The organism is Hymenobacter caeli (assembly GCF_013294115.1).
GTDB classification, from domain to species: Bacteria; Bacteroidota; Bacteroidia; order Cytophagales; family Hymenobacteraceae; genus Hymenobacter; species Hymenobacter caeli.
Window position 1 is genome coordinate 1 of the sequence record NZ_JABSNP010000017.1, and the last position, 57,671, is coordinate 57,671.

Annotated in this window: 42 protein-coding genes, 1 tRNA gene and 1 pseudogene (1 of these 44 running past the window's edge); 18 read left to right on the plus strand and 26 right to left on the minus strand. The window is 66.4% G+C overall.

The features are described 5' to 3' along the window. Positions 1-256: 256 nt before the first annotated feature. Positions 257-520: a hypothetical protein gene (locus tag HNP98_RS16150; RefSeq protein WP_173811206.1), complete on the plus strand. Its 264-nt coding sequence runs from the start codon at positions 257-259 to the stop codon at positions 518-520. 119 nt (positions 521-639) lie between these two features. Here the strand turns inward: HNP98_RS16150 and ccoS are convergent, their stop codons facing one another. The 3 genes from ccoS to HNP98_RS16165 form a co-directional block, all read right to left on the minus strand. Continuing rightward, entirely contained in the window at positions 640-816 is a 177-nt protein-coding gene (ccoS, locus tag HNP98_RS16155; RefSeq protein ID WP_173811207.1) for a cbb3-type cytochrome oxidase assembly protein CcoS, read from the minus strand. A gap of 10 nt (positions 817-826) precedes the next feature. Continuing rightward, positions 827-3,409 (minus strand): heavy metal translocating P-type ATPase, encoded by a 2,583-nt coding sequence (locus HNP98_RS16160; RefSeq protein ID WP_173811208.1) that lies wholly within the window; start codon positions 3,407-3,409, stop codon positions 827-829. Positions 3,410-3,853: 444 nt separating this feature from the next. Then, positions 3,854-4,162 carry a thioredoxin gene (locus tag HNP98_RS16165; RefSeq protein ID WP_173811209.1) on the minus strand — a complete coding sequence of 103 codons (309 nt, stop codon included), beginning with the start codon at positions 4,160-4,162 and terminating at the stop codon, positions 3,854-3,856. A 259-nt stretch (positions 4,163-4,421) separates the two neighbouring features. Between HNP98_RS16165 and HNP98_RS16170 the strand changes: the two genes are divergently transcribed. The 3 genes from HNP98_RS16170 to HNP98_RS16180 all read left to right on the plus strand — a co-directional run bounded on the left by HNP98_RS16170 (position 4,422) and on the right by HNP98_RS16180 (position 8,198). Beyond that, complete coding sequence (locus tag HNP98_RS16170; RefSeq protein ID WP_173811210.1) at positions 4,422-6,035, plus strand: sensor histidine kinase; 1,614 nt, start codon at positions 4,422-4,424, stop codon at positions 6,033-6,035. Further along, complete coding sequence (locus tag HNP98_RS16175; RefSeq protein WP_173811211.1) at positions 6,013-7,071, plus strand: response regulator; 1,059 nt, start codon at positions 6,013-6,015, stop codon at positions 7,069-7,071. Before HNP98_RS16170 ends, HNP98_RS16175 begins: the two co-directional genes overlap by 23 nt. Before the next feature lie 647 nt (positions 7,072-7,718). Continuing rightward, complete coding sequence (locus tag HNP98_RS16180) at positions 7,719-8,198, plus strand: transposase (RefSeq protein ID WP_173811212.1); 480 nt, start codon at positions 7,719-7,721, stop codon at positions 8,196-8,198. On the opposite strand, the gene HNP98_RS22490 is transcribed toward HNP98_RS16180, so the two are convergent. The 3 genes from HNP98_RS22490 to HNP98_RS16195 all read right to left on the minus strand — a co-directional run bounded on the left by HNP98_RS22490 (position 8,192) and on the right by HNP98_RS16195 (position 9,263). Further along, positions 8,192-8,443, minus strand: coding sequence for an integrase core domain-containing protein (locus HNP98_RS22490; protein ID WP_173811213.1), 252 nt, complete (start codon positions 8,441-8,443; stop codon positions 8,192-8,194). The genes HNP98_RS16180 and HNP98_RS22490 overlap by 7 nt on opposite strands. Further along, positions 8,440-8,862, minus strand: a complete 423-nt coding sequence (locus HNP98_RS16190; protein WP_173811214.1) for a DDE-type integrase/transposase/recombinase — start codon at positions 8,860-8,862, stop codon at positions 8,440-8,442. The genes HNP98_RS22490 and HNP98_RS16190 overlap by 4 nt, the downstream gene beginning before the upstream one ends. Positions 8,863-9,191: 329 nt before the next feature. After that, a tRNA-Arg gene (locus HNP98_RS16195) sits at positions 9,192-9,263 on the minus strand. Between the two features lie 154 nt (positions 9,264-9,417). On the opposite strand from HNP98_RS16195, the gene HNP98_RS16200 reads away from it, so the two are divergent. Continuing rightward, entirely contained in the window at positions 9,418-9,909 is a 492-nt protein-coding gene (locus HNP98_RS16200; protein ID WP_173811215.1) for an Ohr family peroxiredoxin, read from the plus strand. Positions 9,910-10,094: 185 nt separating this feature from the next. On the opposite strand, the gene HNP98_RS16205 is transcribed toward HNP98_RS16200, so the two are convergent. Both HNP98_RS16205 and sucC read right to left on the minus strand, forming a co-directional pair. Continuing rightward, complete coding sequence (locus HNP98_RS16205; RefSeq protein ID WP_173811216.1) at positions 10,095-11,075, minus strand: aldo/keto reductase; 981 nt, start codon at positions 11,073-11,075, stop codon at positions 10,095-10,097. A 213-nt stretch (positions 11,076-11,288) separates the two neighbouring features. Beyond that, on the minus strand, positions 11,289-12,485 hold the full coding sequence (gene sucC / locus HNP98_RS16210; protein WP_173811217.1) for an ADP-forming succinate--CoA ligase subunit beta: 1,197 nt from the start codon (positions 12,483-12,485) through the stop codon (positions 11,289-11,291). A gap of 204 nt (positions 12,486-12,689) precedes the next feature. Here sucC and HNP98_RS16215 point away from each other — a divergent pair, with 204 nt between their 5' ends. From HNP98_RS16215 to HNP98_RS16225, 3 genes are all read left to right on the plus strand, one after another. Next, a complete protein-coding gene (locus HNP98_RS16215; RefSeq protein ID WP_173811218.1) occupies positions 12,690-13,346 on the plus strand; it encodes an ABC transporter ATP-binding protein in 657 nt (218 codons plus the stop codon). A 292-nt stretch (positions 13,347-13,638) separates the two neighbouring features. Further along, positions 13,639-14,469, plus strand: coding sequence for a hypothetical protein (locus HNP98_RS16220; RefSeq protein ID WP_173811219.1), 831 nt, complete (start codon positions 13,639-13,641; stop codon positions 14,467-14,469). Between the two features lie 69 nt (positions 14,470-14,538). After that, positions 14,539-16,482: a RecQ family ATP-dependent DNA helicase gene (locus HNP98_RS16225; protein WP_173811220.1), complete on the plus strand. Its 1,944-nt coding sequence runs from the start codon at positions 14,539-14,541 to the stop codon at positions 16,480-16,482. 201 nt (positions 16,483-16,683) lie between these two features. Here HNP98_RS16225 and HNP98_RS16230 read toward each other — a convergent pair whose 3' ends face one another. Beyond that, entirely contained in the window at positions 16,684-16,980 is a 297-nt protein-coding gene (locus HNP98_RS16230) for a rhodanese-like domain-containing protein (RefSeq protein WP_173811221.1), read from the minus strand. 93 nt (positions 16,981-17,073) lie between these two features. Beyond that, complete coding sequence (locus HNP98_RS16235; RefSeq protein WP_173811222.1) at positions 17,074-18,264, minus strand: phosphoglycerate kinase; 1,191 nt, start codon at positions 18,262-18,264, stop codon at positions 17,074-17,076. Positions 18,265-18,486: 222 nt separating this feature from the next. Here HNP98_RS16235 and HNP98_RS16240 point away from each other — a divergent pair, with 222 nt between their 5' ends. The 5 genes from HNP98_RS16240 to HNP98_RS16260 all read left to right on the plus strand — a co-directional run bounded on the left by HNP98_RS16240 (position 18,487) and on the right by HNP98_RS16260 (position 25,915). After that, positions 18,487-19,512, plus strand: a complete 1,026-nt coding sequence (locus tag HNP98_RS16240; RefSeq protein ID WP_173811223.1) for a N(4)-(beta-N-acetylglucosaminyl)-L-asparaginase — start codon at positions 18,487-18,489, stop codon at positions 19,510-19,512. After that, on the plus strand, positions 19,509-19,766 hold the full coding sequence (locus HNP98_RS16245) for a copper homeostasis protein CutC (protein ID WP_217425806.1): 258 nt from the start codon (positions 19,509-19,511) through the stop codon (positions 19,764-19,766). Before HNP98_RS16240 ends, HNP98_RS16245 begins: the two co-directional genes overlap by 4 nt. A gap of 208 nt (positions 19,767-19,974) precedes the next feature. Then, complete coding sequence (locus HNP98_RS16250) at positions 19,975-22,728, plus strand: D-alanine--D-alanine ligase family protein (protein ID WP_173811224.1); 2,754 nt, start codon at positions 19,975-19,977, stop codon at positions 22,726-22,728. Positions 22,729-22,883: 155 nt separating this feature from the next. Beyond that, on the plus strand, positions 22,884-23,648 hold the full coding sequence (locus HNP98_RS16255) for a PASTA domain-containing protein (protein ID WP_173811225.1): 765 nt from the start codon (positions 22,884-22,886) through the stop codon (positions 23,646-23,648). Between the two features lie 353 nt (positions 23,649-24,001). After that, on the plus strand, positions 24,002-25,915 hold the full coding sequence (locus tag HNP98_RS16260; RefSeq protein WP_173811226.1) for a T9SS type A sorting domain-containing protein: 1,914 nt from the start codon (positions 24,002-24,004) through the stop codon (positions 25,913-25,915). A 257-nt stretch (positions 25,916-26,172) separates the two neighbouring features. Here HNP98_RS16260 and HNP98_RS16265 read toward each other — a convergent pair whose 3' ends face one another. The 7 genes from HNP98_RS16265 to HNP98_RS22495 form a co-directional block, all read right to left on the minus strand. Continuing rightward, the gene (locus HNP98_RS16265; RefSeq protein WP_173811227.1) at positions 26,173-26,808 is read right to left on the minus strand and encodes a hypothetical protein; all 636 of its coding nucleotides are present in this window, start codon (positions 26,806-26,808) and stop codon (positions 26,173-26,175) included. A gap of 99 nt (positions 26,809-26,907) precedes the next feature. After that, on the minus strand, positions 26,908-28,170 hold the full coding sequence (locus HNP98_RS16270) for a site-2 protease family protein (protein WP_317171130.1): 1,263 nt from the start codon (positions 28,168-28,170) through the stop codon (positions 26,908-26,910). Then, positions 28,136-28,792, minus strand: a complete 657-nt coding sequence (locus HNP98_RS16275; RefSeq protein ID WP_173811228.1) for an HAD family hydrolase — start codon at positions 28,790-28,792, stop codon at positions 28,136-28,138. The genes HNP98_RS16270 and HNP98_RS16275 overlap by 35 nt, the downstream gene beginning before the upstream one ends. Before the next feature lie 1,002 nt (positions 28,793-29,794). Further along, on the minus strand, positions 29,795-33,253 hold the full coding sequence (locus HNP98_RS16280; RefSeq protein ID WP_173811229.1) for a class I SAM-dependent DNA methyltransferase: 3,459 nt from the start codon (positions 33,251-33,253) through the stop codon (positions 29,795-29,797). A 239-nt stretch (positions 33,254-33,492) separates the two neighbouring features. After that, on the minus strand, positions 33,493-36,060 hold the full coding sequence (locus HNP98_RS16285) for a zinc-dependent metalloprotease (protein ID WP_173811230.1): 2,568 nt from the start codon (positions 36,058-36,060) through the stop codon (positions 33,493-33,495). 233 nt (positions 36,061-36,293) lie between these two features. Further along, positions 36,294-36,455, minus strand: a complete 162-nt coding sequence (locus HNP98_RS16290) for a transposase (RefSeq protein ID WP_173811231.1) — start codon at positions 36,453-36,455, stop codon at positions 36,294-36,296. Further along, complete coding sequence (locus HNP98_RS22495; RefSeq protein ID WP_173811232.1) at positions 36,386-37,066, minus strand: transposase; 681 nt, start codon at positions 37,064-37,066, stop codon at positions 36,386-36,388. Before HNP98_RS22495 ends, HNP98_RS16290 begins: the two co-directional genes overlap by 70 nt. A gap of 10 nt (positions 37,067-37,076) precedes the next feature. Between HNP98_RS22495 and HNP98_RS16300 the strand changes: the two genes are divergently transcribed. Next, positions 37,077-38,021 (plus strand): IS3 family transposase, encoded by a 945-nt coding sequence (locus HNP98_RS16300; RefSeq protein WP_173811233.1) that lies wholly within the window; start codon positions 37,077-37,079, stop codon positions 38,019-38,021. Between the two features lie 179 nt (positions 38,022-38,200). Here the strand turns inward: HNP98_RS16300 and HNP98_RS16305 are convergent, their stop codons facing one another. The 3 genes and pseudogenes from HNP98_RS16305 to HNP98_RS16315 all read right to left on the minus strand — a co-directional run bounded on the left by HNP98_RS16305 (position 38,201) and on the right by HNP98_RS16315 (position 41,904). Then, entirely contained in the window at positions 38,201-39,478 is a 1,278-nt protein-coding gene (locus HNP98_RS16305) for a dihydroorotase (RefSeq protein WP_173811234.1), read from the minus strand. A gap of 90 nt (positions 39,479-39,568) precedes the next feature. After that, positions 39,569-40,549, minus strand: a complete 981-nt coding sequence (locus tag HNP98_RS16310) for an aspartate carbamoyltransferase catalytic subunit (protein ID WP_173811235.1) — start codon at positions 40,547-40,549, stop codon at positions 39,569-39,571. Between the two features lie 543 nt (positions 40,550-41,092). Next, a pseudogene (locus HNP98_RS16315) lies at positions 41,093-41,904 on the minus strand (IS5 family transposase). Positions 41,905-41,976: 72 nt separating this feature from the next. On the opposite strand from HNP98_RS16315, the gene HNP98_RS16320 reads away from it, so the two are divergent. Then, entirely contained in the window at positions 41,977-43,518 is a 1,542-nt protein-coding gene (locus tag HNP98_RS16320) for a M20/M25/M40 family metallo-hydrolase (protein WP_173811236.1), read from the plus strand. A gap of 170 nt (positions 43,519-43,688) precedes the next feature. Here the strand turns inward: HNP98_RS16320 and HNP98_RS16325 are convergent, their stop codons facing one another. Further along, positions 43,689-45,401: a GMC oxidoreductase gene (locus tag HNP98_RS16325; protein WP_173811237.1), complete on the minus strand. Its 1,713-nt coding sequence runs from the start codon at positions 45,399-45,401 to the stop codon at positions 43,689-43,691. Next, positions 45,388-45,957 carry a gluconate 2-dehydrogenase subunit 3 family protein gene (locus HNP98_RS16330; protein WP_173811238.1) on the minus strand — a complete coding sequence of 190 codons (570 nt, stop codon included), beginning with the start codon at positions 45,955-45,957 and terminating at the stop codon, positions 45,388-45,390. Before HNP98_RS16330 ends, HNP98_RS16325 begins: the two co-directional genes overlap by 14 nt. A 225-nt stretch (positions 45,958-46,182) precedes the next feature. Here HNP98_RS16330 and HNP98_RS16335 point away from each other — a divergent pair, with 225 nt between their 5' ends. The 3 genes from HNP98_RS16335 (at position 46,183) to HNP98_RS16345 (ending at position 50,898) form a co-directional block, all read left to right on the plus strand. Then, positions 46,183-46,395 (plus strand): hypothetical protein, encoded by a 213-nt coding sequence (locus tag HNP98_RS16335; protein ID WP_173811239.1) that lies wholly within the window; start codon positions 46,183-46,185, stop codon positions 46,393-46,395. Between the two features lie 847 nt (positions 46,396-47,242). Next, complete coding sequence (locus tag HNP98_RS16340; protein WP_173811240.1) at positions 47,243-48,307, plus strand: acyltransferase family protein; 1,065 nt, start codon at positions 47,243-47,245, stop codon at positions 48,305-48,307. A 143-nt stretch (positions 48,308-48,450) separates the two neighbouring features. Beyond that, complete coding sequence (locus tag HNP98_RS16345; protein ID WP_173811241.1) at positions 48,451-50,898, plus strand: bifunctional YncE family protein/alkaline phosphatase family protein; 2,448 nt, start codon at positions 48,451-48,453, stop codon at positions 50,896-50,898. A 168-nt stretch (positions 50,899-51,066) separates the two neighbouring features. Here the strand turns inward: HNP98_RS16345 and HNP98_RS16350 are convergent, their stop codons facing one another. The 4 genes from HNP98_RS16350 to HNP98_RS16365 form a co-directional block, all read right to left on the minus strand. After that, complete coding sequence (locus HNP98_RS16350) at positions 51,067-52,626, minus strand: alpha-N-arabinofuranosidase (RefSeq protein WP_173811242.1); 1,560 nt, start codon at positions 52,624-52,626, stop codon at positions 51,067-51,069. A 353-nt stretch (positions 52,627-52,979) separates the two neighbouring features. After that, positions 52,980-55,049 carry a transketolase gene (gene tkt, locus HNP98_RS16355; RefSeq protein WP_173811243.1) on the minus strand — a complete coding sequence of 690 codons (2,070 nt, stop codon included), beginning with the start codon at positions 55,047-55,049 and terminating at the stop codon, positions 52,980-52,982. A gap of 78 nt (positions 55,050-55,127) precedes the next feature. Continuing rightward, positions 55,128-56,444 (minus strand): xylose isomerase, encoded by a 1,317-nt coding sequence (gene xylA / locus HNP98_RS16360; protein ID WP_173811244.1) that lies wholly within the window; start codon positions 56,442-56,444, stop codon positions 55,128-55,130. 119 nt (positions 56,445-56,563) lie between these two features. Continuing rightward, a protein-coding gene (locus HNP98_RS16365; protein ID WP_173811245.1) for a xylulokinase crosses the window boundary here: on the minus strand, positions 56,564-57,671 show its 3' portion. 365 nt of this gene lie beyond the right edge of the window; 1,108 of the gene's 1,473 nt are visible here — the last part of the coding sequence; its start codon lies off the right edge, out of view — the gene reads right to left on this strand; its stop codon occupies positions 56,564-56,566.

A 57,671-nucleotide genomic window follows, 5' to 3' on the forward strand; every position in this document is an offset into this window, starting at 1 on the left:
GCGGCATTCGGCCCTCGGTTATCTCGCCCCCAACCACTTCGAAACCCATTTTCAAACTACGTCCCAACTCTGTGCGGCTTAGCTAGACCACCTCATCCTGCTATACGCCACGCAGGGCGGTACCCAGCAAAGCGACACACCTAGTAGCGCCAAGCAGCCGCTCACCAGGGGCATTTCGACGGCGCTCAGCTCATACTCCCAAGGACTAAACAAGCAGCTAGGCACCTCGGGAGCGTTTTTTGCTCCCAAAACCAAGATGCGCCTAGTGACCGGCCTAGAAGAGAATTATCCGCGCACCTGCCTGCACTACCTACACCAAAACCCTCTGCGCGCCGGTCTGGTCACCCAGCTAGCCGCGTGGCCCTACTCCTCTTACCGCGACTACGCCGGCCAGCGCGCCGGCACACTTTGTAACCAAGACCTGGCCCGCGAGCTACTTGACTTGCCACTCGACTACGCCGCCTTTGAAACCGAATCAGCCCGCGCCATCGACCCCGATAATGTAAAAGGCTGGCACTAGCCCCGGTCCGCCGGCGTGAGCCGGCCGACCGGTTGTCGTTGCATTCGTGAAGTGGTCGTCGCAGATGACAGCCAAAAATGCAGGCTTAACAAAGTCAGCAATGACAGCCGGTCGGCCGGCTAGCGCCGGCGGACCGGAGCGGCTGGCGCGGTCGGCGCTTCATCGTCAAACAACATCCGCACCGAGGGAGTGTAGGCGTCGTCGTACTGCCCGCTGCGCACCGCCCACAGAAAGGCCGCCAGAAACGTGAGGGCCACTAGTAAACTGAGGCCAATCAGCAGAAAGATAATAGTCATAAAATCAACATTATAAGTGGTAGTGTCGGGCCGCCCAGCGCACCAGCAAAGTAGCCATCACCATCACGCTGAGCGAGCTGAGGGGCATGAGAATAGCCGACGCGATGGGCGTAAAATGCCCCTGCACGGCCAGCGTTAGCCCTACGGCGTTGTAGCATAGCGAAAGTGCAAACGTGGCCAGCACCGCCCGCAGGCAGGCCCGCGAGAAGCCCAGAAACGTGGCCAGTCTCCCTAGCTCGCCAGCCTCCAGAATGGCGTCGCAGGCGGGCGAGAAGTTGGTGAGCGTGTCAGTGAGGGCGATGCCCGCGTCGGCGGCGCGCAGGGCCCCGGCGTCGTTCAGGCCGTCGCCCACCATGACCACGGTGTGGCCCAGGGCGCGCTCGGCGGCGACGTAGGCGAGCTTATCGGCGGGCGACTGGCCGAAGCGCAGCTCCGCCGCTGGGCCGAGTAGGGCGCGCAGCCGGAGTCGCTCGGCGTCGGTATCGCCCGAGAGTACGGCCAAGCGGTAGCGCTTGCCCAAGGCTGCCAGCACGGCCGGCAGGGCCGGGCGGTACACATTGCAAAAGGTGAAGTGGCCGGCCGGCTCCCCATCCAACGCCACGTAAACGCTGGTTTCGGGGGCTAGCACCGGTCCGCCGGCGCTAGCCGGCCGACCGGTTGTCGTTGCTGACTGCAGGGCCGGCGATGTAGCTGTTTGGGCTGAAAGCAGAAGCAAATTCCCGGGAACAGGTACCCTTGCCGACAACAACGGCAATCGTTCTGATGCCCGCAACGACAACCGGTCGGCCGGCTGCGCCGGCGGACCGGCGGGCGTCCCCACAAATACGGCCGACCCTAGCCGCAGCGCTTGCCCACTGGCGGCCGTGGCGTGCAAGCCCCGGCCGGGGTATTCCTGACAAGTAGCCAGGGGCAGGGCTTCGGTGGCCAGCTCGCGGGCCAGGCGCTGGCTGAGGGGGTGCGTGGACTGCGCCGCCGCGGTGGCAATAAGCTGTTTTTCAACTAATAACAACGGCCGGCCGTGGTACTGCACGGCCGACTGCGTAGGGTCGGTGAGGGTGCCGGTTTTGTCGAATACCAGCGTGTCGGTCCGGGCCAGAGTTTCGACGACGGCGGCGTTTTTGAGGTAGAGCTTGTGGCGGCCCAGCACCCGCAGCGCTGCCCCCAGGGCGAAGGGCGTGGCCAGCGACAGCGCGCACGGGCAGGCAATAACCAGCACCGACGTGAAGGCCCGCCACATGGTGGCCTGGTCGCGGGGGCCCCAGTAGGCCAGCGTGCCGGCGGCCAGCAGTAGCGTGAGAGCCACGAAGTAGCGGCCGGCGTGGTTGGCATAGGTTTCGAGGGTGGGGCCGGCGGCGTCTTTGGTGAAGGCAGGATTGTTCCAGAGCTGGGTGAGGTAGCCCTGCGACACGCCGCGCACCACTTCCAACTCCAGGGCCCCGCCCAGCTGCCGGCCGCCAGCGTACACCAGGTCGCCGGCGGCGCGGGCTACCGGGGTGCTTTCGCCCGACACGAAGGAGTAGTCGATTTGGCCCGCGCCGCGCAGCAGCACGGCATCGGCCGGAATCACCTCCTGGTGCCGCACCCGGATGCGGTGACCCACCGCCAGCTCCTGCACCGAAATGGACTGCTCGCCGGCCGGCGTGAGGCGCGTCACGGCCACCGGAAAGTAGGCCGTGTAGTCGCGGTCGAAGCGCAGCGCGTCGTAGGTGCGCTGCTGCACCCACTTGCCAATCAGCATGAAAAACACCAGCCCCGTAAACGAGTCGAAGTAGCCCGGCCCGCGCCCCGTCAGCACCTCAAACGTGCTGACGCTGAACAGCGAAGCCAACCCCAGGCTGATGGGGAAATCGAGGTTGATGTGGCGCTGCCGCAGCCCCTGCCCGGCCGAACGGAAAAACCCGCGGGCGCTGTACAGCAGCACCGGCAGCGCCAGCGCCAAACTCAGGTACCCAAAAAACCGCCCGAACCCGGCCTGCAATTCCTCCACGAACGAGAAGTACTCGGGCAGGGCCAGCAGCATCACGTTGCCGAAGGCGAAGGCCGCCAGCCCCAGCTGGTAGTACAAGGTATGGCTGGCGCGGTGCGGCTGCGCGCCCAGCTCGGCCAACGTAATCTGCGGCTCGTAGCCCACCGAGGCCAGCAGCTGCACCACCTCGGGCAGGCTGATGTCGGCCAGTAAGTAGGTGATGGTGATTTCCTTACGCAAAAACTGCACCCGCGCCTCCACCACGCCGGCGTGCAGCCGGGGCAGGTGCTCGAGCAGCCAGATGCAGGAGGTGCAGTGCATCTGGGGTACATGCAGCGTGAGGCGGCCCCGCTCGGCCGAGCGGAACGAGAGCAGCTGCGCCTGCACGGCCTCCGAAGCCAGGTAGTCAAAGCGGCCGGGTAGCTCTACTGCCTTTATTTTCAGGCCCGGCTGCTCGCCCAGCGCGTAGTAGGTACAGAGCTGGCTGGCACTGAGCAGCTCATACACGGTGCGGCAGCCGGCGCAGCAAAACGGCAGCTCGGCCAGCCGCAGCGGCTCGGCTGGGCAGGCATCGCCGCAGTGGGCGCAGGCCAGGTCAGTGGCGGGTGATTCGAGGAGGACGGGCACGGGCGGACACAGGGGGGTAGGGCCGCAAAGCTCCGGCCGCCGCTGCGCGGGAGCCATGATGCGCGTCAGGCCCGCGCTTGATTGTGGTTGGCGCGTGGCCGCCGAGCGCCCAGAGTAGCATTTACCTGATTAAAATCAGGTAAACGCTTGCTTTTTGTCAAGGCTGCACGCGGGGGGAAAGCCGAATTTTGTCCTTTGCACCCGCAGGTGTGCGCCTGGTCCGGTCCGCCGGCGCAAGCCGGCCGACCGGTTGTCGTTGCTGGCGTTCGGCTGGCGTTGAAATCAATTGCTTATGACATAACTATCGTTTAATCAAGTATTTATTATTTAAGCAATCTAAAGCAACGACAACCGATATAAGCAACGACAACCGGTCGGCCGGCTTGCGCCGGCGGACCGGAGCGAGCGTATCTTTTCAAATTCAAGTTATACATTGTCAATAACTTACTCTGCACCAGCCGCCGCCAACAGGCTGGTCACGAGCGCGTCGCTCTCAGGCCAGCCGGGTTGCCTCCACAGCTCGATGCCCTCGCGCACCAGCACGCAGGCGGGCAGCTGCGCCACGGCAAAGCTGCGCACCACGGCCGCGTGCGTAGCCTCGTCGAGGCGCAGCACCCGCACGGCGGGGCCCAGCCGGCGCTGGAGGTCGTCGAGCTGGGCAGGGGTGGGTAGCTGGCCGGCCCGGCCGGCCGGCACCAGCACCAGCAGCACGGCGGGCGCCAGCAGGTCGGGCGGGGGTAGGGCAAAGGACATGGGCGGCGGAAAGTCGGACTGGGTAGCAAAAGTATTTCGGCCCGCCCCGCCCGGCCATGATGCCTGATAGACCGCCGCTTGATAGTCATCAACTCGCACGCCCCACGCCAGCTGCGCCGGTCCGCCGGCGCCAGCCGGCCGACCGGTTGTCGTTGCTGATGTTGGTTTATTCAGCGACTTTATTCAATGACAACCGGTCGGCCGGCTGAAAAAGCCGGCGGACCGGGGCGGCCGATTTGCTTAACCACGTTTTTTTTCTATGCTCAGCGACCCTTTTAGCAGCGCCGCCGCCGACGTGCTCATCACCCAGGCCCCCGATTTTGTCGGCATCTACGACGTGGCCCAGGGCTGGTTTATTCGGGTCAATCCGGCGGGGGTGCGGCTGCTGGGCTACCCTTCGGAGGAAGCTTTTTTGAGCGACCCGGCGCGGGTGCTGCCTACCCCCGCCGTGCCGCCCGCCCGCTGGGCGCACCTGCGCGAGCTGGCCCGGCGCACGGGGCCCCAGGCCCTGGAGGCCGAGGTGGGCCGGCGCCAGGGCCCGTCGTTCTGGGGGCGCGTCGAGCTCACGGCTTTTCAAGTGAAAGGCGCTGACTACCTGTTGGTTCGCCTCAGCGAGCAGGGGCGCTTGCAGCAGGCCGAGCGCGAGCTGGCCCAAAGCGTGCGGCGCTTCGAGGCCGTGTTCACGCACGCCACCATCGGCATCGTGGTGTGCGACGAGCGGGGCCGCATCGTGTCGGCCAACCAGCTGGCCCACCAGCTTTTTGGCTACGCGGCCGGCGCGCTCGAAGGCCAGCTCATCGAGCTGCTGGTGCCCCAGGCGGCTGGCCGCCACCACGAAAACCTGCGCCGGTCGTTCGCGGCCCGCCCGGAGGTGCGCACCATGGGGGCCCACCGCGGCGAGCTCCAGGGCCTGCGCCGGGATGGCTCGGCGTTCCCGGTCGAAATCAGCCTGAGCTATTTTCACCTCGATGAGGAGCTGTACGTCGTGTCGTATATCCTCGACATTACTTACAAAAAAGAATTTGAGCAGCAGCTTATTGCCGGTAGCCAGCGCGTGGCCGCCCTCAACGCCGACCTGGAGCAGCGCGTGACCGAGCGCACCCACGCGCTGATGAACACCCTGGAGCAACTCCAGCTGCGCAAAAACGAGCTGGCCAAGGCCCTGGACGCCGAGCGCGAGCTAGGCGAGCTCAAATCGCGCTTCGTGAGCATGGCCTCGCACGAGTTTCGCACGCCGCTCACGGCCGTGCTCACCTCAGCCGCGCTCATTGCCGAATACCCGGCCACCGAGCAGCAGGACAAGCGCCTGCGCCACATCGAGCGCATCCGCACGTCGGTGACGCATTTGAACGATATCCTGGAGGAATTTCTGTCGGTAGGGCGCATTGAGGAGGGCAAAATTGAGGCCCACCCGGCCCGCCTCGACCTGCCCGCGCTGCTACGCGACGTGGTGGCCGACGTGCAAATCTTACGCAAGCCCGGCCAGCGCATCGAGCAAACCACCGACTGCCCGGAGCCCCTGTGGCTTGACCCCTCGCTGCTGCGCAAAATCCTGGTCAACCTGCTCTCCAACGCCCTCAAGTACTCGGGCGAAAACTCGGTGGTGGCGGTGCAAGCCGCCTGCCAGGCGGGCGCGCTCACGCTCACCGTGGCCGACCAGGGGGTCGGGATTTCGGAAGAAGACCAGGCGCACCTGTTCGAGCGGTTTTTCCGGGCCCGCAACGTCACCAACGTGCCCGGCACCGGCCTGGGCCTCTACATCATTGCCCGCTACCTGGAGCTGCTGCACGGCCACATTGCTCTGCAAAGCGCACTGGACCAGGGCACTATCGTCACTATTACCGTTCCGTATGAAAACCATCCTGCTGATTGAGGACAACGATTTCATCCGCGAAAACACCGCCGAGATTCTGGAGCTCACCGGCTACACCGTGCGCACCGCCGCCGACGGCCAGGCCGGCGTGACCCAGGCCCTGGCCGAGCGCCCCGACCTCGTGCTGTGCGACATCATGATGCCCGTGCTCGACGGCTACGGCGTGCTGCACATCTTCAACCAGAACCCGCGCCTGGCGGGCGTGCCCTTCATCTTCCTCACCGCCCGCACCGAGCGCGCCGACCTGCGCCGCGGCATGGCCCTGGGCGCCGACGACTACCTCACCAAGCCCTTCGAAAAGAGCGACTTGCTGAGCGCAGTGAGCGGCCGCCTCAGCCGCTTCCAGCACCTGCAGCCCGCCTACGACCTGCGCGCCAACGGCCTGCCCGAGTTCCTGGCCGATGCCCGGCAAGCAGGTAGCCTGGCCGGCCTCTCGGCCGACCGCCGGCCCCACGCCGTGCCCCGCAAGCAGATTATTTACGCCGAAGGCGACGAGGCCACCCGGCTCTACTTCGTGCAGGCCGGCCGGGTCAAAATCAGCAAAGCCACCGCCGCCGGCAAGGAGCTGATAACGGGCATTTGCGCCGCCGGCGAGTTTTTTGGCTACCGGGCCCTGCTGGCCGGCTCGCCCCATCACGACGCGGCCGTGGCCCTCGACGACGCCACGCTGCGCTACATTCCAGCCGATGATTTTGCTCAATTGCTGCTGCGCAACCCCGAGGTGAGCCAGCAGTTCGTGCGGATGCTCGCCGGCCGCCTCGACCAGCAGGATGCGCAGCTGCTGGACCTGGCCTACGGCTCGCTACGCAAGCGCGTGGCCGACAGTCTCTTGCACCTGCACGCGCAGCAGCTCATCCTTTCCCCCGCCGACCCGCTCATCCAGCTGGCCCGCGAGGACATGGCCGCCCTCATCGGCACCACGCCCGAGTCGTTGAGCCGCGTCCTGAGTGAATTCCGTCAGGATGAGAGCATCGAGCTGACGCCTAAGTTTATCAAGGTGCTACAGCCCGATAAGCTGCGCCACAGCAACTGGTGAGCGGCCGCTTGCGCTGGCGGCCCCTGACCAGACTCGGACGGTGTTGGCCGAGTGGAAAGTCCGCCTTTTTACGGAGCTGTTTCCGGGCCGCAGCATCGTGCCCAAAACCCTAATTCTTGCCAAGAGCAGCCACCACGACTTGGGTAACCTCAACCCATACCCCGCCGATACCACGGGTGCCTTCTACCGCTCCCAGATTACGGGCGTGCTTATAATTCCTGGCAAAAAAGCCCTTTGCATTGCCCTGGCCGGCCGCTGGGTACCCCAAACCTGCGGCACAGCGCCCAACGGATGGCCGCCGCCGTGCGCAAGATGTTCAAAACCCGCAAGCCGCAGGAACGCAACTTCGGCGAAGTAGCAACGCGGGCAGGCTGCCCGAAACAGCAAACGCAGCGACCAGGGCATCGCCCGCGCCGCCCGCGCCGCCTAGCTGCTCATCACTTGGGAAAACGGCGTTCCGAGGATTCACTGGCAAGCGGAGGGGCGGCTGGATGACTTCAAGTAAAGGGGGCGGCGCTAGCCGCGCTGTTGGCCGTGGGCGCCTACGCGCCGTCCAAGCCAGTCGCTCAATAAAGCAACCAGCAGGCCCACCACACTGGGGTGGTCTAGCTGAAACGGCTAGCGAGAAGTCTTGACTTCCGCTGCCCATGAACGAAAAACCGAATCCTGGTGGGTTGCCCACCACTCGCAAGAAATACACGCCGGCCTTCAAAGCGGAATGCGTGCGCCAAGTGGCCGCCGGTGCCCGCCAAACCGATGTGGCCCGCGCCCAAGGCGTTTCGCCGGCCTTGCTGGGCCGATGGCAGCGCCAGGCGCTGGAACGGGCCATGCCCAGCAGCGACGAGCGGGGGGAAGTCAAGCGGCTACGGGCGGAGCTTAGGCGCGTGGAAACGGAGCGCGATATTTTAAAAAAAAGTCGTGACCATCTTTGCGCAACCGCCTCAGTCGTGAGCCGCTACGCCTCCATCCGCGCCTGCACCGAGCCGTGGCCCGTGCGGCTGCTCTGCCGCCTGCTGGACGTGAGGGCGGCCGGTTACTACCAATGGCGCCAGCGCCCGAACCGGCCGGCCGCGGCATGGCAAGCCGCCGCACAAGCCGCTTTTACCCGCCACGCCCGCCGCTATTGAGGTGGTCTAGTTAAGCCGCACAAAGTAGGGACGTGGTTTGAAAATGGGTTTTGGAGAGATTTGGAAGATTGATAGCCGAGGGCGGAATGCCGCCGTTCGGCATTGCAATAGGCTGGGTAGTGCCTGGTTTCCAGGCGCGCTTCGGGAAGGTCACGGAAGCTGCTGCCGTCGAGCAGTTCGGTTTTGAGCCGACTCCAAAACGATTCGGCGGGGGCGTTGTCGTAGCCGTTGCCGCGCCGGCTCATGCTTTGTACGGCCTCGTGGCGGGCAGGTAAGCTCTTGAAGTTGGTAGCCGAGTCCTGGCTGCCTTGGTCGGAATGGACCACTGGCCCACCTGTTGGCTGGCGTACGGCCAGGGCGCGGCGCACAAGGCCCCGCTGACCAGGTCTTCGGGCACGGACCCGCGCACGTCCCAGCCCACCACCTTGCGGGAGTAGCGGTCGAGCCAGGTGGCTAGGTAGCGCCAGCCGCCGCCTTGCCTGGGCCGGCAGGTGATGTCGCCGACCCAGACTTGGTTCGGGGCCGTGGGGGCGTCCTGCTCGGCCCGCTTGAGCTGGGCCCGCAGTTGGCGGACTTCGGGGTCGCGAGCCACTTCCACGCTGCCCACTTCGGCCACGAGTCGCGCTTGTTGCCGCCGGTAGAGCAGCTTGGGGCTGATGCCCAACTGCTGGGCCGCCGCTTGCGTGCTGCGGCCCTCGGAGGCTAGTGTAGCGCTTCCGCCTTAAAGGCGTCGCCGTATTTGCGCCGCTTATCAGGCGTCTTTCTGCCCTTTTCTGCGCCCATGACTCAGGAAATATACGTCCTGCCTCTGTGCGCTTAGTCTAGGCCACCTCAAAGTCCCGTTTCGTGGATTGATCTTGAAACCACGGGTTCGCTCGCCCGAGGCGACCAGTGCGGGAAAGAACGGCCGTAAAATGACCACCTGTACCCTACGCTGTACCCCAAGTATAAAAAAAGCCGCCCCCTTAACTTATGGGGGGCGGCTTTTTTTAGTGGTCGCGCTAGGAATCGAACCTAGATCAAGAGCTTCGGAAACTCTCATACTATCCGTTGTACGACGCGACCGGGTCGGGATAGGACTGCAAAAGTAGCCGCAAAACCCCCGACAGCCAAACCGCCCGGGCAAATTGCCGGCCGGGCCTCCGCCAATTCGCCACAACCTTGGGAGGCAAAAGGCAGTTAGCTACCCGTTAAACTGCCCCAATACTTATCCCATCCCATGGAATCCACCAAGAAGAATCTTTACACGGCCGACGCTACGGCCGTGGGCGGCCGCAGCGGCCACGTCCGTTCCGCCACCGGCACCGTGGACCTCGACATGAGCGTCCCCGAAGGGCTGGGCGGCAAGAAGGGTGCCACCAACCCCGAAGAGCTGTTTGCCGCCGGCTACGCGTCGTGCTTCCAGCAGGCGCTGCTCGTCATCGCCCAGCGCGCCGGCGACAAGCTCGACCCCGCCACCGAAGTGAAGTGCGGCGTGACCCTGTTCCAGGACGGCGAGGCCTACGGCCTGTCGGCGGTGCTCGACATCGACCTGAAGTCGTTCGACCACGATAAAACAGTGGAAATGGTGCGCCAGGCCCACAAAATTTGCCCGTATTCGGTGGGCACCCGCGGCAACATGGAAGTGGAGCTGAAAGTGCAGGGCGAAGCCATTCCCGTGGCCCCGGAGGAAAACGCCGGCGTGGCCGAAAAAAGCGCCGTGGCCGCGTAAAGCCTTTTAAGCATAGAAAAGGCCCGCCTGAACGTTCAAGCGGGCCTTTTTGCGTCTGTACGGCCTGTAGCTTGGACTGGTAGTCCGAGCGCGAGCGTAGCGAGCAGGCGGGACCGGACGATTACACGCGCCAGATGTTCGCTGCGCTCGCGCTCGGACTACCAGTTCAAGCTACAGGAAGCTCCTTAGCTAAACCCCAGCACCGGATGCGGCTGGTAGGGCTCCTCCAGGCGCTTGATTTCCTCGGCGCTGAGCTTCACTGCCAGAGACGCCACGGCGTCTTCGAGGTGGCCGGGCTTGCTGGCCCCCACAATGGGCGCGGTGATGCCGGGCTGGGCCAGCACCCAGGCCAGGGCAATTTGGGCGTTGGGCAGGCCGCGGGCCCCGGCAACTTCCGTCACCCGGTCGGCCACCGCGAAGTCATCGTCGCGGCCGTAAAGGCCTTTGCCGAAGGCGTCGGTTTCGGCCCGCTTGGTTTCGTTGCGGGCCTTGCCGCGGCCGCCCGTGAGCAGCCCCCGCGCCAGCGGCGACCACGGGATGACGGCGATTTTCTGGTCCTGGCACAGCGGCAGCATCTCGCGCTCCTCCTCGCGGTATACGAGGTTGTAGTGCGGCTGCATGCTCACGAAGCGCGTCCAGTTGTGCTTATCGGCCAGGTACAGCGACTGGGCAAACTGCCAGGCGTGCATCGACGAGGCCCCGATGTAGCGGGCTTTACCGGCCTTCACCACGTCGTGCAGGGCCTCCAGGGTTTCCTCGATGGGCGTGTGGTAGTCCCAGCGGTGAATCTGGTACAGGTCCACATAGTCGGTGCCCAGGCGCTGCAAGCTGGCGTCGATGGCCTGCATGATGTGCTTGCGCGAGAGGCCCTTGTCGTTCGGCCCGGGGCCCATCGGGTTGAACACTTTGGTGGCCAGCACCACCTCGTCGCGCTTAGCAAAGTCGCGCAGGGCCCGGCCCACCACTTCTTCGCTGGCCCCGTTGCTGTACACGTCGGCCGTGTCGAAGAAGTTGATGCCCAGCTCCAGCGCTTTCTGAATGAACGGGCGGCTGGCGGCTTCGTCCAGGGCCCAGGGCCAGCGCTCGGTGGGCGTGCCGTAGGTCATGGTGCCCAGGCAAATTTTGGAAACTTGAAGGCCAGTGTTTCCCAAGCGGGTGAATTCCATAGTAAAACGGGAGAGGTGAATGAATTATAGCTAACAGGAGAACGTCATGCTGAACGCAGTGAAGCATCTCTACCGCGGCAGTGAACCCAATCGATTAGATTACTGCCGCGGTAGAGAGCTTCACTGCGTTCAGCATGACGTCCTAATCATCTTACTTAAAAAGCCCGCCTGGGTTACCAGACGGGCTTTTCTAAATTTGAACAACAGCAAAAATTACGCTTCGGCCAGCACTTCTTTTACGCGGGCGGCGGCGTCTTTCAGCAGCGTGGCCGACCGCACTTGCAGGCCGCTTTCATCGATGATGCGGGCCCCTTCTTCGGCGTTGGTGCCTTGCAGGCGCACGATGATGGGCACGCGGATGTCGCCGATTTTCTTGTAGGCCTCCACCACGCCGTTGGCCACCCGGTCGCAGCGCACGATGCCGCCGAAGATGTTGATCAGGATGGCCTTCACGTTCGGGTCCTTCAGGATGATGCGGAAGCCGGCTTCCACCGTCTGGGCGTTGGCTCCACCCCCGACGTCGAGGAAGTTGGCCGGCTCGCCGCCGCTCAGCTTGATGATGTCCATCGTGGCCATGGCCAGGCCCGCGCCGTTCACCATGCAGCCCACGTTGCCGTCGAGCTTCACGTAGTTCAGGTTCGAGGCCGAAGCCTCCACTTCCAAAGGGTCTTCCTCGTTGAGGTCGCGCAGGGCGGCGAACTCTTTGTGGCGGTAGAGGGCGTTGTCGTCCAGGGTCACCTTGGCGTCCACGGCCAGGATTTTGTTGTCCGACGTTTTCAGCACCGGGTTAATCTCGAACATGGCCGAGTCGGTTTCGTCGTAGGCCTTGTAGAGGGCCGTCACGAACTTCACCATGTCCTTGTGCGCGTCGCCGGAGAGGCCCAGGCCGAAGGCAATCTTGCGGGCCTGGAAGCCTTGCAGGCCCACGGCGGGGTCGATGAATTCCTTGTGGATTTTCTCGGGGTGCGACTCGGCCACCTCCTCGATGTCCACGCCGCCCTCGGTGGTGTAGATGATGACGTTCTTGCCGCTGGTGCGGTCCAGCACCACGCTCATGTAGAACTCCTGGGTGGGGCTTTCGCCGGGGTAGTACACGTCCTGGGCCACGAGCACCTTGTGCACCAGGCGGCCTTCGGGGCCCGTTTGCTTGGTGACGAGCTGCATGCCGAGGATGTTGCCGGCAATTTCTTTCACCTGGTCGAGGTTTTTGGCCAGCTTCACGCCGCCCCCTTTGCCCCGGCCCCCGGCGTGGATTTGCGCCTTGATGACGTACCAGCTGGTGCCGGTGTCGGCGGTCAGCTTTTTGGCGGCTTCCACGGCCTCTTCGGCCGTGTCGGCCGTGAGGCCTTCCTGGACGCGGACGCCGTACTTCTTCAGAATTTCTTTGCCCTGATACTCGTGGATGTTCATGCGGGGAGGTAGGGGTTGGTTTACGTGCGGCGAAGGTACGGCGGGCGGCCGCAAGGTGGGGGCAATTTTTCGGGCCCCGGGGCGGTGGCCCCGGGGCCCCTGCGCCGCACCGGGGCCCCGCTTTTCTGCGTATGTAGGCCGGCGGCGGGCCCATCCGTACCCGGCGGCTACCTTTGTTACTTCCCAGGCCCTTGCCCCACTGCCTTGCTCCAAGCCGTCAACGTCCGCAAAAGCTACCAGTCGCTCGAAGTGCTCAAGGGCATCAACCTCACGATTGAGAAGTCGGAAATCGTGAGCATCGTGGGCTCGTCGGGGGCCGGCAAGAGCACGCTGCTGCACATCCTGGGCACGCTCGACAACCCCGACTCGGGCGAGGTGCTGTTCGACGGCGCGTCGGTGAGCAGCCTGGGGCGCAACGACCTGGCGCGGTTTCGCAGCCGCCACATCGGGTTCATCTTCCAGTTTCATAACCTGCTGCCCGAGTTCACGGCCCTCGAAAACGTGTGCCTGCCCGCCTACCTGGCCGGCCGCTCCGAGAAGGAAGTGCGCGTGCGGGCCCGCGAGCTGCTGGGCATGATGAACCTGGAGCACCGCGCCGAGCACAAGCCCAGCGAGATGAGCGGCGGCGAGCAGCAGCGCGTGTCGGTGGCCCGCGCCCTCATCAACTCGCCCGAAATCATCTTCGCCGACGAGCCCAGCGGCAACCTCGACACCAAGAATGCCCAGGAGCTGCACCAGATTTTTTTCCAGCTGCGCAACGAGCTGGATCAAACCTTCGTCATCGTGACGCACAACGACCAGCTGGCCGAAATGGCCGACCGCAAAATCGTGATGCGCGACGGCTTCGTGGTAGAGGAATAGGGGCCCCGGGGGCCCGGTTGGCGACCCAGCCGCCAGATACAATCAGTTTAGCAAATCGCCCTTTTTTTAGCCCGGTTGCGGATGGGAAAAGGCCCGGTGCGGCGGCAAAAGCGGGCTGGCCAAGCGCATTAGCCGCAGCTTTGCCAAGGTATAATTTAAAATACCTGCGCAAATTGCTGATAATCAGCGATAAAATTTACTAAAAATTCTGGCTTTTTTGGCACGATTTGGGCAAGGGCTCGGTTATACATCCGAATCCAAAATGGACTTAAGACCCATAACCCCTACTGCCATGACCACCGAAGCAACCAAAACCACCAAAGAGCCCATCCTTAAGAAGGTGAAGGCTGAAAGCTTTGACATTGCCCGCTCCGACGAGACGCTGGACCTGGCCAAGGACCTGGCCAAGTTCATCAAGGAGAACAAGCTCACCACCAACGTGCAGGGCAAGGAGTTTGTGAACGTGGAGGGCTGGCAGTACGCCGGCTCGCGCCTGGGCATCGTGCCCATCGTCGAGCACGTCATCAACGTGAGCAACGACCAGGAAATGAAGTACCAGGCCAAGGTGACCCTCTGGGACCTGCGCCACGGCACGACGGTGGGCGCGGGCTTCGCCGTGTGCTCGAACAAGGAGAGCGGCAAGAAATTCTACCAGGAGTTTGCCATCATGAGCATGGCCCAGACCCGCGCCATCGGCAAGGCGTACCGCAACTGCCTGGCCTGGATTATCCGCGCTGCCGGCTACGAGCCCACCCCGGCCGAGGAGATGGACTACAACACCAACGCGCCGCAACAAGCCCAAGCTGCCGCCGCCCCGGCCCCGGTAGCGGCCCCCGCGCCCGCCATGCAGGTGCTGCCGGCCGATGCGCCCTCCCCGGCCGATGCGCCCTCCCCGGCCGTAGCCGCGGAGGCCACTCCCACGGCCCCGGTGCAGTACGCTACCGCCGCGCACAAGGAAGAGATTATCCGCCTGCTGAACCACCCGGTCATCACCCGCCAGGAAAAGACCAAGATGCTGCTCAACATCAACCGCCTCGACGAGGAGCGGGCCATCCAGGCCATTGCCAAGCTCGGCAACGCCATCGACGAGCGCGAGAACGGCGGCCACAAAGCCGCGGCTTAATTACCGCCCGCCTACAGCAAAAAGCCCGGTGCCGCAAGGTGCCGGGCTTTTTTGTGGGTAATTTCGTCCATGCCCGAACCCGTTGCCCCCGCCGCCGAACCCCTGGCCCTGCTGCGGCAGCACTGGGGCCACGCGGCGTTCCGGCCGGGGCAGGCGGAAATCATCGATTCCATCCTGAACGGGCACGACACGCTGGCGCTGCTGCCCACCGGCGGCGGCAAGAGCGTGTGCTTCCAGGTGCCGGCGCTGGCCCGGCCGGGGCTGTGCCTGGTGGTGTCGCCGCTCATTGCCCTGATGAAGGACCAGGTGGACGGCCTGCGCCGCCGGGGCCTGAAGGCGGAGGCCATCTACGCGGGCATGAGCGCCCAGGAAATCGACCACACGCTGGACAACTGCGTGTACGGCCGCGACGTCAAGTTCTTGTACGTGAGCCCCGAGCGGCTGCTCACCGACATCTTCCGGGTGCGGGTGGCCAAAATGCCGGTGAGTTTGCTGGCCGTGGACGAGGCCCACTGCGTGTCGCAGTGGGGCTACGACTTCCGGCCGCCCTACCTGCGCATTGCCGAGCTGCGGGGCCTGCTGGCCCCGGGCGTGCCGGTGGTGGCCCTCACGGCCACGGCCACCCTTCAGGTGCGCGACGACATCGTGGAAAAATTGCTGTTCCGGCCCGGTTACGGCGTATTTCAGCAGAGCTTTTTGCGGCCCAAGCTTTCGTACTCGGTGCTGCCCACGGAGGACAAGCTGCGCCGGCTGCTGGAGGTGCTGCGCGGCGTGGGGCCCGGCAAAACCGGCATCGTGTACGCCCGCACCCGCCGCCAGACCGAGGACACGGCCGCCTACTTGCAGCAGCACCGGCTGCCCGCCGCCGCCTACCACGCCGGCCTGGCCCCCGAGCGCCGCACCAAGGTGCAGCAGGACTGGCTGGCCGACAAAACGCGCATCATCGTGGCCACCAACGCCTTCGGCATGGGCATCGACAAGCCCGACGTGCGCGTGGTGGCCCACCTCGACGCGCCCGACACCCTGGAGGCCTACTACCAGGAGGCCGGCCGCGCCGGGCGCGACGGCCTCTACGCCTTCGCCGTGCTGCTGGCGGGGCCCCACGACGGGCCGGAGATGCAGCGCCGCACCGCGCTGGCCTTCCCGCCGCTCGACACGGTGCGGCGCGTGTACCAGGCCCTGGCCAACTACTCGCGCACGGCGGTGGGCGGCGGCGAGCTGGCCCCGTTCGATTTCGACCTGGGGCAGTTCGCCGAAACATACCGCATCCGGGCCGTAGACGCGCACAACGCCCTGAAAATCTTGCAGCGCGAGGGCTTTATTCAGCTCAACGAAGCGGTGAATAACCCGGCGCGGGTGCACATCGTGACGAACAACCACGACTTGTACGCCTTCCAGGTGGCCAACGCCGAGCACGATATGCTCATCAAGGCGCTGCTGCGGCTGCACGGCGGCGAGCTGTTCGCGGGCTTCCAAACCGTGTCGGAGCAGGGCGTGGCCAACCAGGTGCGGCGCAGCCTGGCCGAGGTGCAGCAGCAGCTGCGCTACCTGCACGGGGCCGGCATCCTGCACTACCAGCCCCGCCACGACGCGCCGCAGGCCATGTTCACCACCCCGCGCCACGACGCCCCCAAGCTGCCCCTCGACCAGCGGCGCCTCGAAGCCGGCCGGGCCCTGGCCCAGGAAAAAACCGCCGCCACCGTCAACTACCTGGCCGGCACGCGCTGCCGCCAGCAGCTGCTGCTGGCGTATTTCGACGAGGCCGACCCGCCCCGCTGTGGCGTGTGCGACGTGTGCCTGGCCGCCAAAAAAGCCGCCCAGGGCCCCGTGGCCACTGCCGGCCTGCGCGAGCAGCTGGTGCAGCAGCTGGCCCGGCAGGCCCAAACGCCCCGCGAGGTGCTGGCCACTTTCGCCCCCGCCCAGGCCGACGAAGTGAAGGCCACCCTGCGCGAGCTGGTAGACGCCGGGGCCCTGCGCTACGAAGCCGACGGGCAGCTGCGGCCGCCGCGGTAACGCGCTGACGGTAAGCTTGTAAATCGGTTAAATATAGCCCCAGCGGGGCGGTCCATCGGTAGTTCTAGCAAGAAAAAAAACGAAAGCCCCAGCGGGGCGACCCAACCGTTGGGTCGCCCCGCTGGGGCTTTAAAAAAATACCTGGCGCACGTTTAGCTGCCGATGGGCCGCCCCGCTGGGGCTGAGCGGGCAGCCTAACCCCTACGCCTGGTAGCCCTGGATGCCGCCCAGCAGGTTGCGCACGTTGGTGAAGCCCTGCTGCTTCAGAAACGCCGAAGCCGAAGCCGAGCGGGCCCCGCTTTTGCAGTGCACGATGACCTCCTGGTCCTTGAGGTCTTCCAGGTCGTCGAGCTTGGTGGGCAGCGAGTTGAGGGGAATGTTCTGGGCCCCGGGGATGCGGCTTTCCTCGAATTCCCAGGGCTCGCGCACGTCGATGATGGTGGGGGTTTCGCCGGCTTGCTGGCGCTGCTTTAGCTCGTCGGAAGTGATGTCGGCCATGAATAGTAAGTTAAAAATTAAGAGTTAAAAGTTAAAAAGCTGAGAGCTAAAAATCTGAATTACAATTTTTAACTCTCAACTTTTAACTTCCATTTAGCCCAGGGCCGCCACGCCGGGCAATTCCTTGCCTTCCATGAATTCGAGCAGGGCCCCGCCGCCGGTGCTGATGTAGCTCACCCGGTCGGCGAAGCCCATTTGCTGCACGGCGGCGGCCGAGTCGCCCCCGCCGATGAGCGAGTAGGCCCCGGCCTCGGTGGCCTCGGCCACGGCGCGGGCCACGTACTCGGTGCCGAGCGAGAAGTTACTCATTTCAAACACGCCCATCGGGCCGTTCCACAGGATGGTTTTGCTGGCCCGGATGATGTCGGCGAAGTCTTCACGGGCGTCGGGGCCCAGGTCGAGGCCCATCCAGCCAGCCGGGATGCTGTCGTTGGGGGCCACGTCCACGTCGGCGTCGTTGGCGAAGCGGTTGGCGATGAGGCTGTCGCCGGGCAGCACCAGGTTCACGCCCTTGGCCTTGGCGCGGGCGATGAGGTCGCGGGCCAGGTCCACTTTGTCGGCTTCCAGCAGCGAGCCGCCCACGTGGCCGCCCATGGCCACGGCAAACGTGTAGGCCATGCCCCCGCCGATGAGCAGGTTGTCCACCTTGTCGAGCAACTTGTCGATGAGCAGAATCTTGTCCGAGATTTTGGCCCCGCCCATGATGGCCGTGAAGGGCCGAACGGCGTGCTCCAGCACCTTGCGGGCGTTGTCCACCTCGCCTTGCAGCAGGTAGCCGCCCACCCGGTTCTCGGGCGCGAAGTACTGCGCCATCACGGTCGTGGAGGCGTGGGCCCGGTGGGCCGTGCCGAAGGCATCGTTCACGTACACGTCGCCCAGCTGGGCCAGGGACTGGGCAAACGCCGGGTCGCCGGCTTCTTCTTCTTTGTGAAAGCGCAGGTTGTCGAGCAGCAGCACCTGGCCGGGCTGCAACGCCTGGGCCTTGGCCAGGGCTTCGGGGCTGAGCACGTCGCCGCCCCAGAGCACTTCCTGGCCGTATTCCTGCTGGAGGCGCAGCACGAGGCTTTCGAGCGAGAACTTCTTTTCGTAGCCACTCTTGGGCCGGCCCAGGTGCGAGAGCAGCACCGCGGAGCCGCCGTCGGCCAGGATTTTCTTGATGGTGGGCGTGGCCGCCCGGATGCGGGTGTCGTCGGTGATGTGCAGGTCGCCGTCGAGGGGCACGTTGAAATCGACGCGCACCACGGCGCGGCGGCCGGCGAAATTGGTGTTATCCAGGGTGTTCATGAAGTGGGGGAGGGGTTAGGAAAACGAAGCGCCGCAAAGGTGCGGCTCCGGCGCAATACTTTACGTGCTTACCGCGGAAGCGGCGTGCCGGTTGCGTGGGCGGCCTTGGGGCCGTGGCGGCCGGCCGTACTTTCGCCAGCTCTATGGTTTAACCTACCGTTGCTAATAGTTTGTGATTGAAAATAATAGCTGATAACGAGCAACCACCTACAAAGCCGCCCCGTGCCGACCCGCCGCAAGTTCCTGCACTCTTCCGCCGCCGGCCTGGCCGGGCTGGCCGTGACGCCGCTCGCCCCCCTGGCCGCCGGGGCCCGGCCGGGGCCCCCGGCGGCGGGCCGGCCCCTGGTTATTTCCACCTGGGACGCGGGCCTGAACGCCAACCGCGGGGCCTGGAAAATCCTGGGCCCCGGCGGCTACGCCCTCGACGCCGTGGAAGCCGGCGTGATGGTGACCGAGGCCGAGCAAAGCTGCTGCGTGGGCCTGGGCGCCAACCCCGACCGCGACGGCATCGTGACGCTCGACGCCTGCATCATGGACGACAAGTACGGCTGCGGCAGCGTGGCCGCGCTGGAGCGCATCAAGCACCCCATCAGCGTGGCCCGCCGCGTGATGGAGCGCACCCCCCACGTGCTGCTGGTGGGCCCCGGGGCCCAGCAGTTTGCCGTGGCCCAGGGCTTCTCGCTGGAGGAACAAAAGCTGAGCCCCGACGCCGAAAAAGCCTACCGCGAATGGCTGAAAACCAGCCAGTACCGCCCCGTCATCAACGTAGAAAACTCGGGTGCGCGGCCCCCGGGCCCCGCCGGCGGGGCCAGCAACCACGACACCATTGCCATGCTGGCCCTCGATGCGCAGGGCCGCCTCAGCGGCAGCTGCACCACCAGCGGCATGGGCTTCAAGATGCGCGGCCGGGTGGGCGACTCGCCCATCATCGGGGCCGGGCTGTTCGTGGACCCGGAAGTGGGGGCCGCCGCCGCCACCGGTCAGGGCGAGGACGTGATTCGCATGGCCGGCGCGCACACCGTGGTGGAGCTGATGCGCCAGGGCCGCTCGCCGCAAGCCGCTTGCCAGGAGGCCGTTGCGCGCGTGGCCAAAATCAAGGGCCCCCAGGCCCGCGACATCCAGGTGGCGTTCATTGCCGTGAGCCGCCGGGGCCAGGTGGGGGCCTACGCCCTGCAAAAAGGCTTCAGCTATGCCCTGAGCACCTCGGACGCGCCGCGCCTCATCAGCAGCGAATACTTCTTGAAGTGAGCCAGCAATTGGAAATTTGCGCCGGGCGCATCTGCGTGAGGCCGGGCGCGGGCATCACGGCAGCCAACATCCAGGCGCTGGCCGCCCGCACCGGGGCCCGGGAGCTGCACGCCAGCGCCAAGCGCCTGCGGCCGCCCGAGGCGGGCGCGGGCCTGTTCGCCGCCCCGCAGTTCGAAACCGACGCCGCCCTGGTGGCCGAGCTGGTGGCGCTGCTGAACCACCGGCAGCACGGACGCTGCACGCCTGCACGTTAAGCTGCCGCTGCCCGGTCGTAGCGCGAACTTTGTCGTGCGCGCCGCTCGCTTCGTTGCGGCAAAATAGGCAGCGACGCGAACGATTACCGTGCAACCGCGCGAACGACAAAGTTCGCGCTACGGCCGTTCGGCGACCGTTTAACCGCGTGGACTTGCAGCGCCCATACTACGGGCGGGGCCCCGCGGCCCTTCCTACCTTTGCGGAACTATGAGAATTGGCATTTTTTTCGGGGGCACTTCGCGCGAGCGGGAAATTTCGTTTGCCGGGGGCCGCACCGTTTTCGATAACCTGGACAAGGCGCTGTTCCAGCCGGTGCCCATTTTCGTGGATAGCCTGGGCAACTTCATCCTGCTCGACTGGCAGTACCTGTACAAAGGCACCATCCGCGACTTTTACCCGCCGGTGGCCGCGCTGCCCGCCACCCGCCACCCCTGGCAGGTGTACGTCGAAAGCCTGGGCGAGCTGAGCGACGACGCCCTGACCGAGCTAATTAGCCACGTCGGCCGCCGCCTTGAAGCCAGCGAGTTGCCCAAGCTGATGGACTTTGCCTTCTTGGCCCTGCACGGGCCCGGCGGCGAGGACGGAGCCATCCAGGGCCTGCTGGAATGGCTGGGCGTGCCGTACTCGGGCTCCGGCATTTTGCCCTCGGCCATTGGCATTGATAAAATTGCGCAGAAGCGTCTGATGCAGGCCGTGGGGCTGGCGACGCCGAAGTTTCGGGTAGTTTTTAGAAAAGGCAGTGGGTCAGTCACATTGCCAGAATTAATAGAGGAACTAGGACTACCCCTTGTAATCAAGGCCCCCCGCCAGGGCAGTAGCATTGGCGTCAGCATCGTGCGGGAAGAGAACGAAGAGCTGTTCCGCAACGCCGTGGACCGAGCCCGGTTTGAGCGCTTTCTTTTCCGCGATGATTGGGAGATTATGCGCGAAGCCGAACAACTGACCTGGATACGTCAAGTGGCTGATGTTCGCGAAGGCATTGGTTTACCGGTAAGCGCATTGGTAGTTACAGCTGATTTTGAAGAGGGTGTGGAAGAATTGATTCATCACCCTGAGGTATTACTTGACTACATCAATCAAAATTTCAACCAACCCACTTTACAGGAATTTAAAGCAGAGGTTAATTTCATACGCTTCACGAGTCTAACTGGCGAAACCCAGGTTCTGGTAGAGCAATTCGTGGCCGGCCGCGAGTTCAGCTGCATCGTGGTGGAAAACGAGCGCGGCGAGCCCCTGGCCCTGCCGCCCACCGAGATTGTGAAGGGCGCGGAGCTGTTCGACTACCGCGCCAAGTACCTGCCCGGCCTGGCCCGCAAAGTCACGCCCATCGACCTGCCGGAGGCGGAGATTCAGCGCATCCGAGAGCAGTGTCAGGTTATGTTCCGCACGTTCGGTTTTCAGGTGTACGCGCGGCTCGACGGCTTTTACACGCCCGATGGCACCATCTTCCTCAACGACCCCAACACGACGAGCGGGATGCTGCCGGCCTCGTTCTTCTTCCACCAGGCGGCCGAGATTGGCCTGAACCCCAGCCAGTTCCTCACCTACCTCATCCGCACGTCGCTGGCAGCGCGGCGGCGCGGCGGGATGCAGCCGGTGCAGCTGGCCCAGCAGCTCCGGCAGCTCGACGCGGCGGTGGCCGACCGGCAGCAGGCCGGCGCGGGCGGGCGCATCCGGGTGGCCGTCATTATGGGCGGGTACTCGTCGGAGCGCCACATTTCGGTGGAGAGCGGGCGAAACATTTTCGAGAAGCTCAGCTCGTCGGCCAAGTACGCGCCGGTGCCGGTGTTCCTCACCGGCTCGGCCCAGGAGCACCGCCTTTACGTGCTGCCCATCAACGTGATGCTGAAGGACAACGCCGACGACATCCGCGAGAAGATTGAGCACGCCGAAGCCGGCGCGGGGCCCCACCCCATCCTGGCCAAAATCCAGGCCGAGGCCGCCGCCCTCACCCGCACCTACGCCGGGCAGGGGCTGGCCCAGCCGCGCCGCATCTCGTTCGCCGAGCTGGCCGGGCTGGCCGACGAGGTGTTCATCGCCCTGCACGGCCGCCCGGGCGAGGACGGGGCCCTGCAACAGGAGCTGGAACGCCACGGCCTGCCCTACAACGGCTCGGGCGTGGCCAGCAGCGCCCTCACCATCAACAAGTTCGAAACCAACCAGCGCCTGCGCGAAGCCGGCCTGCTGGTGGCCGACCACCGCATGGCCCCGCGCCTGGAGTGGGCCGCCGACGCCGAAAGCTTCTACCGCCGCCTGGAGGCGCAGTTTCCGTACCCGTTCATCGCCAAGCCGGCCGACGACGGCTGCTCGTCGGCGGTGAAAAAGATTAAGAACCGCGCCGAGCTGGCGGCCTTTTCGGCGCTGATGTTCCGCGACCAGGACGACCTGCTGGCGGGCCCCGCCGGGGTGCTGCACCTGGGCTTCAAGGAGGAGTTTCCGCAGAAAGACGCCTTTTTGGTGGAAACCCTCATCAGCCGCGACGGGGCCGCGCACTTCTTGGAAGTGACCGGGGGCCTGCTCACGAGCTACGACGCGGACGGCCGGCTCGCCATCGAAGTCTTCGAGGCCAGCGAGGCCCTGGCCAACGGCGAGGTGCTGAGCCTGGAGGAGAAGTTCCTGGCCGGCGAGGGCCAGAACATCACGCCCGCCCGCTACGCCCCCGACCCCGCCGAGCGCCAGCGCATCAGCAACGAGGTGAAGGCCGTGCTGCGCCGCGTGGCCGAGGTGCTCGGCGTGCAGGGCTACGCCCGCATCGACGCCTTCGTGCGGGTGCGGCCGTCGGGGGCCGTGGAGGTTATTATCATCGAAGTCAACTCGTTGCCCGGCATGACGCCCGCCACCTGCATCTTCCACCAAACGGCCCTGGCCGGCTACACGCCCTACCAGTTCGTGGACCGGATTTTGGAATTCGGCAAGGCGCGGGCGGGGCGAGAAAAGATGGCAATAAGGCCGTCATGCTGAGCGCAGCCGAAGCATCTCTACCGCGGCAGTAATTCATTCGTTGAACGATTGGGTTAGTGACGCAGTAGAGATGCTTCGGCTGCGTTCAGCATGACGTTCTATTGTCATGACGTTCTACCTGTTTCATATATCAATCCCCAAGCCCTATCTACCTAATGGCCAGTTTTTTCAAAGCCAACACCCCGCTCGACGTCGTGAAACACCTGGCCCTGGTGGTGGGCGCGGCGGCGCTGCTCGTGCTGGGCTTTTTTTACGTGTACCTGCCCGTGACGACCCACCACGGCGAAACCATCACGGTGCCCAAGGTGACGGGCATGAACGTGGCCGAGCTGGAGAAATACCTCGACGCGCGCCACCTGGCGTATTTCGTCGATGATTCGAGCTACAACCCCGATATCCGGCCGCTCACCGTGCTGACGCAGGACCCCGCGCCGGGCGAGAAGGTGAAGGAGGGCCGCAAAATTTACCTGCAAGTGGCCATGAAGCGCCCGCCGGTCATCAAGATGCCCAAGCTGGTGGACGGCTCGGTGAAGAACGCCCAGCTCATCTTGCAGAGCTACGACCTGGTGGTGGGCCAGATTAAGATGGTGCCCAACCTGGCCCAAAACGCCGTGCTCCGGCAGTTCGTGAACGGCAAGGAAATAGCGCCCGGGGCCCCCGTGGCAAAGGGCACGCGCATCGACCTGGAAGTGGGCGACGGCCTGGGCAACCAAGAATTTCTGGTGCCCGACCTCGTGAAAATGCCCCAGGATGAAGCCCTGACGCTGCTCGCCGGCCAGGGCCTGCAAAAGGGGGAGGTATTCGAGCAGGCCGCCGCAGAAGGCCAGGTGCCGGGCACCGTGGTGCGCCAGCGCCCCGTGCCGGGCCCCAACGCCACCATCCGCACCGGCCAGCTCGTCGATTTGTGGATCGCGAAATAGGGCCCCGGCGCGGGCCTTTTTGGCGGCCGCTCGGGGCCCCGGGCGGCTGGCAGCACTAAAGCGCTGGCCCCGGCGTTGGCGCTCCAGGAAAATGAGAAATAGAAGTTGTTTGGTGATTCAGAAAAGTCATTCAAACCATTCAGCACGTCATGCCGAGCGCAGCCGAGGCATCTCGCGTACAGCAGTAATTCAATCGATGTAACGGAGCACGCGAGATGCTTCGGCTGCGCTCAGCATGACGGCCAAAAGAGGATCATTTAACATTTAAACTGCCTCATAAACTGCCTCATAAAAAATTAAAACGCCTTTTCAACGGCGCTTACCCCTTCGTTTTTAATTAGCGGCTATTAATTATGACCCGACTGTTCCGCCTTTTGCCGGCGCTGCTGCTGCTGGCGCTGGCCGCCCCGGCCCAGGGCGTGCTGCCCGCCCAGCCCCTGCCCAACGACCCCGGCCGCACGGCCCCGGCGGCGGGGCCCGCGGCGGCGCGGCGCGGCACGGCGGCGCTGGCGCTGCCGTTTTTCGACGACTTCACCACGCCGCGCGAGGGCAACCCCCGGGTGCAAAACTGGCTGCCCGGCGGCGGGGCCCTGGTGAACAACCGCCTGCCGGTGCACCCCCTCACGCGGGGCGTGGCCACGCTCGACGGCCTGCGGGCCAACGGCCAGGGCTACGGCAGCCCCTCGGGCTTCGGGGCCATCGACACGCTCACCTCGCAGCCCATCGACCTGAGCGCCTACGGGGCGGGCAACAACCTCTACCTCACCTTTGCCTGGCAGGAAGGCAGCGTGGTGGGGCCCGCCCAGCGCAGTGCCAACGGCGCGACGGTGGCCCTGGAGCTGTTTTTTCTGGACAAGGACGGGCGCTGGGTGTCGCAGTGGCGGCAGCTGGCGGGCGGGCAGCCGGTGAGCGCCTTCCGGCAGCGGGCCGTGGCCGTGAGCGACCCGCGCTACTTTCACGCCGGGTTCCAGTTCCAGTTCCAGGCCACGGGCAACCTGGCCGTGAGCCGCGACGCCTGGAGCCTCGACTACTTCGTGCTGGCCGCCAACCGCACCGCCGCCGACACCACCTACGCCGACCTGGCCACCGCCCAGGGGCTGGGCAACCCGCTGCGGCGCTTCACGGCCCTGCCCTGGTGGCAGTACAACGCCGCCGCGCCCGCCGACGAGTTGAACCCGTCGCTGAACGCCGAAATCACCAACCTCAACCCCGGGCCCATCCCCACGCCCATCAGCTGGACGGGCACGGTGCAGGACGTGGCCGGCGGCTTCCAGGGCACGTGGCTGGCGGACAGCCGCAGCATCCCGACCACGCCGCGCCAAACCACCATCGGCGGCAGCGCCCGCGCCGCGCCGCTGCCCCTCACCAACGCCGCCAAGCAGCTGCGCTACACCCTGGCCCTGAACACCCGCGTGGCGGCCGGCGACCGCACCCTGCCCAACGACACGCTGAGCCGCGACGTGTTTTTGCAGGACTACTACGCCTTCGACGACGGCTCGGCCGAAGCCGTGCTCTCGCTGCCGGCCACCGCCACGGGCCCCGCCCAGTACCTGGCCTACGCCCTCGACCTCAACCAGGCCGACCAGGTGAAGGGCGTGCGCCTGTACCCCGTATTTCTGAACACGGCGCAGGGCGACAACGGGGCCGCCCGCAGCGTCACCATCGGCGTGTGGGCCGACGCCAACGGGCAGCCCGCGGCCACGCCCCTGCTCCTCAAAACCGTTGCCCTGCCCAACCCGCTGCCGGCGGGGCAGGCGTTCGTCGATGTGCTCTTCGGCACGTCGGTGCCCGTGCCCAAGGGCCGCGTGTACGTGGGCTACGGCCAGCCGGCGCGGGGCCAGTTCCTGCCCTACGGCCTCGACCTGAACAACCCGCCCCCGGCCAACACCCTCTTTCGCACCGAGCAGGGGAGCTGGCTGGCGTTTTCGACCATCCCCGCCGGGGCCCCCATGCTCCGCCCGCTGCTCACCAACAACCAGACCGTGGTGACGGCCACCCTGCCCGCCGCCGCCGGGCCTGCCGCCGCCGCGTTTGCCCTGTACCCCAACCCGGCTCCGGCCGGCGGGGGCATCGGCGTGGCCGGCCCCGCTTTTGCCCGCGCCAGCATCCTCGACGCGCTGGGCCGCCTCGTGTGGGAGCAGCCCGCCGCCGAGGCCGGGCGGCCCGTGCTCGCCCCGGGGGCCCTGGCGGCGGGGGTGTACGTGGTGCGCCTGCGCCTGCGCGACGGCAGCAGCGTGAGCCGCCGGCTGGTCGTCAGCGGGCCGTGAGCCGCTGCTTGATGTAATCTTCCGGGTTTTTAGAGGACTCGTGCAGAGGTATGCGGATAGGGGTGGCCTAACACGGGGTGGTCCGGCGACTTTTTTCGTCGTCGGGCCACTCTGATAATACCCCGGGGCCGCTGTTCAACCGCCAGAGTGGCCCGACGACTTTTTTCGTCGTCGGGCCACCCCGTGTTAGGCCACCCCTATCTGCTTACCTCTGCACGGGTACTTAAAAGCAAGCGTACCAGAGGGATGGCGGCCGCTTAGTTCACAAACGGCAGGTCTAGGTCGGGGCCCAGGCGGGTTTGGGGCTGGTTGGGCACCCGGCCGGTGAGGCGCGTGGTGAGGGCCCGGGCCTCGGCGGGGCTGAACACGTTCAGCTCTTGCAGCCAGGCCACGCGGCGCAGCTGGGGCTCGATGTTGCCGAGCGGGTTCACGGTGCCGTACTCGCGGCGCAGGTAGGTTTTGGCGCGGCGGTCGAGGGCCAGCGAGAAGTCGTGGAAGGCGGCGCGCTCGGCGGGCGTGTCGGGCAGCACCACCTGGGCGCGGGCGGTGTGCAGCACGCGCTGGCTCCACCAGTGGTGCAGGCCGTAGAAAAACACTGCCACCAGGCCCAGCCCGGCCGCGAGGGCCCAGCCCCAAAACTCGGCCAGCCACGCGGCCCCGCCGCCGGGGCGGCCCAGCGTGGCAGCCAGCCACAGGGCCCCGAACAGCAACCCCATTAGCTGCCGCTGGGGCACCTGGCGGCGGCGCTCGGTGCGCACGGGCAAAATCTCCTCGTAGGGCATTTCCAGCTCCAGCGCAATGTGGCCCCGGCCGTCGCGCTGGCACACGTACAGGCCGTGCTCGCGCAGGGCCAGGAGCGTGGCGCGGGTAAGCTGGCGTTGCTGGAAATGCATGGATGGGGGCAATGGGTGACTGGGTGAATGAATGAGTGAAGGAGCGGTTATATCAGGTGGTTTGCACTTGCGCCATCACTCATTCGCTCATTCACTCATTCATTTAAACGGCGAGGGCGTGAAGCAGAGCACAAAAATAGCCACCATCAGCCAGCCCAGCCACTGGCGGGCGGGGCTCAGGGGGCGGTCGTCGGGCGCGGGGGGGTGGTAGATGCCCGTGAGCCGGCCCAGCAGCAGCCCGAACACCAGCCAGCCGGGGTTGCCCAGCACCCCGGGCAGGGCCGCCGCCACGGCCACTTGCGCCCCCCAGATGCCCGCCGCCAGCAGCAGGCCCTGGCGCGGCGTGGGCAGCGCCCGCCAGCAGACAAGCCCCAGGTACAGCGCGTAGGCGGGGCCCCAGTACAGCCAGGTGCTGGGCGCGGTGCGCGGCGAAAACAGCCCCAGCCCGGCGTAAAAGATGAACCCGACGAAGAGCACCCGCGCCAGCCGGTTGAAGCGCCGGGCCCCCAGCAGCCCGTACAGGATGTGGCCGCCGTCGAGCTGGCCCAGGGGCAGCAGGTTCAGGGCCGTGAAAAACAGGCTCAGGGCCCCGGCCACCAGCAGGGGGTAGTGCAGCAGCTCGTTGGGGTGGGGCATGCGGGCGGGGTCGGCCAGCCCGGCTTCGAGCAGGCGGTAGAGCAGCGGCCGCGCCAGGGTGAGGCCGCTGCTGCCGGGTGGGTACACGTGCCGGGCGTAGTCGGCCCCGAACTGCGCGTACTCGGGGTGAACCTGAAACAAATAGCCCAGCGGGGGCAGGTGCGTGAAGCCGTAGATGAGCAGCGGCACCGCCACCACGAAGCCCGCCAGGGGCCCCGCCAGCCCAATGTCGAAAAACTCGCGCCGCGAAAAAATTCGGTCCTGGATGCGAATTACCGCCCCGAACGTGCCCAGCCCCAGCGGAAACGGGATGAAGTACGGCAGCGACGTGCGCACCCGGTTGCGCCGCGCCACGAAGTAGTGCCCGAACTCGTGCACCGTGAGCACGGCCAGAAACGGCAGCGCGTAGCCCAGCCCCCGGGCCCACTCGCCGGGGCCCGGCAGCGGCGGCAGGCCCCACACGCCCAGCGGCAGCAGCCCCAGGTCGCCCCGCGTGAGCTGCACGCCCGCCAGCGTGGTGGTCAGCAGCGTGAGCAGGAACAGCCCGAGGTGGCGGGCGTACGCGCGGGCCGGCGGCGCGGGCAGCCGCTCGTAGCGCCGGAACCCCGCGTCGGGGGCCCAGAAGTCGGCGAAGGGGGCCGCCGCCAACACCTCCGGCAGGGGCGGGGCGGGGGCAGGGGTGGCGTCAAACTCAGGCAGCGGGGGCGTATTCTCGGGGAAAGGCACGGAGGGCTTCGGGCAGGGCGGTGGTGAGGGTGAGCGGCGGGGCCAGGTGCAGCACCCGCAGCCCCAGGCGGCGGGCGGTGGCCACGTGCTGGGGGCTGTCTTCGATGAACAACACGTCTTCGGGCCGCCAGTTCATTTCGCGCAGCGCGTGCCGGAAAAACGCCTCGCCGGGCTTGCGCAGCCCCACCTCCTGCGAGTAAAACACCCGGTCGAGGCAGTCGGCAATGCCGTGCGCCAAGCCGTACTGCGCCGCCAGCCGCCGGTTGATTTCGGCGATGTGCAGGGCGTTGGTGTTGGAGAGCAGGGCGGTTTGGTGGCCCTGGCGGCGCAGGTCGGCCACCAGGGCCAGGCGCTCGGCGGGCACGTCGAGCAGCAGCGCGTGCCAGGCCTGGTCAATCTGTTCGTCGGTGGCCGCCAGGTCGTAGGCCGTGCGCAGCCCGTCGCGGAACTCGGCCGGGGTCAGCTGGCCGGTTTCGAGCTGGTCGAACAGCTCGGCCTGGCTGGCCTGGCTGTAGGCCACGGTGCTGCCCGCGCGGCTCAGGCGGCGGAAGGCGGCGGGGGTGCGGTCGTAGTCGATGTCGATGAGGACGCCGCCGAAGTCGAAAAGCAGGTGGGGAAGCATGGCTACGGAAGGGGTTGGGCTGGCAAAGGTCGGGCTTAGCACGGTTTTCAAGTCGGTGCACCCGGCACTGTAAAACGGAGTGGTACTCCGTTTGGCGTTCGCGCCGCAACGGAGTACCACTCCGTTTTACAGTGTTCGCGCCGCAACGGAGTGAGTGTTCGCGCCGCAACGGAGTGCCACTCCGTTTTACAGCGCCGGGTGCACCGACTTGAAAACTGCGGTAGGAGATGCCGGGGCGCTCCAGGGTGCACACGTGATTGCGGCCCTTGTTGTATCTTCGCATCGCTGGCTGCCCCCGTGGTGGCTATGCAGGGCCTATAGCTCAATCGGTTAGAGCAGCTGACTCATCAACAGACATCTTTTAATTGAAAAGATGTTTAGCGGTGCCTCCCGGCCGGAAACGACGGGATGAGCAGGGGGTTAACTCAGGGAAACCTGTTCGGGGCAACTGGCCCCGATGGCAATCCTGAGCCAAGCCGGGGAACGGTCGTGATAGTACCCGGAAGGTGCAGAGACTAGGAAGTGAGCAGACCATGCAATACGCTTCCACCAACGCCCCCCACCTAACCCCGCCCCGGCGGATACGGTGATGAGATAGTCCAACTACTTCGGGAAACCGGAGGAAAGTGAATCAGCAGGTCCTTGGTTCGATTCCAAGTGGGCCCACAAAAAACCCCGTTTCCAGGTTGGAAACGGGGTTTTTTGTTTGGGTGGACTGGGGGCCCTGGAATGTGAGGACAACCAGCAGAAAAGGCCGTAGTGCGGGCGGGTCGTGCTAATGTGCGCCTCACCCCCTAGCCCCCTCTCCGAAAAGGAGAGGGGGAACTAGCTCTAGTTTTTAGCGCTAAAAATCAGTTATTTAGACTAGATACTAAATGCTAAAGCTAGTCCCCCCTCTCCTTTTCGGAGAGGGGGCTAGGGGGTGAGGCGAACGTTAGAACGACCCGCCCGCGCAACGGCTTCGGCAAGCGGACGCCAAATGCAGCCCTGCTCAGCCACGCGCTAGGCGGCGTAGGCATTCTCGGCTTCTACCCACCGCAGCAGCGACAGAGCGGCTAGGGTGTCGAGCAGGGGCTGCACCTTGGCGGGGCCGGCCCCGGCGAACCGGGCCGCTACCTGCCGGGGGGTGAGCGGGGCGGGGGCCTGGGCCACCACGTCGCGCACGGCCTGGATTTGCCGGGCCAGCTCGGCGGGCCAGGGCAGGGGGGCGGCGGCGGCGGCGGTTTCGGGGGCCACGCGGGTGGGCAGGTCGAGGCCGGCTTGCTGCTGGCCGGGGGCCTGGTAGGCGGGGCGCAGGTAGCGCACGAGGCCGGCGGCCTCCTCGGCGGCGCGGGCGCGGTTGAGGGCCACGAGGCGGGCCAGCAATTCCGCCTCGGGCAGGGCGGGGGGCCAGCCGTAGGCGGCGGCTACGGCGGCGTCGAGGTCGTGGTGCAGGGCCAGCACCACCGAGGCGAGGCCCTGCTGGTGGGTGGCCTGCTCTTTGGGGGCGAGGGCCTGGCCGGCGCGGAGCTTCTCGACGACGTTGTAGAGGTTGGTAAGCGTGAGGGCCGGGTGCGCGGCCTGCTGGCGCTTGCGGTGCGCGTCCAGCGTTTCGGCCAGCTCGCGGATGCGGGCCTGCTGGGCGGGCGTCGCCTCCGGGAAGGGGAACGGGTCGAAAGTCCGCGTTTTTACGTAAACGGGCCTGTCCTCCAACGTGCTACCCGTTCCTATCGCCCAAACGTAATGAATCCGGCTAGACAATACCCCAAGGTGGTAGGCATCATCGAAGGCAATAGCCACCAGTTTATTATCAGGTATGATGCTAGCATCGAGAAACTGAAAAATCCGGTGCTTAGCGGTTTCTACAGTTGCAATGTAGCGCGATAAGCCAGCTAACATCTTACGCAGCTTTGGGTTGGGCTCTCCGAAAACCCACCAGTTATCCCGACGTGAGGCTCGGTTATTTTGGTCACGCTCAGGTTTGACTGTCTCGAGTAGATGCTGATAAACACTAGGGTAGCGGCTTAGCGCCTCATTAGCATCCAGCCCAAACAAATCAATTACTAATGCCTCGCGGGACTTATCCGTTAGGTCACGGCCATTTCGGTAAGGTCGAATGTGGTTTTCTAACCCTGAACTGCTGCCTAATCCCAATGCAACAGCCTTTGCTTCATCAATTATGAAGCCCGCGCCGAAAAGGCTTACGCCTCTATTGGCTAACCCGTCGTTGGCTTTGAGTGGGCCGGCGTTGTCAAGGTTAGCCCCAATGCTCAAATCGGGCTGAATGCGGCCCTGTTGTTCGGTAAACGACACTTCGGCCGCGTCGTCGCCTTCGGGCCGGGCTTCGGTTTTCACGGCCAGCAGCTGGCCCCAGGCCTGGCCGGGGCGGGTGCGGTCGGCCACGGTCATGCCCACCCGCACGGCGGCCCCGTCCTCGCTGGTTACCCAGGGGTGGTCGGGGATGGCGAAATTGAGTTGCAGCGGGGCGTTGTCGCCGCCCACGAAGGGCAGCATCACCTGCCGGTTGAAGGTCTGCTTGATGCTGTTGGTGGTGATGAAGCCGAACCGCAGCGCCTGCCCGTCGCGCACGGCCAGCGCGGCCTTGTGCCACCAGTACATCACGAAGTCGGCCGATTCGGGCACGCCCCGGCCCGCGTAGGCCCGGCGCAGGGCCTCGGTGTAGCCGTCGCCCAGTAGGTCGCGCATCCGCGAGGTGCCGATGAACGGCGGGTTGCCGACGATGAAATCGGCTTCGGGCCAGGCCGTGGGGTGGGGGTCGGGGTAGTCGTGCACGGCCACGCGGGCGGTTTCGTCGGGCACGTCCTGGCCGGTGGCGGGGTTGGGGCGGGTGGTGCGCCCGTCCCAGCGCGTCACGGGCCGGCCCTGGGCGTCGAGGCGGGGCCGGGGGGCCCCGTGGGCCAGCACCGCGTCCTGGTGCCGGATGTTCTGGTAGTCGTCGAGCAGCGGCTCGGCCAGCTGGGTGAGGCCGTGGGTGCGGATGTGCCATTGCAGGTAGCCGATGCGCAGCACCACGTCGGCGATGGCGGCGGCGCGCGGGTTCAGCTCCAGGCCCAGCAGCTGGCGCGGGCTCACGGTGGTGCCCCCGGCCAGGTCGAGCAGGCCCGACTGCCCGTAGGCGTTGATGGCGGCCAGCACCTCGCCCTCCAGCCGTTTCAGGTGCTCGAGCGTCACGTACAGGAAGTTGCCCGAGCCGCAGGCCGGGTCCAGGATTTTCACCGCCGTGAGGCGGCGCAGGAACTTCACCAGCTCGGCGCGCGCCTCCGCGTCGCGGTCGGCCTCGTGCAGCTGGGCGCTGGCGGCCTGGGCGGCGGCCCACTCGCGGCGCAGGGGCTCGAGCACGGCGGGCACCACCAGGCGCTCCACGTAGCGGCGCGGGGTGTAGTGGGCCCCCAGGCGGTGGCGCTCGTGGGGGTCGAGGGCCCGTTCGAGCAGGGTGCCGAAGATGGCCGGCTCCACGGTGGTCCAGTCGGCGGCGGCGGCCTGGCGCAGCAGCTCCACCTGGGCCCCCGACAGCGGCAGGGCCCCCGCCTCGTGAAAGAGCTTGCCGTTGAAGCGGGGCACCGTGGCCGCCAGGGTGGGGGCAAAGCCGCCCTGGTCCATCGTGTGCCACAGGCTTTCGAGGGCGCGGGGCAGGTTGGGGCGCCGCTGGTCGGTGTCGTACTGCGCCAGCAGGCCCAGAAACGAGCCGCCCGGTATCAGGCCCACGTCCTCGGCAAACATGGTAAAGAGGCAGCGCATGAGGAACGCGGCCACCACGTCGGAGGGGTGCCCGGCCGCCTCCAGCTGGGTAGAAAGGGCGGCGAGCTGCCCGGCCAGCTGGCGGGTAACCTTGGCCGCGAGGCGGGCGGGGTCGAGCTGCTGGGGGTCGGTGAAGAGCAGCCGCAGCCAGGCGCGGGTTTCTTCGCGGGCCAGCTCGGGCAGCATGATGCGGAACCGGGGCGCGTCGGGAAAGGCCGCGTAGTTGTCGCCCACCCCGGCGAAGTTGCTGTACACGTCGAAGCAGTAGCCCACGTCGGCCACCACCACAAAGGGCGGGCGCGGCTCGCTGGCGGGCAGGGCCCGCACGTAGCCCAGGGCCTGCTGCCGGGCCGATTCCATCACCTGGAGCCACTTGGCGGTGCCGCGCTGGGCGTGGCCCTTGCGCAGCTTGGCGGCGGCCAGGCCCAGGGCGGCGCGCTCGGCCTGGGCCTGGGTGGTGCGCCGGGTGGTGCCCTGCTTGGTTTCGAGCACGAAGCAGCCCCGCTTGTAGAGGTCGATGCGGCCGGTGCTGGGCTTGCCGGTGCCGTTGTCGAAGAGCACGTCGCGCTCCAGCACGTAGGCGTCCTGGGCGGGGTCGTCGGTTTTGGGTTCGGGCCGGGGCACGCCCAGCAGGTCGCAAAAGTCGGTCAGGAACAGGCCGTAGTTGGCCCGTTCCGCCCCGCCGGATACTTCCCAGCGGGCTTCAAATTCAGGGTACGTCACAGGAAGAAAAGGGCCGCGTCGGGTGGGTAGCTACGGCGGTTCTAAGGTAGGCGAAATCCGTGGGGGAGGTCCGCCTGGGGGGCACCTCACCCCCTAGCCCCCTCTCCAAAAAAGAGGGGGGACTAGTTTTTAGTCTTAGTATTTAAAAGCTGGATTTTTAGAGCTAGCGCTAGTCCCCCTCTCTTTTGGAGAGGGGGCTAGGGGGTGAGGTGCCCCCAGGGCGAGGCATCGGTTCCGCTTCAATCAGTGCCGCAGCCGCTCAGGAAATCCAGGGCCGGGGTGCCGATGGGGGCCCCGGGGGGCATGGCCACGGGCGGTGGGGGCGAGAACTTGTCGGGCGCGGCCCGGAACTGCTCGATTTGGGCGAGGCCGAACAGCAGGCCGGCTTTCTGGGGGCCCTGGGTTTTGGCGGCTTTCGCGCGCATCCAGGCCTGGAGGTCGTCGATGGCCAGCAGGGCCTGGCCGCGCACGCTGGCCGCCGCGCCGGGGGTGGCGGCCAGCTGGAGCAGGTACTTCAGGGCCAGGTTATTAACGACCGTTTGCAGGGCGGCGGGGTAGCCGGTGGCGGGGGCGGCCTTCCAGGTGGCGGCCAGCAGCTGGTCCACCACGGGCAGGAAGCCGGGCTGCCGGGCGTCGCGGGCGTGGTACTCGACGAGGCGGGCGGCCCGCTCGGGGTTCAGCAGGGCGGCGATGGGGGGCGCGGCGGCGGCCTCGGCGGCGGCGAGCGGGTCGAAGGTGGGCCCGGTGTAGCCGGCGAAGGTCTCGCGCGAGGCCGGGTAGCCCACCGGCCGGGGCGGAATCTGGGCAATGAGCGCCTCGGGCAGCGCCAGGGCCGCCGGGGCGATGGTGGCCAGCAGGGCGGCGAGGGCCTGCTGCTGCACGGCCGGGTCCACGAGCTGCGTGGGGGCCTGCCCGTCGTTTTTGAGGGCGTGGGTGAAGTACACCCCGCCGATGGACTTGGCCACGGCCTCCACCTGGTAGCGGTGCAGCAGGTAAATGGGCACCAGCACCTCCTGTAGGGTGGCCAGCGGGGCGTCCGGGCGGATGGCTCGTTCCGAAAAACCGTCCAGCACGTGCCGGCGCAGGGCCATCAGCTGGTTCAGCTGGGCCACGGGGTCGGGGCCGTCGTCCCACTGGTTGGCGGCCGGGTGGGCGTAGCCGCCCACGTCGGGAATGAAGCGGTAGCCCTGCCGCAGGGTTTCGCGCAGGATGTCGTCCAGGGCCCGGTTTTCGTCGGTGCCCGGCGGGAAGTCGGCGTAGCCCCACAGCACGGCCCGCTTGTCCCAGCCGCCGATGCCCGCGGCGTAGGCCCGCGACACGTCCACGCGGCCGTCGGGCCCCAGGGTCAGGCGCGGAAACGGGTAGTCCATCACCGAGGCGCGGTCTTTGGTGCTGGCCGTGAAGTTGTGGTAGAAGCCCAGGGTGTGGCCGATTTCGTGCGCCGAGAGCTGGCGGATGCGGGCCAGGGCCAGCTGCTCCAGCTGGTCGGGCACGGGCTGGCCGTCGGTGTAGGGTTGCAGCAGGCCCTCGGCGATGAGGTAGTCCTGCCGGTGCCGGTCGGAGCCCAGCGACACGACGCCCTTGATGATTTCGCCGGTGCGCGGGTCGATGTACGAGGCCCCGTAGGAGAAGGCCCGGGGGCTGCCCGAGCGGTTGATCCAGTTCACCACGTTGTAGCGGATGTCCATCGGGTCGGCCCCGGCGGGCAGCTCCTTGATTTGGAAGGCGTTGCGGTAGCCGGCGGCCTCGAACGCCTCGTTCCACCAGGCCCCGCCTTCGAGCAGCGCCTTTTTGATGGGCGCGGGGGCCCCGCGGTCCACGTAGTACACGATGGGGGCCACGGCCTCGCTCACGGCGGCGGCGGGGTCCTGTTTTTGCAGGCGGTGCCGCTGGCTGAAGCGCTGCACCAGCGGCGCGTTGAGGGGGGCGGCGAAGTCGGTGTAGCTGAATTCGTTCAGGCCCGAGCGCGGGTCGAACTTGCGGGGCCGGTAGCCGGGGCCGGGCAGCGCCACGAAGGCCTGGTGCAGCTGCACGGTCACGGCGCTGGGGTCGGGGGCCAGGCCGCCGCCCTCATCGCCAAAGAAGTCGGCCCCGCCGGGCCCTCCCACGAAGGTAACCATGGCCTCGAACTCGCTGTTTTTGGGGAAGTTGCGGGTGTTGGCGAGGTACACGGCCGAGCGCGACTCGTCGAGCTTGTAGCTGGCCGGCGGCCCGCCCCCGGCCCCGGGCCCCAGCAGGCTGGCCCCGGGGCCCTGGAAGCCGCGGCTGCCCAGCCGCTCGCCGATTTTCTGGCTGTCGCGCACCAGAAACGGCGTCAGGTCCACGAGCACCTTCGCGCCCTCGGCGGCGGCCGGCACGAAGCCCCACACCACCGACTTGGCGAAGGCGTTGTCCACGGCCCGCTGCTCGTCGGCGCTGGCCGCCACGGCCCGGTAGTCGTAGTTGGGCTCGATCAAAAACACCTTGCCCCCGACCCGCACGAACCTGGCGATGGCCGCCGTGCTCTGCCCGCGCTCGATGCCGTTGCCCACGCCGTTGGCCAGCGACCCGAAGTACAGGAACTCCTCGTCGAAGCGGCTGATTTCCAGGAATACCTTGCCCGTTTTGGCGTCGTAATAAAACGGAAAGTAGCCGTCGAACTTTTGCAGCCCCCGGGTGACCGCGCCCAGCGTGGCGGCCGGAGTAGCGGCCGGCGGGGCCCCGGTTTTGGCGGCGGGCCGGGCCGCCGCGGGCGGCGCGGCCGGTTGGGCCGCAGCGGCGGCGCACAGGCCCAGCAGGCCGGCGAGAAGGGGAGTAGCGTGCTTCATGCGGTCAGGGGAAAAAAGACGAGACGGCAAGGTTGCGCCCGGCGGACCAATGTCGCGCACCTTGCCGCAAGAAAAAGGTTTTTTCAAGAAAAAACAGGCCGCTGCTGCGTTGTGCGGGTGCGGCTTGGAAAGCGTTGTCCAGCCTCCCTTTGCCCGCCATGCTGAGCGCAGCGGAGTCGAAGCATCTCTCCCGCAGCAATAATCAAATCAATTGGATTAGGGAGTGTTACCAATCAGAGCCATGCCAGGGCCGCGACGAGGCAACGGGTGGCAAAGTAGCTGGCGGCGCGTTTGTCGAAGCGGGTGGCCACGGCCCGAAAGCGTTTCAAGCCGTTGATGGCGCGTTCGATGCGGTTGCGCTCCTTGCAGAGTTCGGCGTCGTGGGCCGCGGGCACGGCGCGGGTTTTCTAGCCGGGAATGACGGCCGTGGCGCCGGCCTGCCGGATGTGGGCCCGCACGTAGCCCGCGTCGTAGGCCCGGCCGGCACCGCCTGGCCCGGGCGCAGGTGGCCGCGCAGCCGGCCCGGGGCTTGCGGGCAGTCGCGGGCCTGGCCCCCGGTCAAGGCCAGGGCGCAAATGCGGCCCCGCGCCGCGCCGCCCAGGCAGAGCTTGGCGGTGAAGCCGCCGCGCCTGCCCGCGCGGGCCGTCTTTTGGTTGGCCCCGGCGGCCACTTGGGGTGCGCCCGGCCGCGGACCCGGCCGACAGCCGGCGCAAGCCGGTTGCCCCTTGCGCGTGGTCTTGCGCGTGGTCTTGCGCGTGGGCCAGTGCCGGCGGCCGGCCTGGCGCCAGCGCCGGAACCGGGCGTAGAGCGCGTGCCAGGGCCCGAACTGCGCGGCCGGCCGGACGCGCCCCGAAACGCCACACCGGGCCCGCCAGGGCACGGCTTCGACGAACAAGCGCGTGTTCCGGGCCGCCGGGCCCGGCGAGCGTTCCGGGCCCGGCAGCCGCGGCAGCCGCGCCCATTGCCCATCAGTCAACTCAGTCAACAAACTCCGGGCTTTGTTCATGCAGCAAAGCTTGCGCCCAACCGAAGTGGGCAGCGAAGAAGTGGCCCGTAACCCCGAGGTGCGGGCCCTGCGCGCGTGCCTCGAGCGGGCCGAGCGGGGGGCCGGTAGCTTAAAAAAAAGCCCTGGTCATCTTCGGCCAGCCGACCCGGTGAGCACCTACCAGCACCTTGCCCACCGCGCCGCCCACGTGCCCGTGCGCCAGCGCTGCCAGGTCCTGCAGGTCGCGGCCCAGCGCGTACTAGGCCCGGCTCGGGCACTGGACCGGTCCGTGCCCGAGCCGGCCTGGGAAATGGCCGTGCGCGCGGCCCTTGCCCACCACGCCCAGTGCTGTGGCACGCGCCGGTTGCGGGCCCAGCCGCCCCGCTCGTTTGTGCCGCGCACCACCGACCCGGACCCGGCCGTGCGCGCCGCGCCCGACCGCTTGCCGGGGCAGCCGGCCCCCGCGGCTCCCAACCGGGTCTGGGCGGGCGACCGCACCTATTCGCCGCGCCCGGGCGGCGGCGGGTGCTACTTGGCCGTGTGGCTGGACCGCTGCGCGCGCAAAATCGTGGGCGGGGACGTGCGCGACACGATGCCGGAAGCCCTCGTGGGTGCGGCGCTGCGGCGCGCCCTGGCTGTACGCCGCCCCCCGGCGGGCCTCGTCGTGCACCCGGACCAAGGCAGCCCGTACCCGGCCACCCGCTTCCAGGCCTTGCTCGCCCGCCAAGGGGCCGTGCCCAGCAGGAGCCGGCGCGGCAACGGCTACGACAACGCCCCCGCCGAATCCTTTTGGAGCCGCTCCAAAGCCGAACTGCTCGACGGCGGCCGCTTCCCCGGCCCAGCCGAAGCCAAACGCAAAATCGGGCACCGCATCGCCTATCACAACGCCGGGCGCCGCCACCCCGCGCTCGGCTATCAATCGCCCAATCATTTCGAAACCCACCTCCAAACCGTGTCCCAATTGTGCCCGGCTTAGCTAGACCATCACCTGCTTTTTTGGGCTTGTCACTTTTTCTAAACGAATGTCTTTAAAAGGTGACAGAGGGGTAAAAGACACTATTTAAACGGGGGCTTTGTATAGGAGTCTGCTGCAAAAGTAGTAGCCCGAAATTTGGGGCAAATTCTGCACAATTCAAGTCTCAGTGCACCGAACGGCTAGCGTTCCAGCAAGATTTCCGTCCCTAAAATCACCAGGTCGACCCGGCCTTTCAACGTCTGGTCGATGAAGGGCGTGTTCTGGGATTTAGATTTCATGAATTCCCGCGTGAAGGTCGTTTCCGCTGCGGTATCGAACAAGAGGCACTCGGCCGGCTGGCCGACTTCGATGGCGGCGACCGGCAGGCCCATCAGGCGGCGGGGCTCCGCCGAGTAGCGCTTCACCACCAGGTCCCACCCAAATTTGCCGGGCTCGACGAAGAAGTGGTGCAGCGAGACCAGGGCCGTATCCAGGCCGGTGATGCCGTTGGGCGCGCTGATGAAATCCTGGGCCTTTTCGAAGGGCGTGTGCGGCGCGTGGTCCGTAGAAATAATGTCGAAGACGCCTTCGATGAGCCCTTCGAGCAGCGCGTCGCAATCGGCCTGCGTGCGCAGCGGCGGGTTCATCTTGTAGTTCGTGTCGTAGTCACCGATGTGCTCGTCAATGAAGAACAGGTGGTGCGGGGTTACTTCGGCCGTCACCTTCACATCGCCGCGCGATTTCCACCAGCGGATGGTTTCCATGCCGAGCTGGCTGGACACGTGTTGGATGTGCACGTGCGCGCCCGCCGCCCGGGCCAGGCGGATGTCGCGGTCGATGATGATTTCCTCCGCGCAGGCCGGCGAACCCTTGATGCCGAGCCGGTAGCTCATCACCCCTTCGTTGAGGGCGCGGGGCCCGGCCAGCTCCGGCACCTCGCAGTGGCTGGCGAAAAACATCCCAAACTCGGTGGCGTACTGCATCGCCCGCAGCAGCACCGCCGGGTCGTTGGTGGTGTCGCCGTCGTCGGTGAGCATCTTCACGCCGAGCCCGCGCATGCCCTCGATTTCCGCCAGCTCCTTGCCCTCGCGGTTCTTGGTGACGCAGCCGGAGGTGTACACCGGAATGCGGGACCGATGCTTGGCGTTTTCCAGCACGGTCGCAATGGATGTCGCCGAATCGAGGGCCGGGCGGGTGTTGGGCATCATCACCACGCCGGTAATGCCGCCGTTGATGGCCGCCTCGCTGCCCGTGGTGATGGTTTCTTTGTTCTCAAACCCGGGGGCGCGGAAGTGGACGTGGGCATCAAACATGCCCGGCATCAGCACCCGGCCGCGCGCGTCGATGACCCGGGCCCCCTCGGGGATGGCTAGTTTGGGACCGATGTTCTGAATTATTCCTTCGACAATCAGGACATCGCTCTCTAGCAGCGTGGGTGAATTTTCGGCGGCAATGCGGGCATTTTGAAGGAGGAGCATGGGGTGAGGAGTGCTGTAAACCGGCAAGGGGGGAGATATTCGGGCTATTGAAGAAAACGCACGGGTGGAACCAGCCGCCGCGGTCGGCGCTCAGGGCTTAACCACCGTTGAGCCAGCGCGCTGTGGTGCGGCATACGCTTCCTGCCGCGGGAAGTCCCCGCCCGGCGTGAGCCAGTCGAGCACGGCCATGCGAACAGAAATCCCGTTTTCGACCTGGTTGGTAATCAGGCTGCGCTCGTAGTCCATGACGGCGTCGCACAGCTCGACCCCCCGGTTCACGGGGCCGGGGTGCATGATGTAAAGGCCCCGGTCGCGGATTTCCGCCAGCCGGGCGGTGGTGATGCCGTAGACCCGGTGGTATTCGCGCACGCTGGGGAAAAACTGCACGTCCTGGCGCTCCAGCTGCACGCGCAGCAGGTACACCACATCGGGCGCCCAGGCCATGGCCGCCTCATAATCGGTGAAGCGGCGGATGCTGGCCGGGACGTACTTGGGCACCAGCGAGCCCGGCCCCAGGTAGGCCACCTCAATGCCCAGCTTCTGCAGCAGGGTGCTGGTGGAGCGCGCGACGCGGGAGTGGAGAATATCGCCGATGATGAGGACTTTTTTGCCCCGGGGGTCGGGAAATTTTTCCTTGATGGTGAAGGCGTCCAGCAGGGCCTGGGTGGGGTGCTCGTGCGCCCCGTCGCCGGCGTTGACGACCGAGGCCGTGGTTTGGCGGGCAATCATGCCGGGCAGGCCGGGGTGGCTGTGGCGCACGACGATGTAGTCGGTGCGCATGGCCTGGAGCGTCTCGATTGTCTCGCGCACCGACTCGCCCTTGGTGATGGAGGAGTGGGCCACGTCGAAATTCGTGACCTCCGCCGAGAGGCGTTTGGCCGCTACCTCGAAGGAGGAGTGCGTCCGGGTGCTGGCCTCGTAGAACAGCATGAGCACGGATTTGCCCTCGAGGGCAGGGATTTTTTTCACCGAGTGGGTGAACAGTTTTTTGAAGGACGTGGATTGGTCGAGCAGGAACTCGATTTCATCACGGTGAAGGGATGCGATGTCGAGCAGGTCTTTGCGTGCCATACCGGAGTGGAGGGAAAGTGAGGCAGTCTAGCTAAAATGGACAATGTGAAGGCTTACCTACCTACTACCCACGACGGGGAAACGGGCTGTACAAGGCCAAGCGGTGGCGGCAGCCGCCACGGTGGGGGAGGGGGGCGTTAGCGTCGTCTATGGGGGGCATGAGTTTTGCTGAATACAAGGCTTGCCAGGCAGCAGCCGATGAACGCAATGGACATAAAAAAACCGTTTCGGAATCCGAAACGGTAGCGGGGCAGCACTCAGGAAAAATAACGGAAACACCAAAAGCGAAATCGGGAAAATCGATGGTGGCGAGGACCTTTCGGTTCCCTCGTGGTTCCCAGCCGAGCAGGGTCCCACGCTTCGTCAACAAGTTTTTCGGTTGAAGCATGCTGCAAAGCTACGGCATTGTTACGCATCCTTAACGCATATTAGGCAAGGATTTCCGTTGCGGCGAACGTGCGTATGGCGCACAAACGAACAAAAAACCTGCGCTTTAACGCGCCATGCGGAAGCGTTGCGAGCCGGTTGGCGCCCTAGAGCCTGTTATGCACTATTAGCATGCCTGGCGAGCATAATACAGGCGGAAACGACAAAATGCAGTTGTTGCAAGGTCTGGCTCAAGCGCTCGTGGTCGCGGGCCAGTCGCCGGAAGCGGCTGCGCCAGGCAAAACTGCGTTCGACCACCCAGCGACGGGGCAAAAGGATGAAACCCGTCTGGCCTTCGGGCTTGGTTATGACTTGTAAGTCAATGTCAGGCACGGCGGCCTCGTATTCCGGGTCTTCCCCCGTGTAACCCTGGTCCCCAAAGCCTACCTGCCCGGTTTGGCCCGTAATCTCCTGCACCTGCCGGCATAACTCGCCTACTTGCGCCCGCTCTCTTGCGCCCGCTCTTGTTCGTCGGCTGGCGTGATGACGACGCCCAGCAACTGGCCCAGGGCGTCAACGGCGACGCGGGCCTTGCTACCCTTGCGCCTCTTTGCGCCGTCGTAACCCGCCCGGTGCCCGCTCTCCGGCGTGCTTTGCAGCGTCCGCCCGTCGAAAATAACAGCCGTCGGCGTGGCCGACCGCCCCAGCAGCACGCGCTGCAACTCGTTTAAATCATGTACGATACGTTCAAACGCGCGGGCATCGCGCCAGCGTTTCCATTGCTGGTAAACGGCCGACCGGGGCGGCAGGTCACCGGGCAGGTAACGCCAGGGGCAGCCCGTGTGGGCCAGGTAGCACAAGCCGTTGAGCAGCGCCCGCAAGGGGTGCTCCCGCTGAGGTGCGTCTTCGCGCATCAAACACAAATAGGGGCACACAAAGGCCCATTCATCATCGGAAATGTCGCTCGGGTAATGCGCTACTTTTGCCATGCCCAAATTTAGCTAGAGCACAGAACAGGCGCTAGGGGCGGGCCTTCGCCAGTTTCGGGCGTACTTCGGGCCATGAGGAAATCCTACTTACTCGGGGTGCTGCTGGGCGCGGCGGGCCTGCTGCTGGCCGGGGCCCCGCCCGACGCCGGGCTCCAGCGGGTGCGCCAGTACCGCCAGCGCCACGAGCACGAGCTGCTGGCCGAGTACCTGCGCCTACTCGCCATCCCCAACGTGGCCGCCGACAGCGCCGGCCTGCGCCAAACCGCCGCCACCATCGCCGACATGATGCGCCGGCGCGGCCTGAGCGGCGTGCGGCTGCTGGCCGCGCCCACGCCCGGCGTGCCGCCCGCCGTGTTCGGCGAGGTGCGCGTGCCCGGGGCCACCCGCACGCTGGTGTTCTACGCCCACTACGACGGCCAGCCCGTGAACCCGGCCCAGTGGGCCCCCGGCCTGAGCCCTTTCGGGCCGGCGCTGGCGAGCGGCTCGCTGGCCCAGGGCGGCCAGTTGCTGCCGCTGCCGGCGGCGGGCACGGTCCTCAACCCCGAGTGGCGGCTGTACGCCCGCGGCAGCTCCGACGACAAGGCCGGGGTGATGGCCATCCTCGCCGGCTACCAGGCCCTGGCGCAGAGCGGCGGCCGGCCCACGGCCAACCTCAAGTTTTTCTTTGAAGGCGAGGAGGAGCGCGGCTCGCCGCACCTGGCCGAAACGCTGCGCCGCCACCGCGACGCCCTCCGGGCTGACCTCTGGATTATCTGCGACGGGCCGGTGCACCAGTCGGGGCGCAAGCAGGTGGTGTTCGGGGCCCGGGGCGACGTGAACGTGGGCCTGACCGTGTACGGGGCCACGCGCCCGCTGCACAGCGGCCACTACGGCAACTGGGCCCCCAACCCGGCCATGGAGTTGGCCCAGCTGCTGGCCTCGATGAAGGACAGCACCGGCCGCGTGACCATCGCCGGCTTCTACGACGACGTGGTGCCCCTCAGCGCCGCCGAGCAGGAGGCCGTGCGCCGCGTGCCGCCCGTGGAAGACGCGCTGCGCCAGGAGCTGGGTTTCGCCCGGGCCGACGGCGCGGGCGAGTCGCTCGTGGCCCTGCTCACCCAGCCCTCGCTGAACATCAACGGCTTGCGCAGCGCCAACGTGGGGGCCCAGGCCGCCAACGTCATCCCCACCACCGCCGAGGCCGTGCTGGACCTGCGCCTGGTGCTGGGCAACGACTACCAGCGCCAGGTCGCGAAAGTGGTGCGCCACATCCAGCGGCAGGGCTTTTTTGTGACCGCCGCCGCGCCCACCGCCACCGAGCGGGCCCGTTACCCGCGCATCGTGCGCGTGACGCCCGAAACCGGCTACAACGCCCAGCGCACCGCCCTGGAGCTGCCCGTGGCCCGCAGCGTCGTGCGGGCCGTGCAGGCCACGGTGGCGCAGCCCGTGGTGCTGCTGCCCACCTCGGGCGGCAGCCTGCCGCTCTACGTCTTCCAGCAGGAGCTGGGCACCGTCACGCTCACCGTGCCCGTGGCCAACTACGACAACAACCAGCACGCCGAAAACGAAAACATCCGCCTCGGCAACCTCTGGGACGGCATCGAAACAATGGCCGCTCTTATGACCATGAAGTAGCCCGCCGGGGACCGGGGCCGGTTGGGGTGGCTTCAAATTCTATAGACATAATTAAAAATGATGAATTAAAAATTTGATGGTCAGATTTTTAATTCATCATTTTTAATTCCTACCAAAGGTATACGGCAACTCGGAAAGCCGCACCCGGGTACGCCGACGCCGGAACCGTTCTACGCCAACCCTTTGCTGGCCCGCACGGCGTGGTCCACGGCGCGGGCGGCGAGGGCCATGTAGGTGAGCGAGGGGTTTTGGGTGGAGGTCGAGGTCATGCAAGCCCCGTCGGTCACGTACACGTTGGGGCAGGCGTGGAGCTGGCTGGCGGCGTTGAGCAGCGACGTTTTGGGGTCGCGGCCCATGCGCACGCCGCCCATCTCGTGGATGTCGAGGCCCGGGGCCTGGTGCGAGTCCTCGGTTTTGATGTTGGTAAAGCCGGCCTTAGTGAACATCTCGCTGAACTGGTCGAAGTAGTCCTGCTTCATCTTGGCGTCGTTGTCGTCGTAGGCCACCGAGATGTTGAGCAGCGGCATGCCCCACTCGTCCTTGCGGGTGGGGTCGAGGCGCACGTAGTTGGTTTCCTTGGGGATGGTTTCGGCCATCATGTGCGAGCCCACGGCCCAGGGCCCGAAGGCCGGGTGCTCCAGGCTGTGCTTGAAGCCCTCGCCGATGGGGTGCTCGGTGTGGTCGAGCTTGCGGTGGGCCGAGAAGCCGGCCGCGTAGCCGCGCAGGAAGTTGGTTTCCTGCTTGTACACGTTGCGGAAGCGCGGAATGTAACCGCCGCCGGCCGGGTTGCGGCCGTCGGTGGTCAGGTCCTTGAAGCCTTCGTACTCGGCCGAGATGTGGGCGCTGTAGTTGTGGAAAGCCACGTACTTGCCCATCAGGCCGTTATCGTTGCCCAGGCCCTGGGGGAAGCGGTGCGAAGTCGAGTTCAGCAGCAGCAGGTTGGTGTTCAGAGCCCCGGCGTTCACGAAGATGACGGGGGCGTAGTACTCCGTCACGGCCTTGGTGTGGGCGTCGACCACCCGGATGCCGGTGGCCTTGCCCTGGGCCTCGTCGTAAATAACGGACTGCACCACCAAATCGGGCTTGAGCGTGAGGTGGCCCGACTTCAGGGCCCACGGAATGGTGCTGGAGTTGCTGCTGAAGTAGCCGCCGAACGGGCAGCCGCGCTGGCACAGCACCCGATTCTGGCACTGCACCCGGCCCTGCTCGTAGTGGATGGGGTTGGGCTTGGACAGGTGGGCGCAGCGGGCGCTGATGACGTGGCGGCCGGGGTACTGGGCCTTCACCTGCTCGCGGAAGTAGTTTTCCACCACGTTCAGCGGGTAGGCGGGCAGGAACTCGCCGTCGGGCAGCTCGGCCAGGCCGTCGGCGTGGCCGCTGATGCCGGCGAACTTCTCCACCCGGCTGTACCAGGGCGCGAGGTCGTCGTAGCGGATGGGCCAGTCCACGGCGAAGCCGTCGCGGGCGGGGCCCTCAAAATCGTACTGGCCCCAGCGCTGGGTCTGGCGGGCCCACATCAGCGACTTGCCGCCCACCTGGTAGCCCCGAATCCAGTCGAACGGCTTTTCCTGCACGTAGGGGTGCTCGGCGTCCTTCACGAAGAACTGCATGGCGTCTTCCTTGAAGGCATAGCAGCGGCTGATGACGGGGTTGGCCTCCTTGATTTCCTGCGTGAGGGCCCCGCGGTGGGCAAACTCCCAGGGGTTGAGGTTGGTGGTAGGGTAGTCTTTGATGTGCTGCACGTTGCGGCCGCGCTCCACCACCAGCGTTTTTAAGCCTTTGTCGCACAGCTCCTTGGCGGCGTAGCCCCCGCTCATGCCCGAGCCGACGACGATGGCGTCGAACGTGCGCTCCTTTACACTGTCGATATTAAGATAAGCCATTGCGTCGCTTGGATAGATTGATTTTGCTCACCGGGAAATAGCCGTTGTAGCGGCTGGGCACCAGTTCGTACACGATTTGGGTGGTCAGGAAATACTTGCCGGTGGTGTAGCCGCCCACGGCCAGCCGCTTGGTGCTGTGGTAGAAGCTGGCCAGGTCGCTGGAGCCGTCCGGTTGCCGCTCCAAGCCTTGCAGCAGGGCCAGTTTTTGCGGGGCGGTGCCGGCCGCGAAGGGGCGGCCGTAGGCTTTCTGGGCCGCGTCGTCGAGCTGCCCCAGGCCGGCCACGAAGGCCTGCTGCTCCTTTTTTTCGCAGCAGTCGTCCAGCATTTTCAGCACGTACAGGTGGATGCCCAGCTCCTTGGCCCCGGGGGTGTCGGTTTTGGGCAGGATGGTTTCGCAGACTTCGGCCAGGGTTTTCTCCTGCGAGGCGCTCACGGCCACGTGCTTAAGGGCGATGGAGGCCGGCGGCTCGCGCTTGGCGTCGGCGAGGCAGCCGGGGAGCAGGGTGGCCGCTCCGGCAAAAAAGGCGAGGTTTTTGAGGGCAGTGCGCCGGAGCATAACGGATAGGATTACGGGAATTGGTCGTGTAAAGTACGGATTTTTCCCCGTCGGCGGCCGTCGGTGGCTCCGCCCGAGGCCAAATAATCGGGAAACTTTATCCGGTCAAAATACATAAATACGTATTTATAGCGGCGCATAATCCGTGTTTTCCTAAGCCGGACGGGCCCGAATCGGCCCGAACTTTGGGCACCGCGCTCAGAACTCCTGGCCGGCCCGCTGCCCGTGGAAAAAACCCCCAAATTTGGCCCCGCCGCCCAAACGCCGCAGCAGCGGAGCTACGTGCTGGCGCAAATGCAGGCCGTGTTCCCGGCCCTGAAAACCAAGGCCACCGCCTACACCCGCCACCTCCTCGACCGCTACGTGGCCGGCGAGCTGAGCTGGGCCGACGTGCGCCGGGCCCTCGACACCGAAGCGGGCCCCGCCGCGGTGCGCTAGCAAACGCCCTGGGTTCCGCGCGTCATGCGCGGCGCGGCGGGCGGATTTTTCCCTGCGTATCCGTCGCAGCAAGCCGGGCCCCGCCGCAGCGCAGCCTGCGCGAGCGGGGTAGCGGCGGGGCCCGGCAGCGCGCCGTTCGCTCCTCGTCCAAGGTGGAGCCGCCGCCGGCCGGGGCCCGCTTTTTACCTAGTGGCGAGTCTGTGTGCCGGTTTCTGGGTAGCTTGCTAGGATACGATGCCAACTTGTCGGCCATGCACGTTTCTCCTTTCCACTCGCCCTTGTGCGGCATCGCCCTCGAAGACGTGTGGCACGACCACAGCGAGTGCCCCATCGGGCAGCGCTTGCAGTGGCCGACCGCCTGCCGGGCAAAGGCGGCAGCGGCAAGCGCTGCCCATTTTGCGTCCAGCTCGACCAGCCCGTGCGCTCCGACGAGCTGCCCCCACTAAACCCCCGGCCCCAGCCGTAGGCGGAGGACTAGCCAAAACCGGGGCCCGTTCGCCTACCCGCTCAGCAGCGCCACCTTAGCCGCCGCGAAGCCGAAGGGGCCCGCCACCAGCGCGTCAACCTGCTGCTTCAGGAACCGAAATGCTAACGGCGGCATCAGCGGCTTTGGCAGCCAGCAACTGCTCCACCAGGGCCCCAATTTTCGTTTGCTACGCGGACGTGGTGGCGGGAGGCAAGCGGTAGGTAAAGTCGAGGGCCTGGGAAGGCGGCGGGCGATATTTTATGCCCCGGCAAGCTACGGGCAGTGCAGCCCCGCAAGGAAGGCGCGCAGCCTGCCGGCGGGGCTGGGGCGCATCGACGGGTGCCGGTCCACGTATCTTCCCTGCTCAAACCTGTGCACTGAATGAAGAAACATTACGAGATTTTGGATGGCCTGCGCGGCACCGCCGCGCTGCTGGTTGTCGTGTTCCACCTATTCGAGGGCCTCAACCCCGACTACCGCACCAACCCGCTGCACCACGGCTACCTGGCCGTGGATTTTTTCTTTCTGCTCTCGGGCTTCGTGGTGGGCTACGCCTACGACGACCGCTGGCCGGCGCTGCGCCTGCGCGATTTTTTGCGCCTGCGCCTCGTGCGCCTGCACCCGATGGTGCTGGTGGCCGTGGCCATCGGGGCGCTGGGCTACGTGCTCGACCCGTGGGCCAGCGCCGTGCAGCGCACCAGCGGGCTGCGCATGACGGCCGCCCTGGCCCTGGGGGCGCTGCTGCTGCCCGGCCCCACCCTGCCCAACCGCTTCGACGAAACCCACCCCCTGAACGGGCCGTGCTGGTCGCTGCTGCAAGAGTACCTGGCCAACCTGGCCTACGCCCTAGTGGGGCCGCGGCTGGGGCCCCGGGCGCTGGCCGCCGTGGTGGCGGTGGCGGCGGCAGCGCTGGTGGCCACGGCCGTGAGGCACGGGCACTTGCAGGGCGGCTGGGGCCGCAGCACCTTCTGGATGGCCCCGGTGCGGGTGGCGTTCCCATTTTCTGCCGGGCTGCTGCTGTTCCGCCGGGGCTGGCGCATCCGCCTGCCGGGGGCCTACGGGTGGCTGTCGCTGGCGCTGCTGGCGCTCTTTGCCGGGCCCACCTGGCAGCCCGCCGGCTACTACGAGGCGTTTTGCGTGGTGGCGGTGTTCCCGCTGGTGGTGGCGGCCGGGGCGGGGGCCTACGCCGCTGGGCGGCTGGGGCCGCTGTGCCGCTGGGCGGGGCGCATCTCCTACCCGCTGTACCTGGTGCACTACCCGTTCATCTACATTTTTACCAACTGGGTGAATGCCACCCACCCCACCCGGGCGCACGCCCTGCCGGTGATGGGGGCCCTGGTCGTATTTTTCGTCGGCCTGGCCTGGGTAGTCCTGCGCCTCTACGACGAGCCCGTGCGGGCCTGGTTGGGGGCCCGCTTCCGCCGCCGGCCGCCGGTGCCCGCGTAGGGATGGGGGTGGCTTTGCCGGCGGCCGGCCAATCCGTTCCCAAAAAATTAACATTGCCGTCACGGCCCACCGCGGACCTTTGCCCCGCCAAAGGCGCGGCCCCCGCGTACTTTGGCCCGTTGCCGCTCCTTACCCGCTTCCGCATGAAAATCTCCCTTGCCCTGGCCGCCGCGCTCGGCCTGCTGGCGGCCCGCCCGGCCGCCGCCCAAGTGCCCGCCGACGACCCCAAAGCCGCCAAAGTCCTGCTGCCCAACGGCTGGTCGCTCACGCCGGCCGGGGGACCCGCGCTGGCCCTCGGCGACCTGCCGCTGAACATGCAGCTCTCCGCCTCGGGCAAGCTGCTGGCCGTGACCAACAACGGGCAGAGCAAGCAGACGGTGCAGCTCATCGACCCGGTAACGGCGAAGTTGCTGGACGAAAAGCCCATCGGCAAGTCGTGGTACGGGCTGGCGTTTAACGCCAGCGCCGACAAGCTGTACGTGTCGGGGGCCAACGACAACATCATCCTGGCCTACGCCGTGGCCGGCGGCAAGCTGGGCGCGGCCGACACGCTGCGCTTGGGCAAGGCCTGGCCGAAGGAGAAAATCAGCCCCGCCGGCCTGGCCGTGGACGGGCCCCGGCAGCGCCTCTACACCGTGACCAAGGAGGACGACGCGTTGTACGTCATCGACCTGAAAACCAAGCGCACCCTCAGCCGGCTGGACTTGGGCCACGAGGCCTACGCCTGCCTGCTGGCCCCCGACGGCAACACGCTCTACATCACGCTCTGGGGCCACGACGAGCTGCTGGCCTACGACACCCGCACCGGCCAGATCCGGCAGCGCCTGGCCACCGAAAGCCACCCCAACGAGCTGATTCAGACTCGTAACGGCCGCTACGTGTTCGTGGCCAACGCCAATGACAACTCCGTGTCGGTGGTGGACACGAAAGGGTGGAAGGTGCTCGAAACCATTGCCACCGCCCTGTACCCCACCCGGCTCACCGGCTCCACTACCAACGGCCTGGCCCTGAGTCCCGACGAGAAAACGCTGTACATCGCCAACGCCGACAACAACTGCCTGGCGGTGTTCGACGTGGCCACGCCGGGCCGCAGCGCCGGCAAGGGCTTCATCCCCACGGGCTGGTACCCCACCTGCGTGCGCACGCTGGGCCGGCAGGTGCTGGTGGCCAACGGCAAGGGCTTCTCATCCTTGCCCAACCCCCGGGGCCCCCAGCCGGTGAAGAAAACCGACACCAGCGGCTACCAGACCGGGGCCGCCGCCGACGCGCCGGTGCAGTACATCGGCGGCTTGTTCAAGGGCACGCTCTCCTTCATTCCGGCCCCCGACGCGGCCCGGCTCAAGGCCTACACCCGGCAGGTGTACGCCAACACGCCCTTCACGCCGGCCCTGGCGAAGGAGGCCCTCGGCGAGGCCGGCAACCCCGTGCCGCGCCGCGCCGGCCAGGCCTCGCCCATCAAGCACGTCTTCTACGTCATCAAGGAAAACCGCACCTACGACCAGGTGTTGGGGGATATGAAGGCCGGCAACGGCGACTCGACGCTGTGCCTGTTTCCGGAGCGCGTGACGCCCAACCACCACGCCCTGGCCCGCGAGTTCGTGCTGCTCGACAACTTCTACGTGAACGCCGAGGTGAGCGCCGACGGCCACAACTGGAGCATGGCCGGCTACGCCACCGACTACGTGGAGAAGACCTGGCCCATCAGCTACGGCGGGCGCGGCGGCAGCTACGACTACGAAGGCACCCGCAAAATTGCCTACCCCCGCGACGGCTTCATCTGGGACTACTGCCGGCGGGCGGGCCTGAGCTACCGCAGCTACGGCGAGTTCGCGGAGAACGGCAAAACGCCCCTCAAGTCTTTGGAAGGGCACATCTGCCCGAAGTCGCCGGGCTTCGACACCGACATCACCGACGTGGAGCGGGTGCGCGTGTGGCGGCAGGACTTCGACTCGCTGCTGGCCAAGGGGGCCGTGCCGCGGTTCAGCACCGTGCGCATCAGCAACGACCACACCAGCGGCCAGCGGCTAGGCAAAGTCACGCCCACCGCCGCCGTGGCCGACAACGACCTCGCCCTGGGCCAGTTCGTGGAGCACATCGCCCAGAGCAGCATCTGGCAGGAATCCCTCATCGTGGTACTCGAAGACGACGCCCAGAACGGCCCCGACCACGTGGACGCCCACCGCTCGCCGGCCTTCCTCATCAGCCCCTACACCCGGCGCGGCACCGTCAACCACAGCCTCTACACCACGGCCGGGGTGCTGCGCACGATGGAATTGATTCTGGGCCTGCCGCCCATGAGCCAGTACGACGCCGCCGCGCTGCCGCTCTTCGGCTGCTTCCAGGCCACGCCCAATGTAGCCCCCTACCAGGCCAAAGCCGCCCGCGTGCCCCTCGACGCCCGCAACACCGCCTGGACGCCCAGCGCCGAACGCTCGGCCCATTTCAACCTCGCCAAGGAAGACGCCACCCCCGACCGCGACCTCACCGAAGTGGTGTGGAAGGCCGTGAAGGGCGAAAACGCCGTGGTGCCGGCCCCCCGCCGCGGGGCCTTCGTGCGGGCCACCCCCAAGCGCAAGGACGACGACGATTAGGGCTTCGGTAAGCGTCCGGTCGGGGGCACCTCACCCCCTAGCCCCCTCTCCAAAAAAGAGGGGGGACTAATCCTAGTTTCTAATTTTAAAACTAGAGCTAGTTCCCTCTTTTTTGGAGAGGGGGCTAGGGGGTGAGGTGCCCGCAGCGGCCGGTACCTGAGCCCAACCTTACCGCACCTCCAGCACCAGCACCGACTTGGCCGGCAGCTCCACGGCCAGCTTGTCGCCGCGTTTCTTAGCCCCCGTAAAGGCCGCTGGCTGGATGTTGCCGGGCTTGTCGAAGGTGTTGTAGTCGCTGACTTTGGCGGAGGTCAGCACCCGGCCGGTCACCGTTTTCCAGCTCACGCCGGGCAGGGCAGTTTCCAGCTGGAAGGCGTGGCTGGGGTCGAGGTTGACCAGGGAGATGTGCACGAGGCCGTTTTTATCCCGGGAGGCGGAGGCGTTCAGGGCGGGTATTTTCTCGCCGTTCAGCACGTAGTCGGGGCTGCTGAATTGCAGGGGCAGCAGCGTAGCGTCCTGGTGCACCTGGTAGAGGTCGAACACGTGGTAGGTGGGCGTGAGCAGCATTTTCTCTTTATCCGTCAGCACCAGGGCTTGCAGCACGTTCACGGCCTGGGCCAGGTTGGCCCCGCGCACCCGGTCGGCGTGGTTGTTGAAGATGTTGAGCGTGGTGCCGGCCACCAGGGCGTCGCGCAGCGAGTTCTGCTGGTACAAAAAGCCCGGGTTGGTGCCGGGCTCCACGTCGGTCCACACGCCCCACTCGTCCACGAGCAGGGCCACCTTTTTCTCGGGGTCGTACCGGTCCATGATGGCCGAATGCCTGGCCACGATGGCCTCCATTTTCAGGCAGTTACGCAGCGTGTTGAAGTACTGGGCCTCGTCGAAGCCGGTGGCGGGGCCCTTGTGGCTCCAGTCGCCGGTGGGCAGGGTGTAGTAGTGCAGCGTGAGGCCCCACATGCGGCCGGGCCCGATGTTTTTCATGCACGTCTCGGTCCAGTGCACGTCGTCGGCGTTGGCCCCGCTCACAATGCGCTTGAGCGGGGTGCCGGGGTAGTCGTGGGCGAAGGTGGCGTAGCGCTTGTACACGTCGGCGTAGTACTCGGGCGTCATGTTGCCCCCGCAGCCCCAGCTCTCGTTGCCGATGCCCCACATGGCCACTTTATAGGGCGCGGGGTGGCCGTTCTGGCGGCGCTCCCGCACCAGCGGCGTGTCCTCGTCCGAGTTGAGGTACTCCATCCAGCCGGCCATTTCCTGCACCGTGCCGCTGCCCACGTTGGCGGCCAGGTAGGGCTCGGTGCCCAGCAGGCCGCACAGTTCCAGGAATTCGTGGGTGCCGAAGCTGTTGTCTTCCAACGTGTTGCCCCACCACAGGTTCAGCATCTTGGGGCGCTGGGCGGCGGGCCCCACGCCGTCGTGCCAGTGGTAGGTGTCGGCGAAGCAGCCGCCGGGCCAGCGCAGGTTCGGCACGTGGATTTTGCGCAGCGCCTCCACCACGTCCAGCCGGATGCGGCCCTGCTGGGGCACGCTCAGCCCCGGCTCCGCCCAAAACCCGCCGTAGATGCACCGCCCCAGGTGCTCGGCAAACTGCCCGTAAATGTCCTTGCTGATGAGCGTTTTGGGGCCATCGGCCCGCATCGTGATGGGGACGGTGGTCTGGGCCAGGGCGGGCAGGGCCCCGGCCAGGGCAACGGCCAGGGGCAGTTGTTGAAAAATCGTTTTCAGACGCATGGGTGGGATGGGGTGCGGGTGATGGTGGCCGAAATGTAGGCTTATAGGCTTAATAGCAGCGAAGGGCCCAGCGGCCCGGACCTAGCAGTTGCCCGAATAACTTAAATGCCTGCCAAGCGCTAAACTGAGGGCGGCGGTCCGCAACGGGGTGGTCCGGTGAATTGCCCGAAGGGCTTCGTCGGACCACTCTGACTAAAAAATAGTGGCACCGGGGCATCGTCAGAGTGGCCCGACGACGGAAAAAGTCGCCGGACCACCCCGTTTCAGACATCTGCCAAACCAAAGAAGGGCAGCCAACCACAAATAGCCGGCTACCCTTCCTCGTTTAACAATTACTCAACTGCGAAGCCCGGCTAGTCGCCGTGGGCCACCACCTGCTTTTTCTCCACCTCATCCGCTTCGGGGTGGCCGGCCAGCACGGCCTGGGCCCGCTTTACTACGTTTTCCACGGTGAAGCCGAACTTGACGAACAGCTCCTCGGCGGGGGCCGACGCGCCGAAGCGGTTCATGGCGATGACGGCCCCCTCGTCGGTGGCGTACTTGTGCCAGCCGATGGGCGAGCCGGCCTCGATGGTCACGCGCTTGCGCACGGCGGGCGGCAACACCTGCTCGCGGTACGCTTTATCCTGGTGCTCAAACAGCTCCCAGCTGGGCATGCTCACCACGCGGGTGGGGGTGCCGGCCTTTTGCAGCTCGATTTGGGCCCCCATCGCCAGGGCCACTTCCGAGCCGGTGGCGACGAGGATGAGCTGGGGCTGGCCGCCGTCGGCCTCGCTCAGGATGTACGCGCCCTTGGCCACGCCCGCGCGGGCCGAGCCCAGCTTGGCCTGGTCGAGGATGGGCAGCTTCTGGCGCGAGAAAATGAGCACCACCGGCGACTTGGGCGTGGTCATGGCGATGCGCCAGGCTTCGGTGCTCTCGTTGGCGTCGGCGGGGCGCAGCACCACGATGTTGGGGATGGTGCGCAGGGCCAGCACCTGCTCGACGGGCTGGTGGGTGGGGCCGTCTTCGCCCAGCCCGATGCTGTCGTGGGTGAACACGAACGTGGCCGTGCTCTCGGCCAGGGCCGTGAGGCGGATGGCCCCGCGCATGTAGTCGCTGAAGGTGAGGAAGGTGCCGCCGTAGGTGCGCAGGCCGCCGTGGTGGGCAATGCCGTTCATGGCCCCGCCCATGGCGTGCTCGCGCACCCCGAACCACACGTTGCGCCGCTCCGGGTGCATGGGCTGGAACGAGTCGTCGCCCGACTTGTCCATCTCGTTGGAAGAAGCCAAGTCGGCCGAGCCGCCGAACATGAACGGTACCGATTTTTTGATGGCATCCAGGGCCTTGCCCGAGGCCTGGCGGGTGGCCAGCTCGCCATCAGCGGGCGTGTACACCGGTAGGTCTTTGTCCCAGCCCTCGGGCAATTTGCCGTCGAAGGAGAGCTGGAACATGGCGGCTTCGTCTTTGAAATCCTTCGCGTAGGCCGCAAAGTCGGCTTCCCACTGCTTTTGCAGCTCCGCGCCCTTCAGCCCGGGCTGCTTGAGGTGCTCGTACACTTCGGCCGGCACCTGGAACGACTGCTCGGGGTCGAAGCCGTAGAACTTCTTGGTGGCCTTCACGTTATCGGGGCCCAGGGGCGAGCCGTGCGACTTGCTGGTGCCGGCCAGCGGCGAGCCGAAGCCGATAATTGTGCGCACGGCAATAATCGAGGGCCGGTCCTTCACCGACTGCGCCACGCGGATGGCGTTTTCAATCTCGTCGAGGCTGTTGCCGTCCTGCACGTGCTGCGTGTGCCAGTAGTAGGCGTCGAAGCGCTGCATCGGGTTCTCGGTGTAGGCGAAGCTGGTGGGCCCGTCGAGCGAAATTTTGTTGTCGTCGTAGAGGTAAATCATCTTGCTGAGCTGCAAGTGGCCGGCCAGCGAGGCCGCCTCCGAGGCGATGCCCTCCATCAGGTCGCCGTCGCTCACCAGCACGTAGGTGTAGTGGTCCTGCACCGGCGCGTGGCCCTCTTTGTTGTAGAGCGCGGCCAGGTGCGCCTCGCTCATGGCCATGCCCAGGCCGTTGGCGAAGCCCTGGCCCAGGGGCCCCGTGGTCACCTCAATGCCGGGCGTGATGTGCGACTCGGGGTGGCCGGGCGTGAGCGAGTCCAGCTGGCGGAAGCGCTTCAATTCGTCCATCGGCAGGTTGTAGCCGTAGAGGTGCAACAGGCTGTACAACAGCGCCGAGCCGTGGCCCGCCGAGAGCACGAACCGGTCCCGGTTCGGCCACTTCGGGTCTTGCGGGTTGAAGCGCAGAAAGCGCGACCACAGCACGTAGGCCATTGGAGCCGCGCCCAGCGGCAGGCCGGGGTGGCCCGAATTGGCTTTTTGCACCATGTCCACCGACAGCAGCCGGATGGTGCTGACGCTCAGCTCGTCAATCGAAATTTGGGGGTTGCTCATGGTTGAAGCGAAGATGATTGGTGGCGCAAAGGAACGCGGGGCGGGCCGCCCGCGCCGCGTTCTCCTACGGATTTTCCGTTAGATGTACTGGTTGATAAGGCTTTCCAGCCACTCCTGCTTGCCGCTGCGGGGCGCGGGCTCGCCCGATCGGTGGGCGATGGTGCGCAGGTCTTCCAGCGTGAGGCTGCCCTGGGCAAAGGCCGCGCCGTCGCCCGCATCAAACGAGGCGTAGCGCTCCTGGCGGAACTTCTTGTAGGCCGATTTTTGCAGGATGTTGTCGGCCACCACCAGGGCCCGGGCAAAGGCGTCCATGCCGGCGATGTGGGCCACGAAGATGTCCTCCAAATCGGTGGAGTTGCGGCGCGTCTTGGCGTCGAAGTTGATGCCGCCGGATTGGAAGCCGCCGTGTTCCAGAATGATGAGCATGCTCTCCGTCAGCTCGTTGAGGTTGTTGGGGAACTGGTCGGTGTCCCAGCCGTTTTGGTAGTCGCCGCGGTTGGCGTCCATGCTGCCCAGCAGGCCGGCGTCGGCGGCCACTTGCAGCTCGTGCTGGAAGGTGTGCCCGGCCAGCGTGGCGTGGTTCACCTCCAGGTTCAGCATGAAGTCGTGTTCCAGCCCGTGCGCCCGCAAAAAGCCGATGACGGTGGCCGCGTCGAAGTCGTACTGGTGCTTGGTGGGCTCGGCCGGCTTGGGCTCGATGTAGAACTTGCCCGTGAAGCCCTGCTGCCGGGCGTAGTCGCGGGCCATCGTCAGGAACCGGCCCAGGTGGGCCACCTCGCGCTTCATGTCGGTGTTGAGCAGCGTCATGTAGCCCTCGCGGCCGCCCCAGAACGTGTAGCCCGCGCCGCCCAGCGCGATGGTGGCGTCGATGGCGTTCTTGACTTGCGTGGCGGCGTAGGCCACCACCTGGAAGTCGGGGTTGGTGCTGGCCCCGTTCATGTAGCGCGGGTGCGAAAATACGTTGGCCGTGCCCCACAGCAGCTTTACGCCGCTGGCGGCCTGGTGCTCCTTGGCGTAGTCCACGATGGTGGCCAGGTTGCTTTCGTAGTCCTTCAGCGAAGGGCCCTCGTCCACCAGGTCAAGGTCGTGGAAGCAGTAGTAGGGCGTGCCGAGCTTGGTGAAAAACTCGAACGCGGCGTCCATCTTGTCCTTGGCCCGGCCGATGACGTCGCCCTTGGCGTCCCAGGCAAACCGCTTGGTGCCGGGCCCGAACGGGTCGCCCCCGGTGCCCACGAAGGTGTGCCAGTAGGCCGTGGCGAAGCGCAGGTGGTCCCGCATGGGCTTGCCGGCCACCACGCGGCCCGCGTCGTACCACTTAAACGCCAGCGGGTTGTCTGACTCGCGCCCTTCGTATTTGACTTTGCTGATGCCTTTAAAAAATTCCGTGTTCGCCATGGGGGTGGGGGAATGGTTGGGGAAGGAAGCAGGAAGTGGCGGCGGGGCCGTGGGGCCCCCGCCGTTGGTTGAACGGAAAATAAACGCTTTCGGGGGCCCGGCCGGCCCGGGCGCGGGCCCTACGGCACCAGCGTTTTCCAGTCGGCGTAGGCCGCCTGGTACTGCGCCTGCAATACGGGCGTGGGCTCGACGGTGCTGATGCGCACCAGGCCGCTAAATGCCTCGGCCGGGCTGGCATAAACGCCCGCCCCGAGGCCCGCGCCGCGGGCCGCGCCCTGGGCCGCGTCGGTGTCGTACAGCTCCAGGGCCACGTCGCCGCAGTTCACGAAGGCCGTGCGGAACACCGGGCTCAGGAACATGTTGGCGCGGCCGGCGCGCACCGTTTGCACCCGCACGCCCGCGGCCCGCATAATGTCCATTCCGTAGTTGAGGGCGAACACGATGCCCTCCTGGGCGGCGCGGGCCACGTGGGCCCGGCCGTGCACGTTGAATTGCAGGCCGTGCAGGGCCGCGGCCGCCGGCCGGTTTTCGAGGATGCGCTCGGCCCCGTTGCCGAAGGGCAGGAAGCGCAGGCCCAGGGCCCCCACCGGGGCCTGGGCGGCCAGGGCGTTCAGCTGGTCGTAGGGCAGCTCGCCCACCAGCCGCCGCAGCCAGCTGTTGAGGCTGCCGGTGCCGTTGAGGCACAGCAGCACGCCGTTTTTGGGGGCCGCCGGGGTGCTGTTCACGTGCACGAAGGAGTTGACCCGCGAGCGGGCGTCGGCCGTGGCGGTTTCGTTGAGGCCGTACACCACGCCGCTGGTGCCGGCCGTGGCCGCCACCTCGCCCGCCCGCAACACGTTCAGCGAGAAGGCGTTGTTGGGCTGGTCGCCGGCCCGGTAGCTGATGGGCGTGCCCGGTGCCAGGCCCAGCGCCCGGGCGGCGTCGGCCGTGAGGTGGCCCTGCACGGCGAAGGTTTCGACCACCTCGGGCAGCAAATCGGCGCTGAGGCCGTAGTAGTCCAGCAGCTCCTGGGCCACGGCCTGCCGCTTGAAGTTCCAAAGCACGCCCTCCGACAGGCCCGACACCGTGGTTTGCATCCGGCCCGTGAGCCGGTAGGCGAGGTAGTCGCCGGGCAGCAGCATCTTGTGGATTTGCGCGTACACCGCCGGCTCGTTGTCCTGCACCCACTTCAGCTTGGAAGCCGTGAAATTGCCGGGCGAGTTCAGGAAGTTCTCCAGGCAAAACGCC

Excerpts from the sequence above, each read along its gene's own strand:
- HNP98_RS16150 (WP_173811206.1), top strand. The coding sequence starts at position 257 with ATGCGCCTAGTGACCGGCCTAGAAGAGAATTATCCGCGCACCTGCCTG.
- ccoS (WP_173811207.1), bottom strand. The coding sequence starts at position 816 with ATGACTATTATCTTTCTGCTGATTGGCCTCAGTTTACTAGTGGCCCTC.
- HNP98_RS16165 (WP_173811209.1), bottom strand. The coding sequence starts at position 4,162 with ATGTCCTTTGCCCTACCCCCGCCCGACCTGCTGGCGCCCGCCGTGCTG.
- HNP98_RS16170 (WP_173811210.1), top strand. The coding sequence starts at position 4,422 with ATGCTCAGCGACCCTTTTAGCAGCGCCGCCGCCGACGTGCTCATCACC.
- HNP98_RS16175 (WP_173811211.1), top strand. The coding sequence starts at position 6,013 with ATGAAAACCATCCTGCTGATTGAGGACAACGATTTCATCCGCGAAAAC.
- HNP98_RS16180 (WP_173811212.1), top strand. The coding sequence starts at position 7,719 with ATGAACGAAAAACCGAATCCTGGTGGGTTGCCCACCACTCGCAAGAAA.
- HNP98_RS22490 (WP_173811213.1), bottom strand. The coding sequence starts at position 8,443 with ATGAGCCGGCGCGGCAACGGCTACGACAACGCCCCCGCCGAATCGTTT.
- HNP98_RS16200 (WP_173811215.1), top strand. The coding sequence starts at position 9,418 with ATGGAATCCACCAAGAAGAATCTTTACACGGCCGACGCTACGGCCGTG.
- HNP98_RS16205 (WP_173811216.1), bottom strand. The coding sequence starts at position 11,075 with ATGGAATTCACCCGCTTGGGAAACACTGGCCTTCAAGTTTCCAAAATT.
- sucC (WP_173811217.1), bottom strand. The coding sequence starts at position 12,485 with ATGAACATCCACGAGTATCAGGGCAAAGAAATTCTGAAGAAGTACGGC.
- HNP98_RS16220 (WP_173811219.1), top strand. The coding sequence starts at position 13,639 with ATGACCACCGAAGCAACCAAAACCACCAAAGAGCCCATCCTTAAGAAG.
- HNP98_RS16225 (WP_173811220.1), top strand. The coding sequence starts at position 14,539 with ATGCCCGAACCCGTTGCCCCCGCCGCCGAACCCCTGGCCCTGCTGCGG.
- HNP98_RS16230 (WP_173811221.1), bottom strand. The coding sequence starts at position 16,980 with ATGGCCGACATCACTTCCGACGAGCTAAAGCAGCGCCAGCAAGCCGGC.
- HNP98_RS16235 (WP_173811222.1), bottom strand. The coding sequence starts at position 18,264 with ATGAACACCCTGGATAACACCAATTTCGCCGGCCGCCGCGCCGTGGTG.
- HNP98_RS16250 (WP_173811224.1), top strand. The coding sequence starts at position 19,975 with ATGAGAATTGGCATTTTTTTCGGGGGCACTTCGCGCGAGCGGGAAATT.
- HNP98_RS16255 (WP_173811225.1), top strand. The coding sequence starts at position 22,884 with ATGGCCAGTTTTTTCAAAGCCAACACCCCGCTCGACGTCGTGAAACAC.
- HNP98_RS16260 (WP_173811226.1), top strand. The coding sequence starts at position 24,002 with ATGACCCGACTGTTCCGCCTTTTGCCGGCGCTGCTGCTGCTGGCGCTG.
- HNP98_RS16265 (WP_173811227.1), bottom strand. The coding sequence starts at position 26,808 with ATGCATTTCCAGCAACGCCAGCTTACCCGCGCCACGCTCCTGGCCCTG.
- HNP98_RS16275 (WP_173811228.1), bottom strand. The coding sequence starts at position 28,792 with ATGCTTCCCCACCTGCTTTTCGACTTCGGCGGCGTCCTCATCGACATC.
- HNP98_RS16285 (WP_173811230.1), bottom strand. The coding sequence starts at position 36,060 with ATGAAGCACGCTACTCCCCTTCTCGCCGGCCTGCTGGGCCTGTGCGCC.
- HNP98_RS22495 (WP_173811232.1), bottom strand. The coding sequence starts at position 37,066 with ATGAACAAAGCCCGGAGTTTGTTGACTGAGTTGACTGATGGGCAATGG.
- HNP98_RS16305 (WP_173811234.1), bottom strand. The coding sequence starts at position 39,478 with ATGCTCCTCCTTCAAAATGCCCGCATTGCCGCCGAAAATTCACCCACG.
- HNP98_RS16310 (WP_173811235.1), bottom strand. The coding sequence starts at position 40,549 with ATGGCACGCAAAGACCTGCTCGACATCGCATCCCTTCACCGTGATGAA.
- HNP98_RS16320 (WP_173811236.1), top strand. The coding sequence starts at position 41,977 with ATGAGGAAATCCTACTTACTCGGGGTGCTGCTGGGCGCGGCGGGCCTG.
- HNP98_RS16325 (WP_173811237.1), bottom strand. The coding sequence starts at position 45,401 with ATGGCTTATCTTAATATCGACAGTGTAAAGGAGCGCACGTTCGACGCC.
- HNP98_RS16330 (WP_173811238.1), bottom strand. The coding sequence starts at position 45,957 with ATGCTCCGGCGCACTGCCCTCAAAAACCTCGCCTTTTTTGCCGGAGCG.
- HNP98_RS16340 (WP_173811240.1), top strand. The coding sequence starts at position 47,243 with ATGAAGAAACATTACGAGATTTTGGATGGCCTGCGCGGCACCGCCGCG.
- HNP98_RS16345 (WP_173811241.1), top strand. The coding sequence starts at position 48,451 with ATGAAAATCTCCCTTGCCCTGGCCGCCGCGCTCGGCCTGCTGGCGGCC.
- HNP98_RS16350 (WP_173811242.1), bottom strand. The coding sequence starts at position 52,626 with ATGCGTCTGAAAACGATTTTTCAACAACTGCCCCTGGCCGTTGCCCTG.
- tkt (WP_173811243.1), bottom strand. The coding sequence starts at position 55,049 with ATGAGCAACCCCCAAATTTCGATTGACGAGCTGAGCGTCAGCACCATC.
- xylA (WP_173811244.1), bottom strand. The coding sequence starts at position 56,444 with ATGGCGAACACGGAATTTTTTAAAGGCATCAGCAAAGTCAAATACGAA.